The 48,501-nt window shown below is 68.3% G+C and carries 37 protein-coding genes and 4 pseudogenes; 25 read left to right on the top strand and 16 right to left on the bottom strand.

Annotated elements, in window-relative coordinates; genetic code table 11:
* Positions 1-163 precede the first annotated feature (163 nt).
* On the top strand, positions 164-427 hold the full coding sequence (locus P3G67_RS34025; RefSeq protein WP_276096947.1) for a hypothetical protein: 264 nt from the start codon (positions 164-166) through the stop codon (positions 425-427).
* 103 nt (positions 428-530) lie between these two features.
* On the opposite strand, the gene P3G67_RS34020 is transcribed toward P3G67_RS34025, so the two are convergent.
* Positions 531-1,196 (bottom strand): TetR/AcrR family transcriptional regulator C-terminal domain-containing protein, encoded by a 666-nt coding sequence (locus P3G67_RS34020; RefSeq protein ID WP_276096946.1) that lies wholly within the window; start codon positions 1,194-1,196, stop codon positions 531-533.
* Between the two features lie 18 nt (positions 1,197-1,214).
* Between P3G67_RS34020 and P3G67_RS34015 the strand changes: the two genes are divergently transcribed.
* The 4 genes from P3G67_RS34015 to P3G67_RS34000 all read left to right on the top strand — a co-directional run bounded on the left by P3G67_RS34015 (position 1,215) and on the right by P3G67_RS34000 (position 6,123).
* The gene (locus tag P3G67_RS34015) at positions 1,215-2,477 is read left to right on the top strand and encodes a beta-ketoacyl-[acyl-carrier-protein] synthase family protein (protein ID WP_276096945.1); all 1,263 of its coding nucleotides are present in this window, start codon (positions 1,215-1,217) and stop codon (positions 2,475-2,477) included.
* Positions 2,478-3,752: 1,275 nt separating this feature from the next.
* Positions 3,753-4,364 (top strand): hypothetical protein, encoded by a 612-nt coding sequence (locus P3G67_RS34010; protein ID WP_276096944.1) that lies wholly within the window; start codon positions 3,753-3,755, stop codon positions 4,362-4,364.
* A 537-nt stretch (positions 4,365-4,901) separates the two neighbouring features.
* Positions 4,902-5,312, top strand: a complete 411-nt coding sequence (locus tag P3G67_RS34005; RefSeq protein WP_276096943.1) for a hypothetical protein — start codon at positions 4,902-4,904, stop codon at positions 5,310-5,312.
* A 286-nt stretch (positions 5,313-5,598) separates the two neighbouring features.
* A complete protein-coding gene (locus P3G67_RS34000; protein ID WP_276096942.1) occupies positions 5,599-6,123 on the top strand; it encodes a hypothetical protein in 525 nt (174 codons plus the stop codon).
* 125 nt (positions 6,124-6,248) lie between these two features.
* Here the strand turns inward: P3G67_RS34000 and P3G67_RS33995 are convergent.
* A pseudogene (locus P3G67_RS33995) lies at positions 6,249-7,440 on the bottom strand (cytochrome P450).
* 183 nt (positions 7,441-7,623) lie between these two features.
* Between P3G67_RS33995 and P3G67_RS36240 the strand changes: the two are divergent.
* Together P3G67_RS36240 and P3G67_RS33980 are read left to right on the top strand one after the other, a co-directional pair.
* Complete coding sequence (locus tag P3G67_RS36240; protein ID WP_391858409.1) at positions 7,624-8,298, top strand: GbsR/MarR family transcriptional regulator; 675 nt, start codon at positions 7,624-7,626, stop codon at positions 8,296-8,298.
* Between the two features lie 79 nt (positions 8,299-8,377).
* Entirely contained in the window at positions 8,378-9,175 is a 798-nt protein-coding gene (locus P3G67_RS33980) for a transposase (RefSeq protein ID WP_276096950.1), read from the top strand.
* Between the two features lie 417 nt (positions 9,176-9,592).
* On the opposite strand, the gene P3G67_RS33975 is transcribed toward P3G67_RS33980, so the two are convergent.
* Positions 9,593-10,150: a TetR/AcrR family transcriptional regulator gene (locus P3G67_RS33975; protein ID WP_276096941.1), complete on the bottom strand. Its 558-nt coding sequence runs from the start codon at positions 10,148-10,150 to the stop codon at positions 9,593-9,595.
* A gap of 95 nt (positions 10,151-10,245) precedes the next feature.
* Between P3G67_RS33975 and P3G67_RS33970 the strand changes: the two genes are divergently transcribed.
* Complete coding sequence (locus P3G67_RS33970) at positions 10,246-11,403, top strand: FAD-dependent monooxygenase (RefSeq protein ID WP_276096940.1); 1,158 nt, start codon at positions 10,246-10,248, stop codon at positions 11,401-11,403.
* Positions 11,404-11,694: 291 nt separating this feature from the next.
* On the opposite strand, the gene P3G67_RS33965 is transcribed toward P3G67_RS33970, so the two are convergent.
* The gene (locus tag P3G67_RS33965) at positions 11,695-12,147 is read right to left on the bottom strand and encodes a nuclear transport factor 2 family protein (RefSeq protein WP_276096939.1); all 453 of its coding nucleotides are present in this window, start codon (positions 12,145-12,147) and stop codon (positions 11,695-11,697) included.
* Entirely contained in the window at positions 12,144-12,992 is an 849-nt protein-coding gene (locus P3G67_RS33960) for an NmrA family NAD(P)-binding protein (RefSeq protein ID WP_276096938.1), read from the bottom strand. Before P3G67_RS33960 ends, P3G67_RS33965 begins: the two co-directional genes overlap by 4 nt.
* Positions 12,993-13,103: 111 nt before the next feature.
* On the opposite strand from P3G67_RS33960, the gene P3G67_RS33955 reads away from it, so the two are divergent.
* The 4 genes and pseudogenes from P3G67_RS33955 to P3G67_RS33940 form a co-directional block, all read left to right on the top strand.
* On the top strand, positions 13,104-14,048 hold the full coding sequence (locus tag P3G67_RS33955; RefSeq protein ID WP_276096937.1) for an AraC family transcriptional regulator: 945 nt from the start codon (positions 13,104-13,106) through the stop codon (positions 14,046-14,048).
* An 878-nt stretch (positions 14,049-14,926) separates the two neighbouring features.
* Entirely contained in the window at positions 14,927-17,500 is a 2,574-nt protein-coding gene (locus P3G67_RS33950; RefSeq protein WP_276096936.1) for a glycosyl hydrolase, read from the top strand.
* Positions 17,501-17,992: 492 nt separating this feature from the next.
* Complete coding sequence (locus P3G67_RS33945) at positions 17,993-19,216, top strand: alpha/beta hydrolase (protein ID WP_276096935.1); 1,224 nt, start codon at positions 17,993-17,995, stop codon at positions 19,214-19,216.
* A 56-nt stretch (positions 19,217-19,272) separates the two neighbouring features.
* A pseudogene (locus P3G67_RS33940) lies at positions 19,273-19,505 on the top strand (glycoside hydrolase family 16 protein); the annotation flags it as partial.
* Positions 19,506-19,546: 41 nt separating this feature from the next.
* Here the strand turns inward: P3G67_RS33940 and P3G67_RS33935 are convergent.
* From P3G67_RS33935 to fae, 6 genes are all read right to left on the bottom strand, one after another.
* A complete protein-coding gene (locus P3G67_RS33935; RefSeq protein WP_276096934.1) occupies positions 19,547-19,732 on the bottom strand; it encodes a hypothetical protein in 186 nt (61 codons plus the stop codon).
* Positions 19,733-19,984: 252 nt separating this feature from the next.
* Positions 19,985-21,169, bottom strand: coding sequence for an iron-containing alcohol dehydrogenase family protein (locus tag P3G67_RS33930; RefSeq protein ID WP_276096933.1), 1,185 nt, complete (start codon positions 21,167-21,169; stop codon positions 19,985-19,987).
* A 30-nt stretch (positions 21,170-21,199) separates the two neighbouring features.
* Positions 21,200-22,123 (bottom strand): NAD(P)-dependent oxidoreductase, encoded by a 924-nt coding sequence (locus P3G67_RS33925; protein WP_276096932.1) that lies wholly within the window; start codon positions 22,121-22,123, stop codon positions 21,200-21,202.
* 79 nt (positions 22,124-22,202) lie between these two features.
* Positions 22,203-23,750 carry an aldehyde dehydrogenase family protein gene (locus P3G67_RS33920; RefSeq protein ID WP_276096931.1) on the bottom strand — a complete coding sequence of 516 codons (1,548 nt, stop codon included), beginning with the start codon at positions 23,748-23,750 and terminating at the stop codon, positions 22,203-22,205.
* Positions 23,747-24,859 (bottom strand): mandelate racemase/muconate lactonizing enzyme family protein, encoded by a 1,113-nt coding sequence (locus P3G67_RS33915; RefSeq protein ID WP_276096930.1) that lies wholly within the window; start codon positions 24,857-24,859, stop codon positions 23,747-23,749. Before P3G67_RS33915 ends, P3G67_RS33920 begins: the two co-directional genes overlap by 4 nt.
* A complete protein-coding gene (fae, locus tag P3G67_RS33910) occupies positions 24,856-25,419 on the bottom strand; it encodes a formaldehyde-activating enzyme (RefSeq protein ID WP_276096929.1) in 564 nt (187 codons plus the stop codon). The genes P3G67_RS33915 and fae overlap by 4 nt, the downstream gene beginning before the upstream one ends.
* Positions 25,420-25,617: 198 nt before the next feature.
* Between fae and P3G67_RS33905 the strand changes: the two genes are divergently transcribed.
* From P3G67_RS33905 to P3G67_RS33895, 3 genes are all read left to right on the top strand, one after another.
* On the top strand, positions 25,618-26,442 hold the full coding sequence (locus P3G67_RS33905) for an IclR family transcriptional regulator (RefSeq protein ID WP_276096928.1): 825 nt from the start codon (positions 25,618-25,620) through the stop codon (positions 26,440-26,442).
* A gap of 148 nt (positions 26,443-26,590) precedes the next feature.
* On the top strand, positions 26,591-28,060 hold the full coding sequence (locus tag P3G67_RS33900) for an NAD-dependent succinate-semialdehyde dehydrogenase (protein WP_276096927.1): 1,470 nt from the start codon (positions 26,591-26,593) through the stop codon (positions 28,058-28,060).
* Positions 28,061-28,118: 58 nt separating this feature from the next.
* Entirely contained in the window at positions 28,119-29,477 is a 1,359-nt protein-coding gene (locus tag P3G67_RS33895) for an MFS transporter (protein WP_276096926.1), read from the top strand.
* Positions 29,478-29,532: 55 nt separating this feature from the next.
* Here the strand turns inward: P3G67_RS33895 and P3G67_RS33890 are convergent.
* Positions 29,533-30,489: pseudogene (locus P3G67_RS33890) on the bottom strand (amidase); the annotation flags it as partial.
* A 93-nt stretch (positions 30,490-30,582) separates the two neighbouring features.
* On the opposite strand from P3G67_RS33890, the gene P3G67_RS33885 reads away from it, so the two are divergent.
* Positions 30,583-31,224, top strand: coding sequence for a TetR/AcrR family transcriptional regulator (locus P3G67_RS33885; RefSeq protein WP_276096925.1), 642 nt, complete (start codon positions 30,583-30,585; stop codon positions 31,222-31,224).
* A gap of 168 nt (positions 31,225-31,392) precedes the next feature.
* Entirely contained in the window at positions 31,393-32,271 is an 879-nt protein-coding gene (locus P3G67_RS33880; RefSeq protein ID WP_276096924.1) for a GNAT family N-acetyltransferase, read from the top strand.
* 307 nt (positions 32,272-32,578) lie between these two features.
* Here P3G67_RS33880 and P3G67_RS33875 read toward each other — a convergent pair whose 3' ends face one another.
* Positions 32,579-32,938: a hypothetical protein gene (locus P3G67_RS33875; protein WP_276096923.1), complete on the bottom strand. Its 360-nt coding sequence runs from the start codon at positions 32,936-32,938 to the stop codon at positions 32,579-32,581.
* Between the two features lie 226 nt (positions 32,939-33,164).
* On the opposite strand from P3G67_RS33875, the pseudogene P3G67_RS33870 reads away from it, so the two are divergent.
* Positions 33,165-33,774: pseudogene (locus P3G67_RS33870) on the top strand (transposase); the annotation flags it as partial.
* 192 nt (positions 33,775-33,966) lie between these two features.
* Here P3G67_RS33870 and P3G67_RS33865 read toward each other — a convergent pair.
* Entirely contained in the window at positions 33,967-34,350 is a 384-nt protein-coding gene (locus P3G67_RS33865) for a hypothetical protein (RefSeq protein WP_276096952.1), read from the bottom strand.
* Between the two features lie 82 nt (positions 34,351-34,432).
* Between P3G67_RS33865 and P3G67_RS33860 the strand changes: the two genes are divergently transcribed.
* The 7 genes from P3G67_RS33860 (at position 34,433) to P3G67_RS33825 (ending at position 46,328) form a co-directional block, all read left to right on the top strand.
* Positions 34,433-34,696 (top strand): hypothetical protein, encoded by a 264-nt coding sequence (locus P3G67_RS33860; RefSeq protein ID WP_276096922.1) that lies wholly within the window; start codon positions 34,433-34,435, stop codon positions 34,694-34,696.
* Positions 34,697-35,119: 423 nt separating this feature from the next.
* Entirely contained in the window at positions 35,120-39,445 is a 4,326-nt protein-coding gene (locus P3G67_RS33855) for a HAMP domain-containing protein (protein WP_276096921.1), read from the top strand.
* Between the two features lie 91 nt (positions 39,446-39,536).
* Positions 39,537-42,089 carry a SpoIIE family protein phosphatase gene (locus tag P3G67_RS33850; protein ID WP_391858408.1) on the top strand — a complete coding sequence of 851 codons (2,553 nt, stop codon included), beginning with the start codon at positions 39,537-39,539 and terminating at the stop codon, positions 42,087-42,089.
* 295 nt (positions 42,090-42,384) lie between these two features.
* Positions 42,385-43,668: an IS256 family transposase gene (locus tag P3G67_RS33840; protein ID WP_276096920.1), complete on the top strand. Its 1,284-nt coding sequence runs from the start codon at positions 42,385-42,387 to the stop codon at positions 43,666-43,668.
* 79 nt (positions 43,669-43,747) lie between these two features.
* Entirely contained in the window at positions 43,748-43,879 is a 132-nt protein-coding gene (locus tag P3G67_RS33835) for a hypothetical protein (RefSeq protein ID WP_276096919.1), read from the top strand.
* A 65-nt stretch (positions 43,880-43,944) separates the two neighbouring features.
* Positions 43,945-44,727 (top strand): IS21-like element helper ATPase IstB, encoded by a 783-nt coding sequence (istB, locus tag P3G67_RS33830; protein ID WP_276096948.1) that lies wholly within the window; start codon positions 43,945-43,947, stop codon positions 44,725-44,727.
* A 230-nt stretch (positions 44,728-44,957) separates the two neighbouring features.
* Positions 44,958-46,328, top strand: coding sequence for a carotenoid oxygenase family protein (locus P3G67_RS33825; protein WP_276096918.1), 1,371 nt, complete (start codon positions 44,958-44,960; stop codon positions 46,326-46,328).
* Between the two features lie 593 nt (positions 46,329-46,921).
* On the opposite strand, the gene P3G67_RS33820 is transcribed toward P3G67_RS33825, so the two are convergent.
* Positions 46,922-47,194: a helix-turn-helix domain-containing protein gene (locus P3G67_RS33820; protein ID WP_276096917.1), complete on the bottom strand. Its 273-nt coding sequence runs from the start codon at positions 47,192-47,194 to the stop codon at positions 46,922-46,924.
* Positions 47,195-47,239: 45 nt separating this feature from the next.
* Positions 47,240-48,322, bottom strand: a complete 1,083-nt coding sequence (locus P3G67_RS33815) for an IS630 family transposase (protein ID WP_276096916.1) — start codon at positions 48,320-48,322, stop codon at positions 47,240-47,242.
* Positions 48,323-48,501 lie beyond the last annotated feature (179 nt).

The raw sequence follows: 48,501 nt of genomic DNA, 5'->3' as shown, positions 1-48,501 counted from the left end.
GAGGGCTGGCTACCCGTTACGACAAGACACCCGAGAGCTACACTGCCGGACTCCACCTGCGCGGATCCATCCTCTGGCTACGCAGCCTGCCAGCCCTCGCGTGATCTCAACTCAGAACACCCCCTAGCTTGGGAACTGCTCCGCACGCCGTGAAGGCAGACACGTGAGCCGACCCGAGCCGGTCGCAGCACCCCAACTGGCCTTCCCGGCCGCCTACCTTCAGTACTGGGTCCAGTTCCCGCCCACCGACGCCGTACATCTGTGGCGCGAGGATCTCGAGGAGTTCATCGAAGCCCACGCCGACGACCCGCTCGCCGCCACCGACGACGGGCAACCCTATCCCCACGCCCAGCCTGCCCAGTACATGCTGCGGGTGCTGTACGCCGACCGGCCCCAGGACTCCTACGAGCACTACGCCTTGCTCTAGCCGCAGCAGTGGAGTTCGTGGGCGACGGCGAGATGCTGACCGCGACAAGGCCGCCGTGGCGGGGGAACCGCGCAGGTCGTCGTCGCTGGCCCGTTCGACTGAGCTAGCCGGGCTCGGGTTCGTCGTGGATGGTCAATGCTCCGGCGAGGTCGAGTTCGGCGACAGTGCCGTGTGCCCCGGCGCGGACGAGCAGCACTGCGCCGAGCGCGGTGCTCCAGAACGTCCTGGTCTCCACGTCGAGCGGTCGGCGGGCCCTCCAGCCGCGACCGTCGATGAGCTGGCTCACGAAGCGCTCGGATTGCCGGAACAACAACTGGAGGTGCCGGTCGACCACGGAGGCGAGTTCGGGCTTGGAGATCCCGGCGGCGAGTGCTCGCGTGACTGACGGGAGCGAGGGCATGGCTAGTACGGCGCGGGCGATGTTGCGCCGAAATGTCGCCGCGTCGGGGGCTTGGCGACCGATGCGCTCGATCCGTCGGGCGTCGTGCAGCAAGCCGAGAAAGGCGGCATGCACGAGCAGCGAGTCCTTGGAGCCGAAGTAGTAGGTGACCTGATTGGGGAAGACGCCTGCCGCGTTCGCGATCTCCGCGACGCTCACCTCGGCGCCGGGCCGTTCCTTGCAGAGCCGTGCAGTTGCCTCAATCAGCCGGCGCCTCGTCGCGCGACCGCGGTCACGCGACCGAGCCGACGCTGATCGAGCTTCGGTTCGCTTCTTCTCCACACCCAAATTGTATGTGATACAACAAGACTCTGCTCGCTTGTATCGCATACAAGAAAGTTGAGGGACATGCACCGGACTGAAGTCGTCGTGACCGGACTCGGCGCGATCACGCCACTCGGTGGCGACGTGGCGGCTACGTGGAACGCTCTACTTGCCGGCGAGTCCGGCATCCGCGGCGGCGTCCTGCGCGGCCACGAGGACGCCGGCCTTCCCGACACCGTCGCGGGCACGATGGCGATCGACCCCGCCGAGTTGCTGCTGCCGGTGCAGGCCAGGCGGCTCGACCGCTCGCAGCAGGCGGCCTTCGTCGCGGCGGCCGAAGCCTGGGCCGATGCAGGCGTCCCGGAGGTGGACCCGGACAGGCTCGCATCAGCGATCGGCACGGGCATCGGTGGCGTACGGACGCTGCTCAAAGAAGATGACGTACTGGAGGCGGCCGGGACCCGGCGCGTCTCGCCACGTACGGTCCCGATGCTCATGCCCAATGCGGCGGCGGCGCTGATCAGTATTGAATACGGTGCACGGGCCGGGGTCTACACGCCCGTCTCGGCATGCTCTTCCGGTGCCGAGGCGATCGCCCTGGGGGCCAGGCTCATCCGTGCAGGCGAGGCGGACGTGGTCATCGCGGGCGGGACCGAGGCCGCGATCACCCCGATCACCGTCGCTGGCTTCGCCCAGGCACAAGCGCTGTCGCGGCATGCCGACGAACCCGCGTCAGCGTCACGGCCGTTCGCCGCGGACCGCAGCGGATTCGTCCTCAGCGAAGGTGCCGCTGTCGTGGTGCTCGAAAGCGCCGAGCACGCCAGCGCCCGAGGCGCGCGCGTCCACGCGGTACTCGCAGGCGCCGGCATCGCTGCCGACGCTCACCACATCACGGCGCCCGCTACCGACGGCTCCGGTCAGATCTCCGCCATGCGAAAGGCCCTCGCGCAAGCCGGTTTGGCTCCTGAGCAGATCAGTCACATCAACGCCCACGCCACCGGAACTCCGGTCGGTGACGTCGCCGAGGCGCACGCGATCGGGGAGGTCTTCGGCCGCGCCACCGTGACGGCTCCCAAGGCGGCGCTGGGTCATCTCTTTGGCGCGGCTGGTGCGATCGAGGCGCTCATCGCCGTCCTCAGTGTGGAGCACGGCGTCATCCCGCCGACCCGCAACCTCACGGCGGCCGGCGTCGGTCCCGACATCGATCTCGATGTCGTCGCAGAGCGACGAGACGTCCCGCAGGAGGCCGTGCTCAGCAACTCCTTCGGCTTCGGTGGGCAGAATGTCTCACTTATCGTCACCAGCGCACGGCACCACGCGTCCTGTACGGCCTCGATCGCATCATGACCCACGCGAACGCACCGCTGCCCGTTTTCCGTGGAGGGTCGCCGCCGATGGATCGAACGTACTTGGCCTGGCCTGCGCGGGCGACCCGTCCTCGGCGTGCACGGTCTCGAAGTGCTACCAGCGGCCACTGTCCCCACTGCATGACCATCGCGGTGTCCGCGCGTGCAGAGCCAGGACCATTCCACCGAACTCCAAGCCCTGATCGACGCGGTTACCACCCGCCAAGACATTGATCTGTACCGCCCGGTTTAACGAACCGCCGATAATAACCCCAAGGCACCCACCACTCAACGAAGTTCACTCGTGAGGCTTGCGGGAACGGGCCATGTGAGCTGCGATTGGGCGGGGGAGGGGCGTGCCGGAGTGCGGCCGCGTATACCTTGAAGTGCCAGCCCGGAATACTTACCGGTCGGCTTCGCCACAGGTCTTTCAGGGCCTCGTCGACAACCTGGTCGTCGAGCCAGATTCATTTGCGCAGGCGCGCCGATGACCATAGCTCCGTTGCGGGTGAACCCTGGGCAGACGGCGAGCACGCGCACGCCGTGCGAAATTCCGTCACACAGCGGTAACTTGAGGTCGCGTAAGGGAACGTGCGCACTCGGCGCTGGTCGTCGCCGCCACCGCCGTCCTCACCTCGGGTGTCCCTGATGGCCTGCTCGGCAGGCACGTCGGCCCCGTGCCCTTGATCCAGATCCGCAAGGTCAGCTTCTTCTGCTGGCTGGCAGTGACCGGGCCTCCACGAATTGGCCCACATCCGGCGGTTGCCCCGCCTCATCGGCGCCGACCCTGCGTAACGCCCCCGCCCGGTACGGAACTTCGGCTACCGGACGGGGCCGCCGCTGGTCCGTGCTGGCCCTCCTCCCTCGGCGCCGGGCTGGCCATCGCACCCGCCGGAACGCACTTGGCGTCCGGGTGGGGACGTTAGCGCCAGGCGACGCGCCCTACCGCGTCGTCGGCACCGAGGTCAACGAGACAGAGACACCGCTTGACCAGGAGCAATGATCATTAGAGGCCAACAGGTCCAAGCGAAAGCGGGAGATCGGCATTTTTTGTTGGCGCGGAGTCTGGCGCCTTGGCGGTCGGATTGGCACCATGATGGCCACCTCGCACAGTGGTGACGCAAATGACTCCTCGCGCCAGTCGCACCACAGCTGTCATCCGCCCGGGCTCCAACCACGCCAACAACTGCCGCACTTCGGCATCGCACAATTTCTGCGCCGCGTTCCTTCCCCCCTCACATGGAAGGCCCTTCCGGCTTTCCGAAAAGGAGAAACAGTGGCCACCACCGCGAATCCGGACCATGTCCCCACCCGCCACACTGCATCACCATCCTTAGCCGCCCTGCGCCGGTTGCACGCCGCCGCGGCGGTTCGCATCGGCTTCGGACTCGTCTGGGCCATCGACGCGTCGTTCAAGTGGCTACCAGCGTTCATCCACGGCAAGACGCTCAACGATGAGTTGGGCAAGGCCGCCGCGATCCACACCCCTGTCATCCACCAGTGGATCCAACTCTGGCACGACGCGGGCACGGCCGACCCCCGTGCCTTCGCCGTGGGCACGGCGCTGGTCGAAAGCTGCATAGCACTCGGCATGATCTTCGGTGTCTTCACCAACCTGGTCTTCATCGGCAGCGCGGTGTTCTCGTTCGGTATCTGGTCGGCAGCCGAAGGCTTCCACTTGCCGTGGACCAAACCGGGCATCACCGACCTCGGGCCCTCGGTGGCCTACATCTTCGCCTCCCTCGCGCTGTTCACCGCCTTCGCCGGCGCGACGTGGAGCCTCGACACGCGACTACGTCCCGCCCTCGGCAGGCTGGCCTGGCTCGCCAGTCCCACCGCCGCAGAGGTCGCCGTCCGCAGATCCCCCGGTACCGCAAGGACAACGTGACGCCCAGCCGTCTCGACCTGCCGGTCATGCCCTTCAGCCGCCGCCGGTCGGGAGATCCCCGGGCGACGGCTGTACCTCATCGTCATGAGGAGGGCGCCATCGCCTGTCAACTCGTAAGGGGCCACTGAGCGGGGGAGTTTCGGTGAGGGGGCGCGCTGTCGTCGGCTGGCTCACCGCTTTGCGTTCCGGTATCGAGCGCTGGTCGCGCGAGGCACGCCGCCACCGGGGACAACCCTTCAGGCACACCACTCGACATCAGCGTCCGAGCGGGTGGTCGCTGGTTCGGAGCCGACAGATGGCTCTGTCACACCAGCGGCCCCCAGTGCGGCACCGAGGAGGAGCGGCCATCCAGGTGGATCCGGAATCCACACGGCGGTCATCTGAGGCGGCTCGGGCAGGGTTACGTCACCATCGCCGAGAGGCGTACCAGCGAGGGTAAGACAGGTCCCGGTCCGTGGCGTAAACACTGGAGACGCCGAACTCCCCGCGGTGGTAGGAGGGGAGCCGTCGCCTCCCGACCGTCCAGGAGGTTCGTGCATGCGCGTTGCCTTCCGCGCGCGGTACCCGACACGCATGTGCGCAGCCTTGTTGTGCCTGGCAGTGGCCTGGATCCATGTCCAGGACCAAGGCGGCTTCCCGGGCAACCGGACCCCTGGCTACGTCGGCATCGGCTACTACATGTTGGAAGCCGCCGCCATCCTTTGCGCGGTACTGCTCATCGTGGGCAGGCCGGACATGCTCCTGCGCGTGGGCTGGCTGTTGTCCCTGGGCATCGGGATCGGCCCCGTCACCGGATACCTACTGTCGCGCGGTCCTGGCCTACCGGACTACAACGATGACCGGGGCAAATGGCTCGAGCCTCTGGGCGTGGCCAGTCTCGCTGTGGAAGGCACGCTGATCACGCTGGCCACGATCGCGGTCCTAAAGGACCGAAAGTCAAGGTCCTGATCACACCAGCGGCCCCACTTCAATCGCGGCTAAGGGCTATCTGGAGTCGCGAGCAGGAGCCTTCAGCCCCCAGATCGTCGCACCGGCGGCCCTCGGAGACCTTGACAATGCCCGAAGCGGTAGAAAGCCCGGCGCTCCTCGGTGCAAGCAGCCGCAGAAGTTCAATGGAGCGGCCACTCAGGTCCCCATATGGATACGATGAGCGCGCTGGCCCAATCGCGTACACGAACCGGCGCGGGGCCGACCCGCGTCCTTCCCCTGAACACGGTGACCAGGAGAGTGCTTCGTGGCCGCGCTGACCAAGCCTGAGTCGTCCCACCCAGACGACGAGGACACATTGCGTAACGCTTGGCGCGACTGCCGCAACTGGTGGTCTCAACGTGCCACCACCGGCCAGAAGATAGCAACAGTCGCTGCTGTTGCCACCTGCGTCGCCACGACGGGAGCCATACTCGCCCACTCCCTAGGGCTGTTCTCCGCGGTCGACACTACCGTCACCTGGACGCACGGCACATACACCGTCCCGCAGGAGTGCGCAAAGGGCGGTATCCTCCCTATCAAGATCAACAATGCTGCACCTACTGGCTCCACAGTCCGGGTAGACGACCCCTACTACTTCGCCCCGCTCCCTCTCTATCGTTCCGGAACCTCTGACGCCTCCATTCCCGCCGTCGCGATCCCCGCTCACGGCAGCGTCACGGTCTACCTCAAGCTGGGCGAGGCGTCCTTGGAATGCGCCAACGACGCCGCAGACGTGCTCAGGGTCGAATCCGACAGCCCGCCAAACCCGCCCGAGCCGCCAATTAACTGATCATTAATGACGTCACTGCGTCCTCGGGTCGGGACCACTGCTGGTCCCGTCGTGCCGGGAACAAAACCGAGTAGAGTCGTGTTTGATGGCAGGACAAACTTTCGGATCCGTCCACTGGTTCACGGTCACACATCCCAGGTGACCGGGAGGCTTTTCACGCCGTAGATGTCCGCGGTCTCCGCGGCGCAGGCCAACTTCTTCAGCCGTTACAGCCAGGCGCAGCGTGGGGAAGCGGTTGACCAACGCGGGGAATGCGACCCGCATTTCGACGCGGGCCAACTGCTGGCCCAGGCATTGGTGGATGCCGTGGCCGAAGGCCAGGTGCCCGCCCTCCTGCCTTCGGAGGTCGAGCACGTGGGGATCGGCGTAGCGCTCAGGGTCGCGGTTGGCAGTGTGGTACGACAGGACGACCGTCGTGCCGGCTTCGATGGTCTGGCCTGCCAACTCGACGTCCTCCAGAGTCGTCCTCATGAATGTCTTGGCGACGGTCAGATACCGCAGCAGTTCCTCCACGGCCCGGTCGGTGAGCGCGGGATCCGTGCGCAGCGCGACCAACTGCGCGGGGTTCTGTAGTAGCGCGAAGGTGCCTAGCGCCAGCATATTCGCGGTGGTGTCGAATCCGGCTGAGAGCAGGATCAGGGCGACCCCCTGCAGCTCCTCAGCGGTCAGATCGCTGTCGGTGAGGTCGCTGAGTACGTCGTCGGTGGGGTTCGTGCGCTTGGCGGCCACCAGCTGTGCGAGGTATTCCTGGGTCGCGGTGTAGGCCGCTATGAGGCCCTCGTCGCTTGCCTCCCCGCTGAGGAACGTTTCGATCTGTGCCTGGAAGGAGCCCCGCTCCTCGTACGGAACCCCCAGCAGCTCGCAGATGATGATGGCGGGAATGGGTCTGGCGAACGCGGTCACCAGGTCCGCCGGCGGCCCTGCCTGCTCCATGGCGTCCAGACAATCGGCGGTGATCTGCCCGATGCGCTCGGTGAGCAGTCGCATCCGCCGTGCGGTGAACCTGCCCACCAGCGGCTTGCGGTAGCGCCCGTGCTGCGGCTCGTCCATGAGCAGGAACTCGCCGGGCGGCGCCGGAGGCAGCTCGAAGTCGACCACGTTCATCAGCTCCTTGCGCGAGCTGAACCGCGAGTCTGCCAGGACCGACCTGACCAGGTCGTATCCGGTGATCAGCCAGCCGGGTTTTCCGCCGGTGTGGGTGAAGCGGCTGATGGGGCCGTGCCGGCGGGCGTCGATCAGCTCTGCTGGCGGGTCGAAAGGGCAGCCGGGCTGACGAGCCATCGGCAGCCTCGTGACGGTGTACGGGGGTTCACCCATGACTATTCCTCATCTCGCGATAGTGCGCGTTTGGAACAGCCCGAAAGCTACGTTGCATTCATGCTTGCGTCAATCAGAGGGAATGTGTTTTCGCAGGTACATGGCGGCAAATTGATGCAATGACGCTGCACTCGAATGCAATGCCGCGTTGCAATGAATGGCGTCGAAGGCAATACTGACGGCATGCCAGGAGGACGCTTGACCCAGAGGGACCGCCAGCGCATCGCGGCCGGACTCGCCGACGGGCTCTCCTACGCCGAGATCGCCAGGCGGCTCGAGAGGCCGACATCGACGATCAGCCGGGAGGTCAGCCGCAACGGCGGCCCCGTCGGCTACCGGCCCCAGCAGGCGCACCAGGCGACGGCCCAGCGTGCGCGTCGTGGCACACCGATACCCCTACGCGCGGCCACACCGCCGGTCGACGCGATGGCAGGGGAGATCATCGAGATGGCAGTCAGGACGGGGCTGCCGAGAATGACAGCGCGCGTGCACATCGACCTGTTGCTCTCCGAAGACGGCAGGCGCACCGCAGCCGAGCTGACCCGCAGGCTACAGGTCAGCCCGGCCTCCGTCTCCGTGGCCGTGAACTACCTGGTCGAGAACGGGTATGTCCGCCGCGAGCGCGATCCGCAGCGGCGTCGCGACGTCTACGTGCTCGACGACGAGGCCTGGTACCACTCGATCGTGATCGGCTCGCAGCAGACACTCGAGACGGCGAAGGCCGCGACGGCGGCGGTGGAGGCCTTCGGGCCCGACAGCCCCGTGGGGCAGCGGCTGGCCAAGGCGGGCACGTTCCTGGAGCGGGTCATCCAGGACATGCTCGAGTCGGCCGACCGCTGGCGTGCCCTCCTGTCGTGATGGGTGTCAGCCGAACCACCCGGAAAGCGGCCGCTCCTGACAAGGTAGGCTCCGCCCGGAGTCGGTCGGGGCCTACTGGCTGTGGCCATTCACCGACCGCGTCCTGGTCACCTTGGTCCATCTCCGTGCCAACTGGCCGCACGTGGCCCTCGCTGAGCTGTACGGCCTGGGCCGCTCGACGATCAGCGAAGCGATCGCACAGATCCGCCCCTTGCTCGCCACGCGTGGATTCGCCGTACCCGACCGTCCAGGCCTGCGGCTGCACACCCTGGCAGACGTGTTCGCCTACACCGAAGCCGAAGGCATCCACCTGCGCATCGACGGCACCGAGAACCAGGTCCGCCGCCCACCAGCACACCGCCCCGGACGCCGGGCCTTCATCTCCGGCAAGAAAAGGCAGAACACCATCAAGACCACCACGATCAGCGACGGGCAGGGACGAACGCTGTGGTCCGGGGCCGATCGACCCGGCCGGATGCACGACCAAACAGCGATGCGCTCCGAAGGCATCGCCGAGCAGCTCCGCCTGCATCCCACCGTGAAGGCCGAGGTCGACGAGGGCTACCGGGGCCTGGCCAACCAGTTCCCCGACCAGGTCAACGCACCGCCGAAGAAGCCAAAGGACGACGCGCCACTCGGGGAGCGGTACGCGTGGCGTGAGTACCGGCGCCGCCAGTCATCACGCCGCATCTGCGTCGAGCACGCCAACGCCGAACACAGGCAGTGGCGTCCACTCCAGCGGTACACCGGACGTCGGGAGACCTACGCGGACACCCATCGGGCCATCGCCGCTTTGGTCTCCGATCGCGCTGCCACCCGGACCTCCACCCGCAAACCGAGCACCGAACTCGTCCTCGTCCAGCAAACACCCCGCTGAGCAACACCAGCCACGCCACCAGGCAAGCACGCACCAACCTCAATCGCCGACCACGTCGTAAGTGACGGCCTCAGTGGGGTTGCCCGTCGATGACTCTGGTGAGCGAACTTGCGAGGAGTCGGGTTCGCCGATGGAACTGGAGTAGTGGGGGCCGGTGTTGTCCGTGTTCACTCTGGCTCGCGAAACGGTTGGGTGCCGATCACGCGTAGCAGCTCAAGTTTCTCGGCGGCGTCGGTGTCCTCCAGCGGCAGTAGGATTCGCGTCCTGAGACCGTCCTCGGGACCTAGGGACTCCCGCCAACTACACCCGGAATCTCGTGGAAGACCCCTAACTGATCGCTTCAGGATGAGGGCGTGGGGCGGTGGAACCGGACGAGGCTGCGGGCCGGTTCGAGCAGGTCCGTGGCAGCCCCGGGGCCTAACGTAGGGCGGCGGCGACCAGGCCTTCGAGGGCGTCGCGCGGTACCTCGCCGCCGCTCACCAACCGGTCGAAGATCAGTCCGTCGATGCAGGTGAGCAGGATGTGGGTGCGATTCTCGACGTCCGTCACGCCGTGCGCGGCGAGGAACAATCGGACGGCCTCACGGCCGGCGTTCTCGCGGGGTACGAGGATCTCGCGCAGCTCTGGGTCACGCACGCTCTCGACGGCGCAGGCGTAGCGGGCGAGCGAGCGGCGGCGGCCCTCGCCGGTGAGTCGCTGTCGGGTGAGCAGTGCCATGCCGTCCACCAGTTCCTCGGCAGTGCGCATGGGGGGACGCTCGTTGGCCATCGTTTGCAGTTCCGCTTGGTCGAGTTGGACCAGGCGTGTGACGAGTCCGGTGAGTAGTGCGGTTCGGGTGCGGAAGTAGGCCGACGTGGTGCCGGGCGGCATGGCCGCTTTGCGGTCGACCGCGCGGTGGGTCAGGCCACGGATCCCTACGTCGGCGAGTACGTCGAGAGCCGCGTTCGCGAGGAGGGTGCGTCGATCCGAAGTCATGGCTTCTTTCTACACCTGTAGAGACTCGGCTAGGGTGCCTTCTACAGATGTAGAAGGGTGCCTTCTATAGATGTAGAAGAAGTGGGGGCTTCGGCATGGGCAACACGGCAGTGGTGGTCGGAGGCGGCATCGGCGGGCTGGCCGCCGCGATCGGACTGCGCCGCATTGGCTGGGAAGTGACGGTGGTCGAGCGCGCGCCCGTGCTTGAGGACGCGGGGGCCGGCATCTCACTGGCCGCCAACGGCCTGCGGGCACTGGACGAACTCGGCGTGGGCGAGACAGTACGGGATGCCTCGCGAGGCCAGTACAGTGGCGGCACCCGCACACCTCAGGGCGGCTGGCTGGCCCGGATGGACGGCTCGGCGCTGGAGAAGGCGGTAGGCACGCCGATCATGGGCATCCCCCGCTCCACCCTCCACCGGCTGCTACGCGACTCCCTACCCGCCGAGGCATTGGTGATCGGCTCCGAGGCCGGCCCGGTCGAGCAGATCGGCCCCGGGACGGTTCGGGTCGGTTGCGGCGACACGGTCCTTGACGCCGATCTGGTTGTGGCGGCCGACGGCATTGGCAGCAAAGTGCGCAGCCACCTCTTCCCATCCCACCCCGGCCCGGTCTACAGCGGTTCGACGGTGCTGCGTGCCATCACCGAGCAGGCGGTCGACCTGCGTACCGACTTCGAGTTGACCTGGGGGCACGGGGCCGAGTTCGGGCACATCGCCTTCCATGACGGGCGGGCCGAGTGGCACGCCGTACTCAGCCTGCCCGCCGGGACGCGGTTCGCCGACCCCCTGGCCGAACTACGCAGACGGTTCCACACCTGGCACAGCCCGATTCCCGCCCTACTCGATGCGACCCGGCCCAGCGCCGTGCTACACCACGACGTCAACGAACTTCGCACCCCGCTCCCTTCCTACACGCTCGGCCGAACCGCCCTGCTCGGCGACGCGGCACACGCGATGACGCCCAACCTCGGACAGGGCGCCTGCCAGGCGCTGGAAGACGCAGTCACCCTCGCCGCCGCGCTCGCCAACGAGCCCACCGTTGAGGCCGCGCTCACCCGCTACGACGCCGAGCGCCGGCCGCGCAGCCAGGCCGTCGCGCGGGCCGCACGGCAGGCCGGGCGGATGGGCCAGCAGCTCTCCCACCCACTGGCCGTCGCCCTGCGCAACACAGCGATGCGAGTGGCGCCCTCGCGCGCCGCGACGCGCATGCTCCTTCGGCATCACGCCTGGGTCCCACCACGGTTGAACTGATCCGATTCACGTCTCCGCCAGGTCAGCGCCGTCACCTTCCCGGACAAGTCGACCTGTGGGCCTTGCCGTTGGCGGTCACAGTGGGCAGGGTGTCCGCGTGCGTGCTGATCTTGTCCCGGACGACCTGTGGGAGCGGGTGGTGCGTTGTGAATCAGTTCTCCGTTGGTGTCATTGAGGCGGACAGTGCACCAATGATCAGGGCGGATCCCCGGTTTCGCCAACCGGGGGTCCACAGCTACACAACGGAACGCGCGTTGCGGGTCGACGTGGCCTCGGCGCGTGCGGTGGCTGTTACGAATGGCGATCTTGCGGCCATCCCTGTGCGTCGAAGACGGCGATGGGGTCCAGGTAGTCGCGCCAGTGCACCACCTTGCGGTCCTGGATGGTCACGACGGAGACGAAGCGGTTGTCGTAGGGTCGCCCCGTCGGGACCGACGTGCCGTGAACTTCGTACTCCAGGACGACCGTCGAGGTCTCGCGGTCCCGGTGCACGCGGAGGTTGTCCGCACCGTGCAGCTTCACGTAGTCGCCGTAGTCGCGGTACAGGTCGATGATCCTCTGGCGTCCCTCGACCCGCCGGGGGTACCCCGGCACGGTGATCACGTACTCGAAGACCACGTCGTCGGCCAGCAGGTCGTAGTAGTCCTCCCCGTCGACCAGGCCGTCCAGCCCCTCCTTGATGATGCGGAAGAACGGGCTGTTCGCCCCGACCAGGGCAGTGTCGTCGCTGACGGTCTTGCTCACTTCGCCTCCGAGGTCCATGCGTGGGCGTCGCGCTCGGCGAACTCGCGGAAGGTGGTGGCCGGCCTACCGGTGACCTTCTCGATGTCACCGGTGGGCGCGGCGCCGTTGCCGGCGATGATGGCGCCGGTGAGCCAGCGCATCATCACCGCGTAGTCGGCGGGGACGCCCGCGGCGAGGGCGCCGTTGATCCACGTCTCCTGGTCGATGTCGCGGTAGGCGACGGGACGGCCGCTCACGGAGCCGATGGTGTCCGCGACGTCACCGAAGGTAAGAGCCTCCGGGCCGGTGAGCGAGTAGACGGCGCCGGCGTGAGTTTCGGGGTCCAGCAGCGTCTCGGCCGCGACCGCTGCGATATCAGCCGCGTCGACGAAGGCTTCCCTGCCACCGGCGCTCGGGGCCGTGATCACTGCTTCGATGACCGGGAGGTGGTCGTCGGCGAAGTTCTGCATCACCCACGAGGGGCGCAGGACCGAGTGCGTGATGTTGTGCCGGGAAGCCAGATCGGCCTCGACGGCCGCGATGTCGATCTCCGGCGGGGCCTGGTCGGCGTTGTAGACGCTCAGGTAGGTGACGTGACGCACGCCGGCCGCCTCGGCGAGGTCCAGGAAAGCGCCGACCTGGTCGGCGTAGCTGACGCGCATCGTGGGGGTGACCAGATAGAGGCGGTCGGCGCCGGCCAGGGCGGGCGTGTGGGTGGCCGGGTCGTCCCAGTCGAACCGGATGTCCGCTCCGCTACGCGCCGCGGTGCGGGTGATGCTTCCTCGCTGGGCGAGCAGGTCGGCCAGCAGCGAACCGGTCCGGCCGGTGCCGCCGAGGATGAGTGCCGTGGAGGCTTCGTCGTTCATGGCTCCATGCTTGAGGCCCGGAGCAAGATATTCCATGCGTGATTCGCTCGCATTTTTGCGTGAAGCTCTCGCCCCTTGACCCTCGGTGCTCGTGCTGGTCAAGCTGATCCCATGGACCTGCTGACCGACTACCTGGTGCGGGCGCGCGCCGCCGGCGCGGTGTTCGCGCGGACGGTCACCGAACCGCCGTGGGGACTGCGGCTGGGCGGTTCGATACAGCTGTCGGTGCACACGGTCGTCCGCGGCCGGGGCTACCTCTGGCTGGACACCCCTGGCAGCACCGTGGAGCTCATACCGGGAACGGTCACGCTGGTACGAGGCGGGCCGAACCACTACATCGGGCACGAGCCGGGCGCCGAATGCCTGGAGCCGGAAGAGTTCCGGGCACGGCACGCCCAGATGGGACCCGGGGACAACCCGCAGGCCACCGTGTTCCTGTGCGGCGCCTACCAGTTCTCCGGCGATGTCGGCAGCGGACTGCTCGACGCACTGCCCCAGGTCATGACCCTCTCGGCGGCCGACGACGACCCCCTGCGGGACGTGATCACTTTGCTCTCCCGCGAACTGGTGCGGAACGAACTCGCCCAACAGATCGTCCTGGACCGCCTCCTGGACCTACTCCTCGTCCTGGCCATCCGCAGCGACTTCCGCCGCAGCGCGACCGCACCGCGCTGGTACCGGGCATCCGCGGACCCGCGGCTGGGCGCCGCGCTGCAGGCCATACACGAGAACGCTGCCCACCCGTGGACGGTCCCCGAACTCGCCGCGATCAGCGGCCTGTCCCGAGCCGCCTTCGCGCGGGCGTTCCGGGACGCACTCGGCCAGGCTCCCATGCAGTACCTGACCGAATGGCGCATGACCCTCGCCCGCGACCACCTGCGCGCCGACGATCTCAGCCTGGCCCAGATCGCCGACACCGTCGGCTACGGCTCGCCCTTCGCATTCGCCGCCGCCTTCCGCCGCCACCACGGAGAACCACCCGGAACCTGGCGGCAGAGGGAACGAACGCCCCCAAAGACGCGACTGCTTACCACCCACCACCACCCCAAGCCCTGATTCAAGCGTCTTGGTCAAGACGAATTCAACGCGCCCTGGCCCCCTGGGAGCGCGAATTTGCCGTGCGTAAGTCCGTCCACCGGCCCCGCAGGGAACTCGGCGTCGCAGCCTGACCGACCAACTCAACGTGACAACCACCGAGCGTTGCCGCTGCCCATGATCACGCGGAAATGCCCGATCTGTGCTCATGGTGCCACCCACCCCAGTGGGCCCAACGCCGCCGCGCCCCAGGGCCTCATTCCCTTCGTGGACAGCTCCACTGCCGCGGGCCGCAACCCGAACGGGGCGCCGTAGACCCCGCAGACAGCCCTGCTTCACGTGGGTCGCGTACGTTGCCTTGAGCCACCAGGCAGCCCCTCGTGTACGACCGGCCCGTCCTGGCTGACACGGCGGGAGCGAGTTGCCCGGACGGGACGTTCGCGTAGGTCGGGCTGCAATCGCGACGGACCAGGCCATCTGCAGTGCGTGATGGCACGGCCTTGGAACTCGGCTGACGATCCTGGTGTGTTCAGCCCATATCGGCCCTGACGGTGGGCTGGAAGGGATGCCAGCCGTGCCGCTGGGAACGCAGCACCTCCTTCCGGTATGCGATGTGACATTGCACACCATGCACCCTCAGGGCCGCGGTTGGGTAGCCCCCAGGCCCATAACTCGGCGCTATGCCTGACGACTTGAGCGGCGCCGCTCGGGGCCTTCACCGCGTTGCCCAGGAGCCCGCCCGTGGTCCAGCAAGCGGCTCGTCGCCTGCGAAGACGTAATGCACGCTCACATTGGGGCTGTACGAGCGATGGAGTGAGCCTCTACGCTCACCGGCGTCCTGTGGTGGCGGGAGCACCGCGCGATACGTAGCGTGTCCCGTCATGCCCAGGAGGCATTTGATGCTTCAACGTTCCAGACTGCTGGTGGCCGCAACGGCGGCCGCGGCGGTACTCACCAGCGGTGCAACCGCGTTTGGCGACCAAAGATCTGACTCCCCATCCGCCACCCGGCAACTCTCCGCGCTCGCACGTCACGTGCACCACAACAAGGCTTCCGGCGTCCAGCCTGCCGACGACGGGGGAGATCCTGACGACCCAGTCGCCGGGACCCTCCAGTTCGCCGCGGCGCGCACTGCTCCGTCAGCCTCGGTCTCCGGTGCTGCCCTGGCCGCGGGGTCGGCCGCCGGTGACCGATTGCCGGTCCGGGGCGGCAACTGGTCGGAGGTGACCAGCGGTTCGACCAACAGCGAGACGCCCGGCTACGCCGACCCGTCCTTCTCCGACTACGGCTCGGGCTGGGGTCTGGTGACCGGCCGGGCGTCCGCACTCGCCACTGACGGACGGTGGGTCTACGCAGGGTTCGCCGATGGTGGCGTCTGGAGATCCAGCGACGCCGGCAAGTCCTGGACGCCCGAGTTCCAGCACGAGTCCACCGAATCGATCGGCGCGCTGTGGGTAAACCCCGTCGACCATTCGCTGTGGGTCGGCACCGGTGAGGCCAACACCAGTGCGGACAACTACACCGGCCAGGGGGTCTACCGTTCCGCCGACCACGGCCGGACGTTCCAACGGGTCGGCGGGTCGGAGTTGCTGAACGCCCAGGTGGCCGGGTTGACGGCGAACGGCTCGTACCTGTTCGCGGCGACCAGCCACGGCCTGTGGCGGCGTCCGCTGACGAGCCGGCCGAACCAGCCGTGGCAGCCGGTACTCAGACCGGACCCGAACCCCGACAAGGACCCGACCCGGACCTCGATCATCTCCAGCGTCGTGGTGCGGCCGGGCAGTCACGGAAGGACGGTGCTGGCCGCGCTCGGGTTCCGCGACGGTACCCCCTTCGACGGGTTGTACCTGTCCACGAAGGGCGGGGCGCCCGGCTCGTTCCGGCGGATCCAGCCAGCCGGGCTGGACAACTCCGACATCGGCCGCACCAGCCTTGCCTACGCTCCCGACGGCGGCGCGTTGTACGCGGTCATCCAGTCACCTGCCTACTACTCCGGTAAGCGGCCCTCGCCCCTGCAGTCGACCACGCTCAAGGGCGTGTACAAGTCGGCCAACGGCGACCCCAACGGGCCCTGGACGCTGGTCGCGGACGCGGGCACCCTGGCCAAGTCCGGCTCCGCGCAAGGGTTTCCATCCTCCTACGAACCGGGTGTCGGCTCCTGGTACAACCAGTACGTCACGGTCGACCCGCGCGACCCCCGGCATGCGTACGTCGGCCTGGAGGAGATCTACGAGACCCGCGACGGCGGAGCCACCTGGAAGACCATCGCGCCGTTCTGGAACTACACACTGCCCTGCTACGGGACAGCCACCGGTTGCTCGCCCACGGTCCACACGGACCAGCACGCCATCGCGATCAGTGGCGACGGCACGGTATACGTGGGCAGCGACGGCGGTGTCTGGTCGCGGCCGACCGCCAACTCCGTCACCGCCGACTGGAAGGATCTCAACTCCGGCTTGCACACGCTCCAGTACTTCTACGTCGGCGCGGGTCGCGACCCCAACGGTGGCACCGCGCTATGGGGCGGTCTTCAGGACAACGGCGGGACCCTGGTCCGGGGCAACTCCCATGATGTGATCCAGCCGTTCGCCGGCGATGGCGGCGATGTCATCGTGGACCCGGGGAACGCCGACCGGGCGGCTGTTGAATATGTTGACGGCGACATCGCCGTGACCACCGACGGCGGCCGCTCCGATGGCAAGGCCGCGGCATTCCGGGAGATCAGCCCGAGCTGCCAGATCAACGCGCCGGTGGCGGGCTGCGATCCGAACATGCAGTTCATCGCCCCCTTCACGGCAGACAGAACCGACCCCAACCAATGGGTGATATCAGGCCGGTATGTCTGGGAGACCCAGAAGGGTTTCGACACGGTCTGCTCGAAGACGGCGGCCAGCTGCGACTGGAAGAACGTCTACGATCTCGGCGCCAACGCCTCGACCACCGCGGTCGAGGCGAACAACAGCGTTGACTACGTCGGCTGGTGTGGTCCCTGCCTGCCGTCAGCCGAGAGCGGAGCCGGGTTCAAAAGCGGCATCGCCACCAACTACGGCGGAACCTGGCACACGATCACCGCACCCAACCTGCCGAACCGCTACCTCACCCGGTTGGTGAGCGAACAGTCCAACCCGGCTCACGTCTACGCCGTTTACGGAGCGTACTCGCGGAAGTGGATTCCCGGCGCTGGCGTCGGGCACGTCTTCGAGTCGCTCAACGGCGGCAGTACCTGGAGGGACATCAGCGGCAACCTACCTGACCTTCCGGCCGATGCGCTCGTCATCGCGAAGGGCCAGTTGATCCTGGCCACCGACCACCTCGTCTACACGGCGGACGTCAGGAACCCGACTCGTTGGGCGCGGCTCGGCCGCGGTCTGCCCAGTTCCGTCACGACCGACCTGACCCTCCTCCCCTCGGGCGACACCGTGGTCGCCGCCACACACGGACGCGGCTTGTGGAGGCTCAAGCTGAGCAAGTGATGTGCTGCCGCTTGAGGCGGGCAAGCCGCCTTGGCCTCGGCCCAAGGCTTCAACACGCCTTGGGCCGAGGTAGTTTCAAGCAGGCGGCAGCAGCCTGGCAGGTCGGGCTTGATTTGTTGGCCACGCTAGCGACTATCAGAACGAACGTCGGCGCGACGGCCTACACCGCGATGATAGTGAGCCAGTACTGTCTGACGCATGGTGAGATTACGCTGGGCGGCGCGCGGTGTCGTGCCGTTGCTGTTGGTAGCCGTGGGCTTGGGCCCGTGGTCTGGGAACGCTGCGGCGGTGCAGTCGGCCGGGCCGTCCACGCCGTCGTTCGTGGCGGCCGCGCCTAAGTGGACTAAGTGTGCCGATGCGGGGCCGGAGGCGAGCCCTGCGCAGTGCGCGGACATTCGGGTGCCGCTGTCGTGGGCCCGTCCGCATGGGCCGACCATTTCCCTGCATCTGTCCCGGCTGCCGGCTCTGGATTCAAAGCATCGGCTGGGGGTGTTGCTGTTCAACCCGGGTGGTCCTGGCGGGGCGGGTGCCGAGGTGATCTCCGAGATGGGGCGGGTGGTGCTGCCCGCCGAGTTGCAGCGGCGCTTCGACGTCATCGGCTTCGACCCGCGCGGGGTCGGGGACAGTACCGCAGTGGCGTGCACCGGTGCGGCGCTGTCGCCGAAGGTAGCGGTCTTCCCTGACTCGAAGGCGCAGTTCGCGGCCGTCCAGCGACAGAGCGCGGCCTACGGCACCTCCTGCGTCAAGCATTCGGCGCCCGGCTTGGTCGCCAACGTCGACACCGTCAGCGCGGCCCGTGACATGGATGTGATCCGTGCCGCGCTGGGGCAGCGGAAGATCAGCTACCTGGGCGTGTCGTACGGTACGTTCCTCGGCCAGACTTATGCCCGCCTGTTCCCGCACCAGGTTCAGACTATGGTGCTCGACGGTGCGATGGACCACGCCATTACCCCGGCCACCTTCCTGGACGAGGAGGCGTCCTCGCTGTCGGAGGTGTTCGACCGGTTCGCCCGGTGGTGCACGGCGTCGAGGTCGTGTGCGCTGCACGGCCAGGACGTGACCGCTATCTGGGACGGACTGGTGGCCCGCGCGGCCCGCACGCCGATCCCCGCACCGCACGCCAGGGGCGGTGCGACGACGGTGAACGCCGACGCGATCCGGATGGTGCTGCCGAACCTGCTGCTGTTCGGGCCGACCAGTTCGCTGCTCCCCTCCACCTGGCGGGAGTTGGGTACGGCGATCGCCCAGGCACAGGACGGCGACGCCTCGCTGATGGCCGACAACTCCGACGTCGGGCAGCCTCAAGACGCCTATGCGGCAGTGGGCTGCATGGACTTCCCGCCGCAGTTGCGTGGTTACGCCGACACCGCCGCGCGGTTGAAGCAGGCCCGCGCCCTGTCCCCGCACACCGGCGCCTCCTCTGAGGCCTGGCTGATGACGGACCTGTGCGCGGGTTGGCCGCTGCCGTCCACCGATCCCTGGGGGCCGCAGAAGATCACCGGTGCCCCACCGATCCTGGTGGCCAGCACGCGGTACGACCCGTCGACACCGCTGGTATGGGCGCAAGGTCTGCACCGCGAGATCACCGGCAGCGCTCTACTCGTCGCCAACGTCACGGGACACACGGCGTACTTCAACTCCGGGTGCGCCCGTGCCGCGGAGACGACCTACCTCATCACCGGCAAACTGCCCGTGTCCGACCACTGCGGCGCGTGACCGACACCCCCCGTGCGTACTCGATGGGCCGTGGCCGTACCGAACGTTGCGAGGGAAACTGGTCGCCGGGCGCCGTGACCTTCTCTGTCGACGGCCACGCCTACGAGACCCGCACCCCGGCCGACACCCACGGCATCAAGTGGGTCTTCGACCATCCCATCCACCTCATCATGAACCTCGCCGTCGGCGGCTACTGGCCCGGTGACCCCAACGGCAACACCCAGTTTCGCAGTCCCTGATCGTGGACTACGTCCCCATCACAACCACCGAAAGCGGGCTGCCCCACTGACCCGGCGGGTCGGTGTCCAACTGTTGTGCGGACGACGAACGTCAGGCGTGGGGCAGATTGGCGGCCAGGTACCAGGTGCGCTTCTCTGACAGACGTGCCGGGTCGGCGGTGGCCACGATCCCCCGGTCCTCGACGGAGATCTCCAGCGCCGTTTTCCGATCGAGTACCGGGCCACTGCGTCGGGTCCATGCCTTCCGGTTGGGGCCAAGGGTGGGCAGATCGGGCAAGCGGCTGACCGGGCGCGCGGAGTGCCCGGCCCGAAGCTGCCTGGCTGCGCGACGGACTCTCCTCACCCGGTGGCCTGTAACGGGGCGGGCCAGGACTTGTACCACGGTCCGAGGGGCGTGAGCCGTGGAAGTGGCCGACGAATGCACGCCGCTGACGCCCCATCAGTGGCCGTGACGGCCCTGTGCCGACAGCCTCGGCGGCCCGCGGGCCGCGGTGGGGCGGCGGCTTCGTGGTGGCGAGGTGAGACGCCGTCAGAAGACCGATGCGAGGATCTCCTGGACCTCCGCCTCCGTGGCGGGCTTCGGCGCGTTGCGGGTGACGGCGTCCGCGACAGCGCCAGCGGCGACGCAGGTCAGCATTTGCCTGGTCGCGCCCAGTTCGCGCAGCGGGCGCTTCACCTCGATCGCGCCGGAGATCTCGCGGACAGCGCCGATCGCCGCGCTCGCCCAGTCGCGCGGAGCCGGATCCGGCACACCAGGCCGGACCCGCAGTGCTCGGGCCACCTGCTCGTACGCCGGGCCTGCCGCTTCGGCGCTGAACTCCATGACCTCCTCGAAGACCGCGGCCAGCGCCACGCCGTGCGGGGTACCGATGCGGGCGGTCAGGGCATGGCCGATGCCATGCACCAGGCCGAGGCCGGAGATAGTGAGCGCTCGCCCGGCCAAGTGCGCGCCGAGCATCAGTTGGGCGCGAGCCTCCAGATCGGCGCCGTCCCGGTAGGCGATCGGGAGCCAGCGGCCGACCAGGGCCACCGCCTGGGTGGCGTACGCGACCGAGACGGCGTTGGCGCCGCGGGAAGCGAGTGACTCCACGCCGTGCACCAGGGCGTCCAGCCCGGTGGCAGCAGTGACGTGCGGCGGCAGGCCGAGCGTCAGCTCCGGGTCCAGTACGGCGGTGTGCGGCCGTACGGAGGAGTGGCCGAGGTAGACCTTGCGGTGCGCGGCAACGTCCTCGATCACGCCGAAGCCGTTGGTTTCCGCGCCGGTGCCGGCGGTGGTGGGGACGGCGATCAGCGGCAGGCCGTCAGCGGCGTCCCACAGTTCGTCGGCGTCGGCGGCACGCGCGTGCGGATTGCCGACCAGCAGCGAGATGCCCTTGGCAGCGTCCAGGCTGGAGCCGCCGCCGAGAGCGACGACCGCGGCGGGCCCGAACGCGCGGGCGGCGGCGGCGCCAGCGTCGACGTTGCCGGTGGAGGGGTTGGGCGCGACGTCGGCGAAGAGGCCGCACTCGACTTCGGCGGCGTTCAGAACCTTGGTGACGCGCTCGGCTATGCCCGCGGCGACCAGGCCGGGGTCGGTGACCACGAAGGCGCGCCGATGGCCGGTGGCGGCGATCAGTTCGGGCAGCCGAGCGAGGCTGCCGGCCCCGAAGATGGTGGCGCAGGTCGGGTCGACGGTGAACGAGGCCCCGGCGGCTGGGGAGGAGAGGGCGGACATGGTGCGGGCTCCTGTGTGGTGGTTGGGACTTCAGGCGGTGAGCGCGGCCTGCTTCGGGACGGGCAGCCGGAAGTGCTGTCCGGCCAGTTCCTCGTAGAGCCGCATCGGTGCCATCTCCCCGGCGAGGTCGCCGTACTGGGCCTTGGCTCGCCGGTAGACCTGCTCGACCAGTGCGGACAGTTCGACCGACACCCCGACGTCCCGGCCGAGGTCCACCGCCAGTCCCAGGTCCTTGCAGGCCAGCGTCATGGCGAAGGACTCGTCGTAGTCGCCGTCCGCGAGTACGGACAGCGCGTCCCGCTCCAGGAAGTGCGATGCGGCGGGGCTGGTGAGCAGCGCGGTGCGCAGCACGCCGAGGTCCGCGCCTGCCCTGACGCCCACCGCCAGCACCTCGGAGGTGGCGACGAGGTGGCTGAACCAGAGCAGGTTGATCATCAGCTTCACGGTGTAGCCGGTGCCATGGCCGCCCACCTGCAGGATCCTGTCCGGGTCGCCCAGCACCTCCAGCACGGGTAGCGCGCGGGTGAAGTCCTCGGTGGCGCCGCCCACGAAGATCTGCAGGGTGCCCGCGTCCGCGCCCCGGGCCATACCGCTGACCGGGGCGTCGAGGACGCGGACGCCGCGAGCGTCGAGGACCTCCTCGCGTACCCGGCGCGCGGCGGCCGGCGTGGAGGTGGACATGTCGATCCATAGCGCGCCGGGGGCGAGCGCCGCCGCTGCACCGCCGCGCAGCATCACCTCCTCGACGATCCTGGGAGTGGGGAGCATGGTGATCAGGACGTCGGCCTGGGCCGCGCACGCCGCGGCGGTCGGCGCCCAGGCAGCGCCGAGGGCGCGGTGCGGGGCGGCGGCCTCCTCGCGGGTGTCGTGGACGGTGACCGGCAGGCCCGACTGGAGGAGGTTACGGGCCATGTGGCCGCCCATGTTGCCCAGTCCGATGAATCCGATCCTCATGGTGTGCCTCACTACGGCTCGAAAGTGCGGGTGGTGGGCCGGGGCGGGCGCCCCGGCGTAGGGCAGGACCGGGAGCGGCTCAGCCCAGGTCGATCCAGGTGGTCTTCAGCGCCGTGTAGGTGTCCAGGGCATGCAGCGACTTGTCGCGTCCGGCGCCGGTGGCCTTGAAGCCGCCGAACGGCGTGATGACGTCGCTGGCGTCGAAGGTGTTGACCCAGACCGTTCCAGCGCGCAGTGCCCGGGCGGCGCGGTGTGCGGTGGCGAGGTCGCGGGTCCAGACGGAGGCGGCCAGGCCGTAGTCGCAGTCGTCGGCCATCCGGACGCCCTCCTCCGCGCCGCCGCCGAAGTCGATTACCGAGAGCACCGGGCCGAAGATCTCCTCGCGGCCTACCCGGGAGGCGTTGCCGACGCCGTCCAGGATGGTCGGCTGCAGGTACGGACCGTCCAGGGGTTCGCCGTCCGGCCCGGCCACGGCTACCCGGCCGCCGCCGAGGGCCAGCGAGGCGCCCTCGCGTCGGCCGAGTTCGGCGTAGTCCAGAACCCGTTGGGCCTGGGCCTCGTCGACCAGGGGGCCCATCACGGTGGCCGGGTCCAGCGGGTCGCCGACGGTGAACGTCGCCTCGGTCGTCTTGACGATCCGCGCGAGCAACTCGTCCTTGACCGACCGGTGCACCACGAGCCGCGATCCCGCGTTGCAGGTCTGGCCGGCGTTGTAGAAGATCCCCCATGCCACGGCGGAGGCGGCCGCGGCGAGGTCGGCGTCCGGGAGCACGAGTTGCGGGGACTTACCGCCGGCCTCCACCGCGACCTGCTTGCCGTTGGACTCGCCCGCGTAGACCTGGAAGAGTCGGGCGACTTCGGTGGATCCGGTGAAAGCTATCTTGTCGACCTGCGGGTGCCTGCCGAGCGCTTGGCCGGCCGTCTCCCCTCGCCCCGGTACGACGTTGAGCACGCCGTCCGGCAGACCGGCAGCGCTGCCCAGCCGCCCCAGCAGCAGCGCTGCGAGCGAGGTCTGCTCCGCGGGTTTGAGCACCACGCTGTTGCCGGTGGCGAGGGCCGGGGCGAGCTTCCAGGCGGCGATGAGCAGGGCGTAGTTCCAGGGCACCACCGCGCCGATGACGCCCAGCGGCTCTCGGGTGACCAGTGCGAGGGCGTGGCGCGGCGCCGGGGCGACCTCGTCGTACCACTTGTCGATCGCCTCGGCGTACCAGGCCAGGGTCTCCGCGGCCTTCACCACGTCGATACGCACCGACTCCGTGATCGGCTTGCCCATTTCCAGGGTGTCCAACAGGGCCAGTTCCTCGGCGTGCTCCACAACGAGTTCGGCGAAGCGCAGCAGGATCCGCTTGCGCTCCTTCGGGTCGAGCCCGCGCCACCGGCCGTCGTCGAAGGCGCTGCGCGCCGCGCGCACCGCGCGGTCCACGTCGGGCGCGCCGCAGTCCGGGATGTGGGCGAGCACGGCGCCGTCGCGGGGTGAGACGCTGGGGAAGGCCGCGTCGCAGAGCGGGTCGAGGAAGGCCCCGTCGATGAACGGCCGGGTCTCGAAGGCGAGTTGGGAGGCGGCCGCGCGCCACTCGCCGTACGGGCGGGACAGCAGGTGCTCCACGGTCGGTGGTGTGGTGCTCATGAGACCCTCCAGCGGTCCACCGCGTCCTCGTCCAGGTCCACGCCCAGGCCGGGCTTGCGCGGCACCTCGATCCTGCCGTCCGCGTTCACCGCGACCGGCTCGGCGAGCATGAAGTCCCGCCGCTGCGGGGTCCAGCCCGGCGGGTCGTAGGGGAACTCGAAGTAGGGGCCGCCGCCCACGCCCGCGCAGACGTGCAGGTTGGCCAGTACGCCGATGCCGTTGGTCCAGGAGTGCGGCGTGAAGTGCCGGTGTTTGAGGTGCGCCACCTCGGCCAGGGTGCGCGCCCGGTGCATGCCCACCGCGAGGACCACGTCCATCTGGTAGACGTCCAGGACGTCTTGCTCCAGGTAGCGCAGTAGTTCGGTGGCCGAGTGGTGCATCTCCCCGGCGGCGATCCGTACTCCCGGGTTCTCCGCGCGCAGCCGCTGGTAGCCCTCGACGTCGGCGTAGGGCAGCGGCTCCTCGATCCAGAAGACGTCCAACTCGGCCAGGCGGGCGATGGTCTTACGGGTGGTGGCCAGGTCCGAGGAGGGCGCGGTGTCGCCGGCCATCCGCCAGGACTGGTTGAGATCCACCATGATGTCGAAGTCCGGGCCCAGTTCCTCGCGCACCGCGCGGACCGCGGCGACGCCCTCGTCGATCCGGTTGCGGTCGATGCGGATCTTCATGGCGCGGAAACCGGCCTCGCGTACCCGTAGCGCGGTGGCCGCCCGCTCCTGCGGGGACTTCAGCTCACCACAGGAGGCGTAGGCGGGCAGTTGTTTGGCCGCATTGCCGAACAACTCGGCGACCGGCCGGCCGTGCACCTTGCCGATGATGTCCCACAGCGCCGCCTCCAGCGGCCAGTAGACGCCGCCGTGGAAGTTGGCCGTCTCGATGGCCCGGACGTGCCGGACGATGTCCAGCGGGTCCTCACCGACGAACAGGGGGCGGAAGGCGTCGAAGCCGTCCATGGTGTCGCCCGAGCCGATGCCGGTGATCCCCTCATCGGTGTGCACCCGCACGATGGTGGCGTCGAAGTGGCGGCGCGGCTCCGGGTCCCAGGCCGCGCGGAACGGCGGGTCGAGCACCAGCCGCAGCCGATCGAGAGTGATGTCGGTGATCTTCATCGGGCTGCCGCCTCCAGGGTCGGCACGGACGCGGCGAGTTGCTCGGCGCTCGGTGTGTAGAACGGGTTGGACGGGCCCGCCTCGGCGGCGGCGAGCACCTCGGCGACGCCGGGCTCGGCGTGCACGGCGGCCGCGACCGCGCGGAAGGCGGCAGCGCGCTGGTTACGGAAGCAGGCATCCAGGTCGTCCACCGCCGGATCGACCCACACCGCCGCGACGATCAGCAGGTCTTCGGCTTCCTCGGCCGGGATCACTTCATGCTCGACGGCGTCGGCGACACCCCGCGCCAGTCCGGCCTGCGCGGAGCCCCAGGTCGCCCGCTGGTGCAGCTCACCGTTGGCCGCCGCCTTGTTGACGAAGAGCGTGAGCGGCTTGACGGGGACGTTCGGGCGCACCACGGTGACGAAGGGCGCGTAGCCGACGCTGGGCGAGGCGAGTGCCGAGACCCAGGCCGTCTCCACCGGGCCGCCGGCGCGGCCGATAACGATGTTGGTGTGCGCCGCGTTGGGGCCCTCGCCGATGAAGGACTCGCCGATGAGCGCGGTCTGGGCAAAGGGCATGAGGCATTCCTCCAGGAAGAACGGGAACGGACCAGCCGCCTCGGGTCTGCACGATGCCCGTCACGCCGGGGACCTCGCGGCTCGCAGCGGCGAATCTAGGAGCCGCACCGGGCACCGGCAAGGCAGGGACGCCAATCGCAACCCGGGTTGCGATGACCGCAACCACCGTGCTGGGCGAGGGGTTCTACGCTGTGCGGTGTGACGTCCTCCTCCCCGACTGAAAGGGCCCGCCAACTGGGCCACGGGCTGCGCCGCGACATCGAGCTCCTGGAGGCCCTCGCGTCCGCCGAGGCCCAAGAGCGCGGCGGACTGGGCGTGGTGCGGCTGGCGCGACTGACCGGGCGGGAGAAGAGCCAGGTCTCCCGGGCGCTCAAGGCGCTCGCCGATGAGGACATCGTCGAGCGTGACCCGGACACCTTGGAGTACCGCCTCGGCTGGCGGCTCTTCTCGTTGGTCGCGCGAACCTCCGAGAACCGCCTCGTGCGCGCCGCCGAGCCGGTGATGCACACGCTCTCCGCCGACCTGGAGGAGACCACGCACCTGTGCGTGCTGCGAGGGAACGAGGTCCTCACGCTGCTCTCGGTATCCGGCCACGACTTCCGCCTGCACGGCTGGGAGGGCCGCGGCGTCCCCGCCGCACGCACTTCCGCCGGGCGCGTCCTGCTCATGGACGGCACGCCCGACGAGTTGTACCTACGCCTGGGCGGTGGCGACCTCGCAGACGGCTTCCCCGGCTCGACCGTGCACGCCGTGCAGGACGTCTGGCAGCGCGTCCAAGAGGCCCGCCGGGACGGATACGCCCAAGTCAGCGAGGAGTTCGAGCCCGGCCTCGTCGGCGTGTCCGCGCCGATACGGGACTTCCGCGGCCGGGTCGTGGCGGCCCTCAACATCTCCGCTCCATACGACCGGATGGACGGTTCGCTGCCAGCCGCCGGCCGTGCCACGGCGCTGGCGGCGGAACGCGTCTCCGCCCAGCTGGGCTGGGAGCCCCGGCCCCGGCCGGTGAGGCCGCGCTTCACCTGACCTGGACATCGTGAGGGCAGTTGGCCTCAGCGCAACCCGTGTTGCGATCTCGGTAGCTCCCTTGTTCCGGTCGATTTCGCGTTCCTACAGTCCCGTCCACATTCCCCGTGGACGGCCACGGGAGGCGCATCACCAGGACGGACAGGCCATGCAGACCGAGAAGATCGCCGCGGGACCGCCGGGCGCAGGCGACGTGTACCTGGGCGGGCGCTGGTCGCCCGCCGCGGACGGCCGCGAGTTCACCGTGCTCGACCCCGCCACCGAGCAGCCGTTGCGTACGGTCTCGGCAGCTGGCGCCCCGGAGGCCCGCGCAGCCGTTGACGCCGCCGAGGCTGCCGCGGCTGGCTGGCTCTCCACCCCGCCTCGTGGGCGCTCCGAGATCCTGCACCGCGCCCACGGGCTCCTCCACGCCCAACTGGACGACCTTGCCCGGCTGATCACCTTGGAGAACGGCAAGGCGCTGCGCGACGCGCGCGCCGAAGTCGGCTACGCCGCCGAGTTCTTCCGCTGGTTCGCCGAGGAAGCGGTGCGGGTCGGCTCCGGCTTCGGTGAGGCCCCGGGCGGAGGCTTCCGCCACGTCATCGTCAAGCAGCCGGTGGGCATCACCGCGCATGTGACACCGTGGAACTTCCCGGCCGCGATGGTCACCCGGAAGATCGCCCCAGCCCTCGCGGCCGGCTGCACGGTCCTGCTCAAGCCCGCCCCCGACACTCCACTCACCGCCCTGGCCGTCGCGGAACTGCTCGCCGAGGCCGGACTGCCGGCCGGTGTGCTCGGTGTGCTGCCCACCGACCGCGCCGCCGAGGTGGTCGGGGTGTGGATGGCGGACGAGCGGGTCCGCAAGTTCTCCTTCACCGGTTCCACGGCAACCGGCAGGCTGCTGCTCCACCAGGCGGCGGAGCAGATCATGAACACCACGCTGGAACTCGGCGGCAACGCACCCTTCATCGTCTGCGCCGACGCCGACGTCGACGCGGCGGTGCGCGGCGCGATGGACGCCAAGATGCGCGGCGGCGGCGAAGTCTGCATCGCCGCCAACCGTTTCTACGTTCACGCGTCGGTCGCCGAGGAGTTCACCGCGAAGTTCGGCGCCGCGATGGCCGCCGTGCGCACCGGGCCGGGCCTGGCCGAGGGCACCGAACTCGGCCCGATGGTCAACGCCGCCGCGCTCGCCCGAATCCAGGAGCTGGTCGGGGACGCCCTGGACCGCGGCGCCCGGATCGCGGCCCAGGGCCGGACCCCCGACGGGCCCGGCTTCTACCACCCGGCCACCGTGCTCACCGACGTCTGCGACGACGCGCGGATGATGCACGAGGAGATCTTCGGCCCGGTCGCCCCCATCGCCGTCTTCCACGACGACGGGGAAGTGGTGACCCGCGCCAACGCCACTTCCTACGGCCTCGCCTCCTACGTGTACTCCCGCGACGTCGCCCGGGCGCTGCGGATCGCCGAGCGTCTGGAGGCCGGCATGGTGGGACTCAACCGCGGCCTCGTCTCCGACCCCGCGGCGCCCTTCGGCGGCGTCAAGCAGTCCGGCCTGGGACGAGAAGGCTCCCACGACGGCATCGAAGCCTTCCTTGAGACCAAGTACATCGCCCTCGACTGGCCCGCCGCCTGACCCTCCCGCGTCCTGCCTCGCCACCGTCCCCGTTCGCACTCCGGACAAGGAAGTCCCCATGCCCGCACTGAGACACGCACCGGACGCCGCCGCCTTGGCCCCCGAGCAGGCCCTGAAGCGCCTCCAGACCCGGCTGATGCTCGCAACCCAGATCGGCGAGAGCATCGACGGCTACATCCTCGGCGGTATCGGCGCAGCCCTCACCGCGCTCGCCAGCGACCTCCACCTGTCGACCCTCATGCAGGGCCTCGTCGGCGCCTCGCCGCTGATCGGCATCTTCGTCGGCGGCCCGCTCTTCGGCTGGCTCGCCGACCGGATCGGCCGCCGTCCGGTCTTCCTGCTCGACATGCTGGTCTTCCTGATCGGCTCCGTCCTGCAGTTCTTCGTTGTCGACGGCCTGCAACTGTTCGTCATCCGCCTGCTGATGGGCGTTGCCATCGGCGGCGAGTACGCCATCGGCGCGCCACTGCTCTCCGAGTACGCGCCGAGCCGGAAGCGGGGGCGGCTGCTGGCCAGCCTTGAAGTGAGCTGGTACGTGGGATACATGGTGGCGACGGCCGTCGGAGCCCTGCTGGCCGGAGTGCACGGTGGATGGCGCTGGTCGCTGGCCAGCAGTGCGGTGATCGCCGTGGTGTGCCTGGCGCTGCGTGGTGGAGTTCCCGAGTCGGCGCGCTGGCTGCTGAGCAAGGGGCGGTGTGAGGAGGCCGAGGAACTCATCGCCCGATACGGCGTGGAGGTGGACGTGGAGGCGGAGATCGCCGACCGGGAGGGCCGGGACAGCTTCCGTGCTCTCTTCACCCGCGAGCATCTGCGCAGCACCGTCTTCGCCAGCGCCTTCTGGGCCTGCCTGGTGCTGCCCTACTTCGCCATCGGCACCTTTTGGACACCGGTCTTCGATGCGCTCGGCATGGGCAACCACGCCACGCTGGCGCTCATGGTCTACTCGGTCACGGCGGTGCTCGGCGTCGCCGCCGGTTGCCTGGTGGTCGACCGGATAGGCCGCCGCAAGCTGTTGATTCCGCCGTTCTGGGTGACCGCAGCCTGTCTGGCGGTGGTGGCGGCGTGGCCGAAGTCCACGCCGCTGATCGTGGCGGGATTCCTCTTCTTCATCTTCCTCAACGCCGCCTCCAGCGCGTTGACCGCTGTCTACCCGCTGGAGGTCTTCCCCACCTCCATCCGCACCACAGGCGTCGGCTTCGCCGCCGCCATGAGCCGGGTCGGCGCGGCGGTCGGCACCTTCTTGTTGCCGATCGGACTGTCCCACTTCGGAGTCCGGTTCGTGCTGCTCGTCGGCGCGGCCGTCCTCGCCCTCGGCGCGCTGCTCTCACACCTGCTCGCTCCCGAGACCACCGACCTCGACCTGGCCCAGGCATCGCGCCGGGCGCACGGGGCAACAGCCCGCGGCACAGCCCCGTAGCGGGCTTCAGTCGGAGCCCCGGCGACCGGAAAACGGTCCGCCGGGGCTTCCTCGAACTCACAGGCGACCAGGCCACCCCGGCCCGGCCGAGACAAAGCGCATCTCGCGCATCGCGCACGTCGTATCCGGCGTCGCGGAGCGCGTCAGCGGCGGTCTCGATGGCTGAGCGAACCGTGGAATGGACGCCGTGCCCGCCCGGGTCCGCGACGACCGCGACCTTCAGCGGTCCGGGGAGCGGTTCGCCGTAGGCGGGCACCGGCACGGCGCGAGGGTCCCGCGGATCGGCCCCCGCCAGTACCTCGTAGGCCGACCGCAGGTCGCCCACGGTCCGGGCCAGCGGGCCGTCAGTGACGAGGATCTGGGACGCCGGGCCGGGGTCGTCCGGGCCGAGGATGCGGTGGTCGGCGGGGAAGCGGCCGGTGGACGGCTTCAGCGCCGCTACACCGCAGAACATGGCGGGCACGCGCACCGAGCCGCCGGAGTCGTTGCCGAGCCCGAGTGCCGCCATGCCCGTGGCGACAGCCACCGCGTCACCCCCGCTGGTGCCGCCCGGAGTCCGGTTGCTGTCCCACGGGTTGACCGTGTCGCCGAACAACTCGCTGCGCGTGTGCATGCCGGCCAGGATCAACGTGGGCATGTTGCTGTGCCCGATCGGTATGGCCCCGGCCGCACGCAGCCGGGCGACCGGGGGCGCGTCGGTCTTCGCCACCAGATCACGGAAACGCGGCGTACCGAACGTGGTCGGTACTCCCTCGACGGCGGTGGTCTCCTTCACCGTAAACGGCACGCCGACGAGGGGCCCCAGTTCCTCTCCTGCCGCGCGTCGCCGGTCAGTCTGGGCCGCGGCGTCGCGTGCGCGCTCCGCCAGGAGTTGGGTTACCGCGTTCACCTGCGGGTTGATCTCGGCGATGCGCTGAAGGTGGCTGTCGATCAGTTCAACGGCCGAGATGTCTCCGCTGCGCACCGCCGCCGCTTGCGCGGTCGCCGGCAGTGTCCACAGGGCGTCCTGCATGACTCGTACCCTCCCCATCCCATGTTCCGATGCGCTTGCATCGGAACGGTAGCCCGAGAACCGATACGCTTGCATCGAACAAAGGAGGCGGGCATGCCCAGGCAGGTGGACCACGACAACCGACGCCGCGCCATCGCCGACGCCGTGTGCCGCCTGGCCGACGAACGAGGGCTGGACGGCGTGACCCTGCGCGATGTCGCCGACCGCGCGCAGATCTCGATGGGCGCCGTTCAACGGTGCTTCCGCACGAAGGAAGAAATGCTCGTCTTCGCCCTCGGGCACGTCGGCGAGCGGATCAGCGAGCGCGTCAAGGCCCGCCTCATCAGCAGCCCCGCCCAGTCAGCCCGCACCACGCTGGGCCACGCGGCCACCGAGATCTCACTACTTCGCGAAGAACACCACGCCGAAGCCAGGGTCTGGCTCGCCTTCGTCGCCCAAGCCGCGATCAGCGAACCACTCGCCACCACCCTCAAGACCAACTACGCCGCGCTGCAGCGCGCCTTCGCCGACCTCATCTCGGAAGCCACCGATGACGTGGACCTCCTCAACCCTCAACGCGAGGCCCGCGCTCTCCTGGCCCTCGCGGACGGCCTTACCGCGCACGTCCTCGTTGGCCACCTCGCCCCGCAGGAGGCACAGGACGTCCTCCACGCACACCTCGGCAGCCTCTGGGAGCGCCTTGCTCGGCCTCCTCACACCACCTTCGACAGCCCGGACCACCAAGGCATGCCCTGACTCACCGTCCACTAGGCGAGCCAACTTCCAGTCGACGGGCCTGACGCGCGCGCTCCGCTCCACTGTCTCCCCACTTCCATGAAGACCGGACCACCTGAGGAAGAAGAGCAACACGGGCCTATTCCAGGAATCGCCATCAGGAGCCAGGTGCACGAGGAATCATGAAGCATGCGCCCGGATGACTGGCACCTCACCGAAGACCTCGACGACTTTCTCACCCGCGCCGGAGACTTCCTGCGATCGCGCCCCGCCCTGCACACCACGCCGCTGACAGTGATCGAGAGACTGCGAACCCGTGGGGCGAACGCATATGGTGCCGAATCCACCGTATTCGGCCGACTGGAGCGACGGGGCAAGGTCCGTGCCATCTTTTACCGCCTTCCGTCCGGCCGCCTGAGCCTCACCCCGCTCGCCCCCGAGCATGCCGACACCCTCGCCGCCCACCTGGCCGGAGTCGGCCACTCCCTCTCCGGCGTCGTCGGGGTCCACGACACCGCTGCCGCTTTCGCCGAGGCCTGGCAGCGGCACACAGGCGCAACGCCGATGCGCAGCTGGCGGGGCCGTCTCTATCGTCTCGGCACGCTCACCCCACCGGAGCCGCGCGCAGAGGGCCGGGGTCGAGTCGCGGGCGAGCAGGACCGTGAGCAACTCATCTTCTGGTGCGGTGAGTTCGTCGCCGCCGTCGGAGAGGCACCATCCGTAGACGCCGACTCCAGGGACGACGCACGCTTCGCGGACAAACACTTCACGTTCTGGGAGACCTCGGACGGCACTCCGGTCTCCATGGCAGGCTCGACTTCGATGATTGCCGGCATGGTCCGGGTGGATCCCGTCTACACCCCGGCTCACCTCCGGGGCCGTGGCTATGCGGGTGCCGTGACGGTCGAGGTGAGCCGGGCCGCGCTGGCCGCAGGCGCGACGGAGGTCGTCCTGTTCACGGACCCGGCCAACCCCACCAGCAACGCCCTCTACCAGCGCATCGGGTACCTCCCGATCACCGACTTCGCCGCGTACGGCTTCTCCTGCAACGCGCCAGAAGACGGTTAGGAGCACGACCGGCACAAAGCCAGCAGGAGGCTTCTCCGCCGGTACCGCGCTGTTTACAGCAGGGAAAAGAAAAACACCTACTTAGCTGTGCTGTCTTCTCATGACATTGGTGTCATATCTGTAGGTTTCACGCGCTCAAAGTCTCCGTGGCGACGCGGTCAGTTCGACTTCTTGGCGAGTTCGGCGAGGAACTGCGGCACTCGGCCGGCACCGAAGTCGTAGAACCGTGCCAACCCTCCGGCTGCTGAATACGTCGAACGCACTCTCGTGAGCAGACATCAGGCGCGTCCCGGCCTGTGCGACACAGTCAGATCCGTTGCTCCCACCAGCCAGTGGTATCGGGTTCGCCGCCATAGGTCGCGTCCAGGACGTGGACGTCGACCTCTTTGACCACTGCCGCGAAGTCACGGCGGCCCCAGCGGGAGAGGGACTGGAGCACCCGCTCCAGTCCCCACCGGCCCTCGGGCGGGTCGTAGTCGCAGCAGGGACACCCGCAATACCCGTAGTAGTACGGTCCGGAGCCAAGGCTATGCCAGCGCCGACGGCACATCTCGGCGGCTTGCTGCTTCCACCAGGCGAGATCACGAGCAACCTCCCCCGGCCTGCCCCGGGTTCGTTCCAGACGCTGGATTTCCCCCAGCGTCGCGGCGGACACCCCATCAATCACCGACAAACTCTGACGACTGCGCGGGTGAAAACGGAGAGCGGCTCGCACCGCTGCCGGCGGCTTACGCGGCATCGCTCCAAGAGGGCTTCAGCATGCGCGCAGACTCTCACGGGCGGGCCTCGCCTCGCCACACGATTGCCGACCGTGTTACTAAGGGCTGTGTGAGGTTGTGATCATTCTCGGGTTTCGTCTCGCTGTGTGGGTGGGGTCTGGTAGGACGTGGGGTGTGACGCGTCGGCAACTCACCGAGGAACAGTGGGAGTTGGTCGAGCCGTACCTGCCGATCGGCGAGTATGGACCGTATCCGGCGCGGTTGCGGGACCAGTTCGAGGGGGTGATCTGGCGATTCCGCTCCAGTGCCCAGTGGCGGGAGATGCCTGGGGAGTTCGAGCCGTGGCCCACCGTCTACGGTCGGTTCCGGATCTGGCGCGACGCCGGGGTCTTCACCGCGCTGCTGGAAGGCCCGATCGCCGAGGCCGCCCGCCAGGGCAGGACCGATCTGTCCCTGGTGAGCGTGGACCGTTCGTGCCCACCACGACGCCGCCGGTATACCCCTTGACCAGGAGATCCTGGAGGCCCTGGAGAAAGCCGCGGTCGAACAGGAACGGACCCGGCAAAAGGGGGGCCGCCCGCCCGGACACAACGGACAGGACACCGGGGACGCGAACGATCCTGGGCGGGAAGAACGACGCCGCATCCGCCAACGACGCAACGCGCGGCTGAAGGCAGCCCTGCTCGGCAGGTCCCGGGGCGGGCTCACCAGCAAGCTTCATCTCGCCGGGGACCGCAGGTGCCGCCCGCTGGCTTTCGTCCTGACCACCGGGCAGGCCGCCGACACATTATGGACCGCCGTGGACCTTGTCTTCGGTGCTGTGCCGCCCTATGTGACCTTCGTGATTGGTAGGTGTTCCTTCAGGCCGCAGCGCATTGATCAGCTTGCTGAACTGCCAGGGGTTCACACCGGTGAACGGGCTATCCAGGACGGCTACGACGCCGTGAGAACACCAGCCATCCCGAGATCATCTACCTCAACGCAGCGAGTCTTCAAGAGCGTCGATGCGCCGTGCGAAGGCGTCTGGTGCCGCTGCGACAGTGCTCTCGCCGATGAGGTTCCCACCCTCGTGCTGCTCCTGCGCAACGTTGACCACCGTGTACGAGACCCTCGCGCCCCCGGGCGCAGCAGTCACTCGATACTCCCCCCGGTACCACCAGTCGCCCTGCATGACAGCTGTGAGGCAATCCGGGTAGACAGCGAACTTCGTGTGTCCGTCGTTGGGCGCGAGCTGGGGAACCAGAAGGTGGAAGACCTTGACGGGATCGGCGGCCAACTCCCGCTCAAGTTCCAGCAACACCGTGTGCAGTTCCGGCCTGGCCAGCGGGGCGCCGTCTGCGCCAGCTATCTGATCCGTCATGCGGGCGCCATAGCCACGGCGATCCCCTAATGCACGAGTCCCACACGCAGTTGTTGATCCGGCCACCACACGTGAGACCGCGATGTGGGTGCTGCCCGACCGGGTCCGGATCGCGACCACAGCGGGCCAGCGCGCTGCTTTGGAGCTGGACGTGCTCGCTGGCCGTCCCGCCTTCCGCATCCCCATCGGCCTGTGGATCGCCGAGTTCCCCGACGCCCTGCAGAAGATGCCCAAGCCTCGCATCCGCCGCTCCCGTCAAGAACGACCCGGCCCGCGGCATGACCTGCTCACGGCTTCCGCACCGCCTGCAGGAGCTGGACTAAGCCAGTGCAACGCTCGCGCCTGATCTACCGGCCGATGATCCACCGGGGTCACAAGTCGTCCGGCCGTCGCATGCGCTCCCTGCGACACGGACTGCGCCAGGTTCAATACCGCAGCGATCTCATCGGCGGATGCCTCGCCGCAACCGGACTCATGCCGACAACGCACCTACAAGGTCAGTGGTGCCGCTTGTATCACAACATGAAGACGGTCTCCGTGGCCGGTGCGTCGTTCCGCACACGCATCACGCGGTCCAGATCGGCGCCGTCGGCCAGTGGACCTGCCGCACCGGCGTCCTCGGCCGCTACAAGACCTACGTGGACCGCAAGCGTGCCGAAGGACTGGGCCGTCGCCCGGTGCCCACGCGCGATTCACAGTACGCTGGCACCGGCAATAATTGCTCGACGACAACAGATAGCCGACCGAGCGTCAGCGGGTGGGGTACTACATGCGTGAGTCTAGGGTCAAGGAGGCGCCGCCCGCCGCGCGCCGGCAGGCGGAGGGCGCCGCAGTGGTGGAGCAGGCGATCGGTGAGCCGGAGTTGCGGCAGCTGCTCGCCGGGCTGACGGCGGTACGGGACGGGGACTTCGGCACCCGCCTACCGGAGGACGCCGAGGGGCTGTTCGGGGAGATCGCGACGGTCTTCAACGGGATGGCGGACCAACTCTCGTTGTTCACCTCCGAGGTGACCCGGGTGGCCCGCGAGGTGGGCAGTGAGGGTCGTCTCGGCGGCCAGGCGCAGGTGCCGGGGGTCGGTGGGGTGTGGCGCGACCTGACCGACTCGGTGAACTTCATGGCGGGCAACCTCACCGCACAGGTGCGCAACATCGCGCAGGTCACCACCGCGGTGGCGAAGGGCGACCTCTCGCAGAAGATCACCGTGGACGCGCGTGGGGAGATCCTGGCACTGAAGAACACCGTCAACACGATGGTCGATCAGCTGTCCTCCTTCGCCGACGAGGTCACCCGTGTTGCCCGGGAGGTCGGCACCGAGGGCCGTCTCGGCGGCCAGGCCGACGTCAAGGGAGTGTCGGGCACCTGGCGGGACCTGACCGACTCGGTGAACTTCATGGCGGGCAACCTCACCGCGCAGGTGCGGTCCATCGCCCAGGTGGCGACGGCAGTTGCGAAGGGCGACCTGTCGCAGAAGATCACGGTGGACGCTCGCGGCGAGATCCTGGCACTGAAGGAGACCATCAATACGATGGTCGATCAGCTGTCCTCCTTCGCCGACGAGGTCACCCGTGTTGCCCGGGAGGTCGGCACCGAGGGCCGTCTCGGCGGCCAGGCCGACGTCAAGGGCATTTCTGGGACGTGGAAGAGCCTCACGGAGTCGGTCAACGTGATGGCAGACAACCTCACCGCGCAGGTGCGGTCCATCGCCCAGGTCACCACCGCGGTGGCGAAGGGCGACCTGTCGCAGAAGATCGCGGTGGACGCGCGCGGGGAGATCCAGGAGCTGAAGGAGACCATCAATACGATGGTCGATCAGCTGTCCTCCTTCGCCGACGAGGTGACCCGGGTGGCCCGCCAGGTCGGCACCGAAGGCAACCTCGGCGGTCAGGCGACGGTGCGCGGTGTCTCCGGGACGTGGAAGGACCTCACTGACAACGTCAACGTGATGGCCTCCAACCTCACCAGCCAGGTGCGCTCCATCGCGCAGGTGGCGGCGGCGGTGGCCCGAGGAGACCTGTCACAGAAGATCACCGTGGAGGCGAAGGGCGAAGTCGCCGCGCTCGCCGACGTGATCAACCGAATGGTCGACACCCTCTCCGCGTTCGCCGACGAGGTGACCCGCGTGGCCCGCGAAGTGGGCACCGAGGGCATCCTCGGCGGCCAGGCCCGGGTGGCCAACGTGGCAGGGACGTGGAAGGACCTCACCGACAACGTCAACTCGATGGCGAACAACCTCACCGGTCAGGTCCGCAACATCGCCCAGGTCACCACCGCCGTCGCCAACGGCGACCTCACCCGCAAGATCGACGTGGACGCGCGTGGCGAGATCCTTGAGCTGAAGACGACTATCAACACGATGGTCGACCAGCTCTCGTCGTTCGCCGCCGAGGTCACCCGCGTGGCCCGCGAGGTGGGCAGCGAGGGAAGGCTCGGCGGCCAGGCGGAGGTCGAGGGCGTATCGGGCACCTGGAAGCGGCTGACCGAGAACGTCAACGAACTCGCCGGGAACCTCACCCGGCAGGTACGCGCCATCGCCGAGGTAACCAGCGCCGTGGCCGAGGGAGATCTGACCCGCTCCATCACGGTGGAGGCGTCCGGCGAGGTCGCCGACCTGAAGGACAACATCAACGCGATGGTCGGCTCGCTGCGCGAGACCACCCGGGCCAACCAGGAACAGGACTGGCTGAAGTCCAACCTCGCCAGGATCTCCGGGATGATGCAGGGCCACCGCGACCTCGCTCTGGTGGCGCAGCTGATCATGGCGGAACTGGCCCCGCTCGTCGGTGCCCAGTACGGCGGCTTCTACCTTGCCGACGAGACCGCCGAACGCCATCAGTTGCGGATGATCGGGTCGTACGGGCGCCCGGAGCCGCGCAAGGAGGACGCACCGCGGTTCGCCTTCGGTCAGGCGCTCGTCGGTCAGGCGGCGGCTGACCGCCAGACCATCGCGGTGGACAACCTGCCCCCGGGGTCGGTCACCGTGCCCGCCGGATTCGGGCAGATCGAACCGTTGCACCTGGTCGTACTGCCGATCGTGGTCGAGGAGCAGGTGCTGGGCGTCATCGAACTCGCATCGGTGCACCACTACACGGCGGTGCAGCGGGACTTCCTGGAACAGCTCCGGGAAACCATCGGCGTCAACGTCAACACCATCATCGCCAACTCCCGTACCGACGAGTTGCTGGAGGAGTCGCAGCGGCTGACCGCCGAGCTCCAGACCCGTTCTGAGGAACTCCAGGCTCGTCAGGAGGAACTGCAGCGATCCAACGCGGAGTTGGAGGAGAAGGCAGCGCTGCTGGCGAGCCAGAACCGCGACATCGAGACCAAGAACCTCGAAATCGAGCATGCCCGCCAGGAATTGGAGACCCGGGCACAGGAACTCGCGCTGGCCTCCAAGTACAAGTCGGAGTTCCTGGCCAACATGAGCCACGAACTGCGCACCCCGCTCAACAGCCTGCTCATCCTGGCGCAGTTGCTGGCGCAGAATCCGACCCGCAACCTCACCACGAAGCAGGTCGAGTACGCGGAGATCATCCACTCGGCCGGCTCCGACCTGCTTCAGCTCATCAACGACATCTTGGACCTGTCGAAGATCGAGGCGGGCAAGATGGACATCTCACCGGAGTGGGTGCCGCTACGCCGACTACTCGACTACGTGGAGGCCACCTTCCAGCCCATGACGAGCCAGAAGGGCCTCGGATTCGACATCGTCACCGCGCCCGGTGTGCCGGTTGAGCTGCTCACCGACGACTCCCGGCTGCGGCAGGTGCTGCGGAACCTGCTGTCGAACGCGGTGAAGTTCACCGAGACCGGCCGTGTCCAGTTGCGCATCGAGACCGCCGCGGGCGCCGAATTGCCCGCGGCGGTGCGCCGCCACGGCTCGGCTATCGCGCTGCGGGTCAGCGACACCGGCATTGGCATCGCCGAAGACCAACTCGAAGCCATCTTCGGCGCGTTCCAGCAGGCGGATGGCACCACCAGCCGCAAGTACGGCGGTACCGGCCTCGGCCTGTCGATCAGCCGCGAGATCGCCTACCTGCTGGGTGGCTCGATCGCCGTGCAGAGCACCCCCGGTGAGGGGAGCACTTTCAGCCTCTACCTGCCGGTGGCCCGCCCCGACTACCAGGAACTCGCGGTGAAGGCCCCCGGCGCTGGCTGCGGCAAGGACGCAGCCGATGAGCCGAACACCGGTGGCCGGCAGACCACGGCATCGGGTGGCCAGCCCACGACACGACGACGGCGGCTGCTGGTGATCGAGCAACAGTCGCGCGGGTTGCTGACCATGGTCGCGGAGAGCGTACGCGCCGATCTGGTGGGCGGCCCGAACACGACGGTCACGACCGACACCATCGATATCGTCCCCACGGTCGGGCACCAGGAGGCGGCCACGGCGCTGGCGGCGCAGGCGTGCCACTGTGTGGTACTGGACCTGGGCATGCCGGACGAGGAACTGCTGCGGCTCATCGAGGCGATGGAGGCCGACCCGGCGCTGCACACAGTGCCGGTACTGGCGCACAACAGCAGGCACATCGACGGTGCACGCGAGCGGGAGCTCCAACGGCGGATGGGTGCCCGTCCCTTGGAACTGCTGGCCAGCCTCGACGAACTACGCGAGCGGATCACACTGCACCTGTCGTCTGACCTCCCCGGCGGCGCCTTGCCCCTGGTACGCACCGATCGAGAGGTGCGCCCGCAAGCCGAACCCGAAGGCATCGACCCGCTGCTGGCCGGACGGACAGCGCTGGTCGTGGACGACGACGCGCGCAATCTCTACGCAATCACCGGCATCCTGGAACTGCACGGCATGACGGTGCTGCACGCGGAGAACGGCCGCGCCGGGCTCGAGGCGCTGACCGCGCACCCGGAAATCGACATCGTACTGATGGACGTGATGATGCCGGAGATGGACGGATACGCGGCCACCGCCGCCATCCGCGCCATGCCGCAGTACGCGGACCTGCCGATCATCGCGGTCACCGCCAAAGCGATGCCCGGCGACCAGGAGAAGAGCATGGCGTCCGGAGCGAGCGACTACGTCACCAAGCCCGTCAACGCCGAGGACCTGGTCGCCCGCATCCATCGCAGGCTGGCGCCATGACCGCCTGCCATGGCCGTCCGGCTGCCGGGACCGACGCGGCGCCCCCACTGGATTCCTGCCAGGATCCGTACCGCCACCGAGGAGCAGCGAAGTGACCGACCACCGGCAGAACGTTGGCTCAACGCCCGACGCCGCCGCCTCCGGCGAGCCGTCGACCGACACCTCCCTCGCGGGCGACGGACTGGGCCGGTACGGGGCGGAGCCGGTGGACGGCGAGGACGACCCGACGTCCGGCTCCTCTGTAAACGTCTCCGCATCCCCGGCCGAGGTGGGGCGACTCGCCGCCACCGTTGCTCGACTGCGTGAACAGGTGCGCCAGGCGCAGGCGGACGCGGACGGCCGGGCGCTGCTGGAGATGGCCAAGGGCGTCCTGATGGAGCGGCTGCGGCTTAGCCCTGTGGAGGCAGCCCGACAACTGGTCGAACTGGCGCAGGCCGCCGGGATCTCCCAACTCCAGCTCGCCGCTGACATCGTCAACCAGGCAGCCCGGGACCAATTCACCGACGCGGCCCGCGACTTCCTCGACCGGGTCGCCAGCGAGGACCGCCCGGCCGCCGACGCGGAGGCCGGAGAATCCCTCGCGGTGCAGTTGCGCACGGCCGAAAGCGGCGTGCTCGCCGCCAGCGACGCGCAGGCCGTGGCCTGCTCGCTCCTGGAGCACGCCCTGACCCCCCTGGGCGCCACAGCCGTGGCGATCTGGACGAACGACCAGGGCGGGGCACTGCGCCTCGCCGGGTATGCCGGCTTCCCAGAGCAGGAGGCCCTGCGGTGGCACTACGTGCCACCGGGCGTGTCCACGCCCGCCCGCAGGGCACTCGCCACCCGAGAGGCGGTGTGGTTCGAGGAACTGGCCGCGACCGGCCTGCCCTCCGTGGCACACCAACTCATGCCGCGAGGCGGCCGGGTCGCGGTGCCCGCCGAGGCACAAGGACGCATCCAAGGCGTGCTGGAGATCTGCTGGCCAGGTGCGCCCATTCCCCAGCAGCCCGCGGTGCGGCGGCAGATCGAGGCGCTCGCCGAGCTGGCGGCCCACACTCTGGGGACCCTGCCTGCCGCAGCGGGGACGGACCATGTCACCGCAGCGGCCGGGTGCGGGACGCAGTTGGCCGAGCTCGCCGACAGTCTGCTTGACGCGGCGCTCGTACTGCGCGCCGAACTCGACACGGACGGGCGGCTCATGGACTTCCGGATCCTCCACGCCAACCCGCGATTCACCGACCCGGCCGGGCGGCCCCGCAGCGCGGTGACAGGCGCCCTCCTGCTGGAGGCATATCCCCTCGCGGCCGAAGAGCACGGACTGTTCGACAAGGTGGCCCATGTCCACGCCACCGGTGAGCCGTTCAGCACCGCAGGCATGGCCTTCACCGCGGTCGTCGGCCAGGTTCAGGTACCGACCACGATCGATGTCAGCATCATTCGCCACGGTCAGGATGTGCTGCTCATCTGGCGCTTCGCCGATGAGGCGGCCCGTCTGGCCCACCTGCTCCAGCACGCGCAGCGGCTGGTGCGGATCGGCGGCTTCGAGGAGGACCACACCACCGGCCGAATCATGTGGAGCGATCAGCTCTACGCGCTCTACGGCCTACCGCTGACCGCACCGGCCGTTCCACTGGAGCAACTCGCGGCCCTGGCACACCCTGACGACACCGCCGCCATCAGCCGGTTCCTGCGCACCGTACTCCACCACCGAAGGCCTGGGGCGGTCGCGCTTCGACTCCAGCGGCTCGACGGCATCGTCCGGCACATCCGCGTTGTCGCCGAGCCCGTCCTCGACATCGACCACCGCTTGGTCGGCGTGCGCGGGGCCTATCAGGACATATCGGCCCAACACTGGACCGAGGTGGCACTGGCCGCCACCCGCGACCAACTCGCCTACAGTGAACAACAGACCGCCGAGCGCAACCGGCTGGCCAAACAGCTCCAACAGGCCATCATGCCGCCAGCGCACGGCCCGATCGACGCCCCGGACCTGGAAATCGCCGTTCGCTACCGCCCGGCGGAGGACGACAGCCTGGTAGGCGGGGACTGGTACGACGCGACTATGCTGCCGACCAAGCAACTGCTGCTGTCGATCGGAGATGTCGCCGGGCATGGCATAGAGGCAGCGACGGGCATGGTCGCCCTGCGCAACGCGCTCCGCGGCCTGGCCACCACCGGTGCCGGCCCCGCGCAACTGCTGACCTGGCTCAACCTCGTCGCCCACCATCTCACCGAGCAGGTCACCGCCACGGCGATCTGCGCCCTGTTCGACCCGGAAACCCGGGTGTTGAAGTGGGCGCGGGCGGGCCATATGCCGCCTGTGCTGATCCGCGGGGAGCAGGCCACGACCGTCCCCCTCGTGCAGGGGCTGCTGCTCGGCGCGATCAGCGAGACGACCTACGAGGAGGGCGAGATCCAGCTCCAACACGACGACGTGCTGCTGCTGTACACCGACGGCCTGATCGAACGCAGGGACCGCTCCCTCCAGGAGAGCCTGAACCAACTCCTGGCGACCGCCGCCAGCCGAGCGGGAGGCAGCCTCGACCAGCGGCTCGACCACCTCCTCACCCACAGCAGCTCCGACACCGACGACGACACGTGCGTCATCGGCGTTCGACTAAGCTCGCTCAGTGGCCAGCCCCTGCCTGACCCCGCGCTCGCGTAGCCGCATCCCAGCTCCTGTCCGAAGACCCTGCCCTTGCCGAAAATCTCGCCCGCACTGGCGGGAGCCGGTGTGCGGGAGGGCGGGGATGTCGAAGGCCGGGTCGTGCAGCGGGGCGGCAGGACCCACGTCCAAGCCCTCCTCCGCCTCGCCCGCCACCGCATCAGCGTCCTGTACGCCATACTCCGCGACGGCACCTACTACGAACCCGCCTGCCCGAGGCAACCACCGCAAGACAGCAACGAGCTTGGGGTCTGTACGGTCACTGGTGTAACTCCCGAGCTGGAAGCGACAGTTGATGACTGACGTGGTGAGTGACACCAAGGCCCAAGAGGTGCCCGTGGACGAGGTCGTGGACGAGGCCTTGATCCAGCAGCTGATGGCCCGTGCGAAGGACGGCGGGATGAAGCTGGCTGGCGAGGGCGGTCTGCTGCAGCAGCTGACCAAGAAGCTGCTGGAGTCCGCCTTGGAGGGCGAGATCACCGACCACCTGGGCCACGAGAACGGCGAGCGGGCCGAGGACGGGCGGAGGGAGAACTACCGCAACGGCCACCGAGCCAAGACCGTGACCACCGACATCGGCACCGTCGAGATCGAGGTGCCCCGGGACCGGGCCGGCACCTTCGAACCGATAATGGTCAAGAAGCGTCAGAAGCGCCTTGCCGGTGTCGATGAGATGGTGCTGTCCCTGTCCGCGAAGGGCCTGACCCACGGCGAGATCTCCGCCCACCTGGCCGAGGTCTACGGGGCGAACGTCTCCAAGCAGACCATCTCCACCATCACCGACAGCGTGGTCGCGGGGATGACGGAATGGCAAAACCGGCCGCTCGACGCGGTTTACCCGGTCGTCTTCATCGACTGTGTGAACGTGAAGATCAGGGAGGGCCAGGTCGCTAACCGGCCCGTCTACATGGCCGTGGCGGTCACCGCCGAGGGCCACCGCGACATCCTCGGCCTGTGGGTCGGTGACGGGGGCGAGGGCGCGAAATATTGGCTCCAGGTGCTGACCGAGATCAAGAACCGCGGCGCCGCGGACGTGCTGATGTTGGTCTGCGACGGGTTGACGGGGTTGCCGGACGCGGTCAATGCGGTCTGGCCTGCGACGATCGTGCAAACCTGTGTCGTTCACCTGTTGCGCAACTCGTTCAAGTACTGCGGGCGGCAGGACTGGGAGAAGATCGCGCGTGGGCTGAAGCCGGTCTACACCGCGCCGACCGAAGAGGTCGCGCTGGAGCGGTTCGTGGAGTTCGCCGAGGTGTGGGGGAAGAAATACCCGGCGATCGTGCGGTTGTGGGAGTCGTCCTGGTCGGAGTTCGTGCCGTTCCTGCGGTTCGACGTGGAGATCCGCCGGATCGTGTGCACCACCAATGCCATCGAGTCGATCAACGCCCGCATCCGCAAGGCTGTGCGTGCCCGTGGGCACTTTCCGACAGAGCAGGCCGCGCTGAAGTGCGTGTATCTGGCGGTGATGAGCCTGGACCCGACCGGGACAGGACGGCGGCGCTGGGCGATCCGCTGGAAGCCAGCGCTGCAGGCATTCGACATCACCTTCGACGGACGACTCTCGGCCGCCCGCCGCTAGAACCCGACAACCGGGTTACACCACTGGCTGGACACACCCTGTTTGGCACTACGGGGCCAGAGAGTGACGGGGCCAGGGGGTGATCTCCCTGCACGCGCGCCGTCTGCCGCCGGACATGCGCCCGTCGCTGCCCGACATGAGCAAGTACGACCGGCTCCTCGCGCCGGTCGTCACCACGAACAGCACGACCCGGAAAGGCCACGGGGCATGACGCGCACCATTACCGTTACCGACCAAGACCACGAGGCGGGGCGAGACCGGGTCCCGCCGCGGCGGATGTCCCTTCCCGGCGACCCCGAGGACATGCTCATCGACGAGGCATGCAGGGACCTGAAGCTGCCCGCGTTTCGCGAACGGTTCATCGAGGCGGCCACCACCGCCCGCCGCGAGCAGGCCAGCTACAAGCAGTTCCTCCTCGACCGGCTGCAGATCGAGCTCGCCGACCGGGACCTTCGTCGCCAGCAGCGGCTGCTGCGGCTGCTGCGGCTGGCCCGCTTCCCGCGCCAGAAGTGGCTGGAAGACTTCGACTTCGCCAAGAACCCGAACGTGACCCCCGAGGTCATCGCCGACCTGAAGTCCCCCACCTGGGTCCGCGAGGGCCGCCCACTGGTGTTGATCGGTGACAGCGGCACCGGGAAAAGCCATCTGCTCATCGGAATCGGCACCGCGATCGCCGAGGCTGGCATGACGGTCCGCTACACCACCACCAGCGCGTTGGTGAACGAACTCGCCGAGGCCGACGCCAGCCGCCGACTCTCCTCCGTGATCGCCCGCTACAGCAAGGTCGACCTCCTGTGCCTGGATGAATTCGGCTATCTCAACCTGGACCGCAAGGGCGCCAAACTGCTGTTCCAGATCTTGACGGAACGCGAGGAACGCAAGGCCACCGCCGTCGCAACGAACCCCCCGTTCACCGAGTGGGACAAGACCTTCGGCGACCCCCGCCTCTGCGCGGCCATCGCCGACCGGATCACCTTCCGCTGCACACTGATCCAGACTGGCACCGAGTCCTACCGCTTCCAAGCCACCCAGGGCACGCTCTTCCCAGCCTCGAAGTGACCACACACACCACAAGGTCCTGCGATATGCAGGGAGTCCTGAGCTGTGCGGCCTGTGGGCGATCTCCCGCGTCTGATGCTCCGCCGCCATCACCCGCCGTGCCAATTTTCTCGTGCCCTCCTGGCCTGCCCGTTCGCCGGGCGGCTGATGCACCGTGCAGAAACAAGACTGTTGCCCCGGATTCTCCTGCCGCATCCTTGCTCCACTGTGAGCAAGAGGAGTGAGCCCGGATGACGAAGGCAGCCGGCGGCGAGAGGCCGCTTCACCTCGCGGGGAACAACGCGCCGATCGCGCAGGAGAGAACTCTCCGTCCCAGCAAGGTGGTCGGCTCCGTCCCCAAGGAACTGTCCGGCCAGTACTTTCGCAACGGCCCCAACCCCCGGACCGGTCGGTCGTCCCACTACTTCGCCGGCGACGGCATGATCCACACCATTGCCCTAGACGATGGCACGGCCACCTGGTACCGCAACCGGTACGTGCGCACGCCACTCTACGAGAACCCCGGTACGCCCCGGTTCGCCCTCGCCTTCGACCCGGTGAACCAACGGATCAACTACCGCGTCACCACGGCGAACACCCACCTGATCGCGCATGCGGGCCGGTTGTTCGCGCTCGAAGAAGGCGGCTTCCCCTACGAGGTCACCCCGGACCTGGCGACCATCGGAGCCTTCACCTTCGACGGGGCGCTGCGTACACCGATGACGGCTCACCCCAAGGCCTGCCCGATCACTGGTGAGTTGCTGTTCTTCGGCTACCGGCTGCGGCCGCCGTACCTGACGTTCTACCGGGCCTCCGCCACGGGCGAGGTACTCCAGACCCAGGCGGTGGATCTGCCGCGAGCCGTGATGATGCACGACTTCGCGGTCACGGAACATCACGTGATCTTCATGGACCTGCCGGTCGTCTTCGACGAGGGCCAGGCCGCCGCCGGTGGCCCGCCCTGGCGGTGGGACGACGGGCATCGCGCCCGGTTCGGCATCCTTGCCCGAGCCGGTGCCCAGACTGCGGTGCGCTGGTTCGACGTCGCCCCCTGCTACGTATGGCACACCATGAACGCCTTCGAGACCGATGACACGATCACCATCACGGGTACCCGTGTCGCGACCCTGTGGCGGCGAGGGCCGCAGGACCCCGGTGGCGATCTGCCCACCCTTCACCAGTGGGTGCTCCACCTGGCCACCGGCGCGGTCGGTGAAACCCCCCTCGACGACACACCCAGTGAATATCCCCGGATCGCTGACGCCCGCATCGGCCTGTCGCACCGCTACGGCTACACCACCAGCTTCTCCCTCGACGCCGAGCCCGATCACTCCGAGATCTATCGGTACGACCTCGCATCCGGAGCCGTCCGCAGTGTCCACCGCTTCCCGCGCGGCCATACCTGCGGAGAGGCAGTCCTCGTCCCCAGGCACCCCATCGCACGCGACGGTCATGAAGATGACGGGTACCTCATGACGTTCGCCCACGACCGGTCACAGGACACCAGCTACTTGGCCATCCTCGACGCCACTGACCTCAGCGCGGACCCGGTCGCGGAGATCCACATACCCGCCCGCATCCCGTCCGGCTTCCACGGCAACTGGATTCCCGTCCGTCCCTAACGCGGTTTCACCTGGTAAGCCTCCGGCACGCCACCGACGAACGACTACGCGAGGTCGTCGACAGGGCGAACGTTGCTGTCCCGGTGCGTCCTGGAACGGCTTCTTCGGCATCTGAAGCAGTAGGAACGGGTCCTCTTTCAACCGCGCAACTGTCAGGGAGGCGGCGAGGAGAACCCGCAGCAACAACCTATCGACGCCCCAACCTCCGCGTTCCCGGTCACTCCGCGATGCCCGCGCGCGTCACTCGATCAGTGGCTCCCAAAGTCGTCGGAAATCGCCAGCCGATAGCGAGTACGTCCCAACCACGAACGGCCTAATACTGCAACCGCACGTGGGTGACTTGTGGCTGGGGCGATCGTTGATGCGACTGTGTGATGAGTCGCTGACGGTAGAGCAGATCGAGTCCTGGCGCGATGGTCTTGCCGAGCTGCACGCCCGATTCCATGAGCCCGGCTGGCCTTGGTGAAGTCGCGTTGCAGTTCCACCGACGCATACGTCCCACCCGGGCTGGCGTGGTACAGAGCGACAGCATCGGCCCGGAACTCAGGCGAGTACTTCGACGTCCCCAACGGGAACTCCTGTCCTGTGGATCTTCACGATCCAATGATCAGGGTGTCCACGATCAAGGGGTAACGCCCCCCAGCCATCCGCTCTGCGGCGAATGCCCGAGGCCACTTGCCGACCGTCTTGGCCTGGACACCGACGAGCCGTGCGACACCAGCGTTTGACATGCCATCAGCACACGCCAGAATGATGCGGGCCTTCTCGGCCGAGCGCCTGTGCGGGATTTTTGTGCGGCGCACCAACTGGGCGCGCTCCGCCTCGGACAACGCGATCGCCCCAGCAGAAGGCCCCGAATGCGACATGACAACAGGGTACTTACTAACCCACAGGATTTCTGGCGCATCACACTAGTGTCCTGCGCCGGGAATCCGTTCAAGATATGCGGCGAGTCGTTCGAGGATCTCGTCAGCGGTCTTGGTCCAGGCGAAGGGCCGCGGGTTGTCGTTCCAGGTTTGGATCCAACTGCGGATGTCTTTTTCAAGCGACTGAAGGGACTTATAGACCCCGCGCCGAAGTTGCTTGTCCGTCAGCAGCGCGAACCACCTCTCCACTTGGTTCAACCACGATGAGTAGGTGGGGGTGAAGTGCAGGTGGAAGCGGGGATGGGCATCCAGCCACTTGCGGACGGTGTCGGTCTTGTGGGTGCTGTAGTTGTCGCAGATGAGGTGGATGTCCAGGTCTGCGGGCACGTGCTTGTCGAGCTTGGTCAGAAACTTCTTGAACTCCGTTGCGCGGTGGCGGAGGTGGATCGAGCCGATGACTTCGCCGGTGGCCACGTCCAGTGCGGCGAACAGGGTGGTCACGCCGTTGCGGAAGTAGTCATGGGTACGACGTTCGGGCATACCCGGCATTATCGGCAACACCGGCGCGGAGCGGTCCAGCGCCTGGATCTGACTTTTTTCGTCGACACACAACACCAGGGCGCTCTCCGGCGGGTCCAGATACAGGCCGACCACGTCGCGGACCTTGTCGATGAATTGCGGATCGTTGCTGAGCTTGAAGGTGTCTACCTGATGGGGTTTGAGGCCGAATGCCTTCCAGATCCGGCCGACCGTGGACTTCGACAGACCGCTCTCGGTGGCCATCGAGGTTCTCGACCAGTGGGTGGCATCCTTCGGGGTCCGCTCCAGGGTGGCGACGACTACGTCCTCGATCTGCTCATCGGTGATCTTCCGTGGAGCACCGGGCCGGGGCTCGTCCATCAGCCCGCCCATCCGGCGCTCAAGGAAGCGTCGCCGCCACTTGCCTACCGTCTGTGGCCAGATGCCCAACTCCTCGGCGATTTCCCGGTTGGTCTTGCCGTCTGCGCAGCCGAGCACGATGCGGCAGCGTTGCGCCAGCGCTTGCGAGGACTTCGCCCTCCGTGCCCACCGCACCAGCGTCGCCTGCTCGTCGTCCGTCAACGTCAACTCGGGCATCGGCCGCCCCATACGCGCCATGGAGCAAAGCTACACAAATACGTCGAAATTGAGACGCAGGACACTAGTACTGCAACCGCATCTGGGGGTTGTGGCCTCGGCGTTTGTAGTGGGAACGGCGGGCTCGGGCCTGGCTGCGTCTGCGGAAGCGTGACCAGCGCAGATGGTGTTCGTTGGTGTGGTGGCGGGGT

It is taken from the genome of Streptomyces silvisoli, from assembly GCF_029269905.1.
Classification (GTDB): Bacteria; Actinomycetota; Actinomycetes; order Streptomycetales; family Streptomycetaceae; genus Streptantibioticus_A; species Streptantibioticus_A silvisoli_A.
Note: the sequence above shows the minus strand (reverse complement) of the source record. Positions and strands in the feature narration are given on the sequence as shown.

Excerpts from the sequence above, each read along its gene's own strand:
- P3G67_RS34020 (WP_276096946.1), bottom strand. The coding sequence starts at position 1,196 with ATGCGATACAAGCGAGCAGAGTCTTGTTGTATCACATACAATTTGGGT.
- P3G67_RS34015 (WP_276096945.1), top strand. The coding sequence starts at position 1,215 with ATGCACCGGACTGAAGTCGTCGTGACCGGACTCGGCGCGATCACGCCA.
- P3G67_RS34005 (WP_276096943.1), top strand. The coding sequence starts at position 4,902 with ATGCGCGTTGCCTTCCGCGCGCGGTACCCGACACGCATGTGCGCAGCC.
- P3G67_RS36240 (WP_391858409.1), top strand. The coding sequence starts at position 7,624 with ATGCCAGGAGGACGCTTGACCCAGAGGGACCGCCAGCGCATCGCGGCC.
- P3G67_RS33975 (WP_276096941.1), bottom strand. The coding sequence starts at position 10,150 with ATGACTTCGGATCGACGCACCCTCCTCGCGAACGCGGCTCTCGACGTA.
- P3G67_RS33970 (WP_276096940.1), top strand. The coding sequence starts at position 10,246 with ATGGGCAACACGGCAGTGGTGGTCGGAGGCGGCATCGGCGGGCTGGCC.
- P3G67_RS33960 (WP_276096938.1), bottom strand. The coding sequence starts at position 12,992 with ATGAACGACGAAGCCTCCACGGCACTCATCCTCGGCGGCACCGGCCGG.
- P3G67_RS33955 (WP_276096937.1), top strand. The coding sequence starts at position 13,104 with ATGGACCTGCTGACCGACTACCTGGTGCGGGCGCGCGCCGCCGGCGCG.
- P3G67_RS33950 (WP_276096936.1), top strand. The coding sequence starts at position 14,927 with ATGCTTCAACGTTCCAGACTGCTGGTGGCCGCAACGGCGGCCGCGGCG.
- P3G67_RS33930 (WP_276096933.1), bottom strand. The coding sequence starts at position 21,169 with ATGTCCGCCCTCTCCTCCCCAGCCGCCGGGGCCTCGTTCACCGTCGAC.
- P3G67_RS33925 (WP_276096932.1), bottom strand. The coding sequence starts at position 22,123 with ATGAGGATCGGATTCATCGGACTGGGCAACATGGGCGGCCACATGGCC.
- P3G67_RS33920 (WP_276096931.1), bottom strand. The coding sequence starts at position 23,750 with ATGAGCACCACACCACCGACCGTGGAGCACCTGCTGTCCCGCCCGTAC.
- P3G67_RS33915 (WP_276096930.1), bottom strand. The coding sequence starts at position 24,859 with ATGAAGATCACCGACATCACTCTCGATCGGCTGCGGCTGGTGCTCGAC.
- fae (WP_276096929.1), bottom strand. The coding sequence starts at position 25,419 with ATGCCCTTTGCCCAGACCGCGCTCATCGGCGAGTCCTTCATCGGCGAG.
- P3G67_RS33900 (WP_276096927.1), top strand. The coding sequence starts at position 26,591 with ATGCAGACCGAGAAGATCGCCGCGGGACCGCCGGGCGCAGGCGACGTG.
- P3G67_RS33895 (WP_276096926.1), top strand. The coding sequence starts at position 28,119 with ATGCCCGCACTGAGACACGCACCGGACGCCGCCGCCTTGGCCCCCGAG.
- P3G67_RS33885 (WP_276096925.1), top strand. The coding sequence starts at position 30,583 with ATGCCCAGGCAGGTGGACCACGACAACCGACGCCGCGCCATCGCCGAC.
- P3G67_RS33880 (WP_276096924.1), top strand. The coding sequence starts at position 31,393 with ATGCGCCCGGATGACTGGCACCTCACCGAAGACCTCGACGACTTTCTC.
- P3G67_RS33865 (WP_276096952.1), bottom strand. The coding sequence starts at position 34,350 with ATGACGGATCAGATAGCTGGCGCAGACGGCGCCCCGCTGGCCAGGCCG.
- P3G67_RS33860 (WP_276096922.1), top strand. The coding sequence starts at position 34,433 with ATGTGGGTGCTGCCCGACCGGGTCCGGATCGCGACCACAGCGGGCCAG.
- P3G67_RS33855 (WP_276096921.1), top strand. The coding sequence starts at position 35,120 with ATGCGTGAGTCTAGGGTCAAGGAGGCGCCGCCCGCCGCGCGCCGGCAG.
- P3G67_RS33840 (WP_276096920.1), top strand. The coding sequence starts at position 42,385 with ATGACTGACGTGGTGAGTGACACCAAGGCCCAAGAGGTGCCCGTGGAC.
- istB (WP_276096948.1), top strand. The coding sequence starts at position 43,945 with ATGTCCCTTCCCGGCGACCCCGAGGACATGCTCATCGACGAGGCATGC.
- P3G67_RS33825 (WP_276096918.1), top strand. The coding sequence starts at position 44,958 with ATGACGAAGGCAGCCGGCGGCGAGAGGCCGCTTCACCTCGCGGGGAAC.
- P3G67_RS33820 (WP_276096917.1), bottom strand. The coding sequence starts at position 47,194 with ATGTCGCATTCGGGGCCTTCTGCTGGGGCGATCGCGTTGTCCGAGGCG.
- P3G67_RS33815 (WP_276096916.1), bottom strand. The coding sequence starts at position 48,322 with ATGGGGCGGCCGATGCCCGAGTTGACGTTGACGGACGACGAGCAGGCG.